We start from the raw sequence: 49,919 nt of genomic DNA, 5'->3' as shown, positions 1-49,919 counted from the left end.
CGCGGCGGCTTCCGCCGCGACGACCGCCCGTCCGGTGGCGGCTACAACCGCGACCGCGGCGACCGCCCCTCGGGTGGTTTCAACCGTGACGACCGCGGCGGTTACCGCGGTGGCGACCGTCCGTCCGGTGGCGGTTACAACCGCGACCGCGGCGACCGCCCCTCCGGCGGTGGCTTCCGCCGCGACGACCGCCCGTCCGGTTTCAACCGCGACCGCGGCGACCGCCCCTCCGGCGGTGGGTTCCGTCGTGACGACCGCCCCTCGGGCGGCTACAACCGTGACGACCGTGGTGGCGACCGCGGCGGGTTCCGCCGTGACGACCGCCCGTCCGGCGGCGGCTACCGCCGTGACGACCGCCAGGGCGGCGGCGACCGCGGCCCCCGTCGTGACTACGACGACCGTGGCCCCCGTCGTGACTACGACGACCGCCGCGGCAACTACGAGCCCGTCCGGCGCCTGCCGATCCCGGAGGACGTCACCGGCTTCGAGCTGGACGCGGACGTGCGCCAGGAGCTCAAGAGCCTGCCCAAGACGCTCGCCGACGACGTCGCCCGCAACCTGGTGATGGTGGCCCGCATGCTCGACAGCGAGCCGGAGGAGGCCTACCAGTACTCGCGCATCGCGCTCCGGCTGGCCTCCCGCGTCGCCGCCGTCCGTGAGGCCGCCGGCTTCGCCTCGTACATGACGCAGCGCTACTCCGAGGCGCTGACCGAGTTCCGTGCCGCCCGTCGGATGACCGGTCGCGCGGACCTGTGGCCGGTGATGGCCGACTGCGAGCGCGGTCTGGGCCGCCCGGAGCGGGCGCTGGCGATGGCCGGCGAGCCCGAGGTGAAGCAGCTGGACAAGGCCGGTCAGGTTGAGATGCGCCTGGTCGCCGCGGGTGCCCGCACCGACATGGAGCAGTTCGACGCGGCCGTCGTGACCCTGCAGAGCCCGGAGCTGGCGTCCAGCGCGGTGCACTCGTGGACCGCCCGTCTGCGGTACGCCTACGCCGAGGCGCTGATCGCGGCCGGCCGGGCCGAGGAGGCCCGCGAGTGGTTCGCCAAGGCGGCCGAGGCCGACACCGACGGCACGACCAACGCCTCGGAGCGGCTGGCCGAGATCGACGGCGTCGAGTTCGTGGACGCGCTCGACCCCGAGGCGGCCGAGGAGGAGGCCGAGCAGGCCGACGCCCCGGCGAAGAAGCGTGGCGGCGACGTCTCCGACGACCGCGTGATCTACGAGGACGAGGAGGACGTCGAGGAGTACTACGACGAGGACGACCTCGAGATCGACGAGGACTTCGACGGCGTGGTGCCCGGGCGTTCCGGTGAGGACGGGGCCGAGGCCGGCACCGAGGCGAAGGCCGAGGACAAGGCCGACGCGCAGGGCTGAGCCCGACCGAACGACTGAGGCCCTGCCCTTCCCCGGACATTCGGGGAAGGGCAGGGCCTCACGGCTTTCCGGCTCGCGGGCGCTAGCCCAGTTCGAGGTTGCGCAGCACCAGCCCGGTGGCCGGCTTCGGACCGAAGGAGGTGGACTTGCGCGGCATGGTGACGCCCTGTTCGGCGAGTCTTCGGACCACGCTCTCCCGGACCGGGTGCAGCAGCACCGCGGTGCCGCCGGTCCGGGCGGCCTCCTGCTCGGCGGCCACCGCGGTGTGCAGGTAGCCGATGTCGTCCGGGCCGTCGGGGACGCGCCAGGTGTGGTCGAGCAGGGTGGCGTGCAGGACGGTGGCGTCCAGGTGGCGCCACTCCTGGGGCCGGTCGTGCGGCACGGTGGCGTCGAGCAGGGACTCCTCGGGTTCGCCGAGCAGCCAGTAGACGCCGTCGCCGCCGGTCAGCACGAAGCCGTTGCCGCCGTGACGTTTCTGCTCCGCGAGCGCCTGGAGGGCGGCGCTCAGCGGGCCGGGGACCTCCTTGACCTTCCATTGGTCGCCGAGCTTCTCCAGCGCCTCGGCCACCGGCAGCCGGTACAGGACGCGGTGGATGGCCCGGACCCGCAGCGGGTAGCGGGCGGTGTCCACCAGGAGCACCAGACCGCGGTCCCAGGGGCTGCGCGGCAGGTGGCGGTGTTCGCGCTGGAGGCGCAGGTACATCTCCCAGCGGTGGTGGCCGTCGGCGATCAGGGCCCGGCAGGTGGCCAGGTCGCGGCCGATCTCGGCGATGTCGGCCGGGTCGGTGACCGCCCACAGGCGGTGGTGGGTGCCGTCGCTGGTGGCGGTGGAGAGCAGCGGCTCGCCCTCGACGGCGCGCTCGACGACGCCGGCGGCGCCGCCGTTGCCGCGGTAGGTGAGGAGCAGGGGTTCGAGGTTGGCCCGGGTGGTGCGCATCAGGCCGACCCGGTCGGCGACCGGCCGCGGCATGACGTCCTCGTGCGGGAGGACCACGCCGGCCTCCCGGCCGCTGACCGCGAGCGCGCCGATCAGCCCGCGTTGGAGCAGTTCGGGCGAGTCGGCGGTGGCGGGCACGCGTTGCTCGTAGACGTAGAGTCCGGGCTCCCGGTCGGCGGCGAGGACGCCCTCGCGCTGCCAGTCGGCCAGCAGCCGGGCCGCGTGCCGGTACTTGGTGTCGCGGTCGGGCCGGTCGCCGACGTCCTCGGGCTCGGGCCGGGGCAGGATCAGCCGCACCACGTTGTGCGGGTCCGCGGTCTCCAGGTCGAGCCGACGGCCCGGGTCGACGACGTCGTACGGGGGTGACATGACCGCGGCGAGGGCGCCGACCCGGTCGGGGACGTAGCGCAGGCCGCGGAAGGGGGACAGGGACAGGCCTGCGGTGGCGACGTGCCCGGGATCGCCGGGGCCGCCCTCCGGAGTCTCGACTCCGTGTTCTGCACTGGGTGTGCTCATTCTGGGCATCGTAACCGGGTACGCGTTGTTGAGAGATCGGAATGCCCGTGCCGTCTCGTGGGACGGGTGTGAGACCGAGGGCGAGGTACGGCATGGACGACGGGCAGGAACGGGTGGACGGCGGCGGCCGGGTCGAGCCGCGCGGCACCGGCGGCGCCCCCGGCGGGGGCGCTCCGGCGGACGGCGGCGTGCCGGCCCAGTCGCGCTCCGGCGAGCCGACCGGGGACGTGTACGACTGGTTCCGGCGCGGTGCGCAGCTGCTCGCCCAGGGCCATCCGGCGGCCGCCGAACAGCTGCTGGCCCGGGCGGCGGTGGCCGAGCCGCACTCGCGCAGCATCCGGGAGACGCTGGCACGCGCCCAGTTCGACACCGGGTCGTACGCCGCGGCGCTGGAGAACTTCCGGGCCGTCGCGCTGGCCGATCCCTCGGACGACTACGCTCAGTTCGGGTGGGGCGTCGCGGCGGCCCGGCTGGGCGACTTCGAGACGTCCGCCGAGCACCTGGCGCTGGCCGTGGCGATGCGGCCGGGCACCGAGCACTACCGGGCGGCGCTGCGGCAGACCAGGGCGACCCTGGCGGCCCGCGCCGGGGCCTACGGCCCGCTGCTGCCCGGGGCGCCCGGGTACCTGGCGCCCCCTCCCGGCCCGGACGGGCGGCCGGCGGGCGAGGACGGTGCGGACGACGAGGTCTGACCGGTCCGGCCCGCGGCGCCGCCCGACGAAGCGAACGACGCAGTGAATGAGGTAGCGCAGCCATGACCGAGACGGCCCCCACCGTGCGACGGACCGCCCCCGGCGGCAGCGACCGGCCGCTGACCGAGGCGTACGACACGGCGCTGCTGGACCTGGACGGCGTGGTCTACGCGGGCCCGAACGCCATCGAGCACGCCGTGGAGGCGCTGGACGCCGCCCGGACAGCCGGGATGCGGCTCGCGTACGTGACCAACAACGCCTCCCGCCCGCCGCGCGTGGTGGCGGCGCACCTGACCGAGCTGGGGGTGCCGGCCGAGCCGGGCGACGTGATCAACTCGGCCCAGGCGGCCGCCCGGCTGGTCGCGGAGAAGGTGCCGGCCGGGGCGAAGGTGCTCGTGGTGGGCGGCGCGGGGCTGGAGGAGGCGCTGGCCGAGCGCGGGCTGGTCGCCGTCCGCTCGCTGGACGAGCAGCCGCTCGCGGTGGTGCAGGGCTACGACCCGTCGGTCGGCTGGGCGCAGCTGGCGGAGGCCTCCTACGCGGTGCAGCAGGGGCTGCCGTGGGTGGCCTCCAACACCGACCTGACCGTCCCGACCGCGCGCGGCATCGCCCCCGGCAACGGCACCCTGGTGGCGGCCGTGCGGGCCGCCGCCGGGGTGGACCCGGAGGTGGCGGGCAAGCCGCTGCCGCCGATGCACCGGGAGACCGTGCTGCGGACCGGGGCGCGGCGGCCGCTGGTGGTCGGCGACCGGCTGGACACCGACATCGAGGGCGCCTTCAACGGCGGGGTGGACAGCCTGCTGGTGTTCACCGGGGTGACCACGCCGGTGCAGCTGCTGGCGGCCCCGGTCGAGCACCGGCCGACCTACCTGGCGGCGGACCTGCGCGGGCTGCTGGAGCCGCACCCCGCGGTGGGTCGGGAGGACGGCGGGGCCGGCTGCGGCGGCTGGGTCGCCACGGCCGGGGACGGCGTGCTGCGGCTGTCCGGCGGCGGGGACCGCTGGGACGGCCTGCGGGCGCTATGCGCGGCGGCGTGGGCGGCGCTGGACGCGGACGGGACGGCGGCCGACGGGCGCAAGGCGCTGGCCGAGCTGGGGTTCTGACCCGGCCGGCCGTGGCCGGGCTCGGCGGTGCGGGTGCCCCGGCGGTCGGCGGCATCCGGACCGCCGGGCCCCGCCGTGCCCCGGGTGCAGCACGGCCCGGGCCGCCGGGAGCCGGGTCAGAGCAGGGTGCGCAGCCGCAGCAGGTCGCGGAAGCCTGCCTCCAGCCGGATCCGGCCGGAGGCCCAGGCGGAGGCGAAGTTGAGCCCGCCGCCGACCACGGCCACCAGGTCGTCGCTGCTCATGGTGAGCCGGATCGCGGCCTTCTCACTGGGCGCACCGGGTGCCGAGGCGAGGCCCTGGATCCGGCCGTCGCGCAGCTGACCGGTGAAGGTCAGGTCGAGGTCGGTGATCCGGCAGCTGAGCGAGCGGTCCAGGGCGGCCGCCTTGCGGACGTCGCCGGTGGACTTCGCCATGTTCCGGCTGAGCTGCTCCAGCGCCTCGCGGCACTCCTCGGCGTCGGCCATCGCGGTGCCTCCATCTCTGGGCTCCCGGTGGATTCGGTCGGGTGACGGCGGTGGTCACTGCCGGGCCACGGTACCGCAGGCGGGTTTTGGCGGTAGCGTCGTCCGTGGGGTGCCCGGATCGGCCCGGGCACCGACGGCGACGGAGCGATGCGCGCAGGCGCTTAGGAGGCACCCGGATGCTGCCGAGGACGGTGCGGGGAGTGGCGGAGGTCGCCGCCGGGCTGGTGGAGGAGGTCGGCAAGCGGGTCGTCGGGACGGCGGCCGCGATCCTGGAGCGGACCGGGGTCGACGTCGCCGACGTGGAGCGCCGGCTGGGCGGGCAGTTCCCGCCGTCGGTGCAGACCCTGCAGACCCTGGCGGGCGAGGCGGTCACCGCCGGGCGGGCCGGGGTGGACCTGGCCGTCGGGGTGGCCCGGGGCGAGGTGGAGAAGGCCTTCGAGAAGGTCGGTGACCAGGTCACCAAGGTCGGTGTGGTGCTGGCCTACCTGGAGAGCAAGCTGCGGGAGGTCGAGGAGGACGAGGGCGGGCCGGAGCGCCCCGGCCCGGCGGCGGACGCCCACCGTTCGGAGCAGCCGGTGCCGGCGCCCCGGGCGGACGACCTGTTCGGGCGCGGCTGGGAGGACGAGCAGGCGCGGCCGGAGGCCCGGGCGGCCGGGGAGCCGATAGTGGCGGAGCGGGTGGAGGTGGACGAGCCGGTCGAGGTCGACCCGCCGGTCCCGCCGGTCCCGCGGGCGGCGCCGACGCCGCGGGCCGCGCAGGGGCGGAAGCCGGCGAGCGGGCCCGTGCGCCCGTCCGGGCCCGTCGAGCCCGTCGAGCCCAAGCGGCCGGCGGCGCGCAAGGGCACCGCGAAGAAGGCCCCGGCCGATGCGCCGTCCGGAGCGAAGGCGCCCGGTGCGAAGTCGGGCGGCGCCGAGCCGCCCGGGGCGAAGAAGGCGGCGGCGAAGAAGGCGGCGGCGAAGAAGACGGCGGTCCGCAAGACGGCCGTGAAGAAGACCGCCACCGCGAAGCAGTCCGCCGCCGAGCCGGCCGGGTCGCCCGGGACGCCCGCGAAGCGCACGGCGACGAAGAAGACCACCGTCCGCAAGGCCACCAGCACGAAGCGCTCCGATGACCGGAGCGGCTGACCCGACGGCGCCGCTCGGCGTCGGACTCGCCCCCACCGGCCACCCCGGCGTGGACGCCGGCCTGGCCCGGCTGGAGGCCCTGGACGGGGTCCCCGCCGAGGCGCACGTCGCGGTGTACGAAGATGTTCACCAGCGGCTCGCCGACATGCTGGCCGCGCTCGACCAGGAATGATCCGCAGGACCCGTAGGAGCTGAAGCACCAGTGGCAGTGGCACGACGCCGACTCGACGCGGAGCTGGTCCGCCGCAAGCTGGCCCGGTCGCGCGAGCACGCGTCCGAGCTGATCGCAGCCGGCCGGGTGACCGTCGGCGGCACGACCGCGACCAAGCCGGCCACCCAGGTGGAGACCTCGGCGGCGGTCGTGGTGGCCAAGGACGAGAACGACCCCGACTACGTTTCGCGCGGCGGGCACAAGCTGGCCGGGGCGTTCGCCGCCTTCGTCCCGCAGGGTCTCGTGGTGGAGGGCCGCCGGGCGCTGGACGCGGGCGCCTCCACCGGCGGGTTCACCGACGTCCTGCTGCGGGCCGGTGCCTCCGGCGTGCTCGCCGTGGACGTCGGCTACGGGCAGCTCGCGTGGTCGCTGCAGAGCGACGAGCGGGTGACGGTGATGGACCGCACCAACGTCCGCGAGCTCAGCCTGGAGCTGATCGGCGGCACCCCGGTCGACCTGGTGGTCGGCGACCTGTCGTTCATCTCGCTGGGCCTGGTGCTGCCCGCGCTGGCCGGCTGCGCGGCCGAGGACGCGGACCTGGTGCTGATGGTCAAGCCGCAGTTCGAGATCGGCAAGGAGCGGCTGGGCAGCGGTGGGGTGGTGCGCAGTCCGGAGCTGCGCGCGGAGATGGTGCGCCAGGTCGCCGGGCAGGCGTGGGAGCTGGGCCTGGGCGTGCGTGCCGTCACCGCGAGCCCGCTGCCGGGCCCGTCCGGGAACGTCGAGTACTTCCTCTGGCTGCGCCGCGACGCCCCGCAGTTGAACCCTGCGGAGGCGGACCGGGCCGTCGCCGAGGGGCCCCGATAGGGTGCTCTGCGGGCGTCCGGTCCGTCATGCTGTGTGACGCGACCGCACCGGGGCGGAGGGCGGCCCGGCAGGCGTGAGGGAGAGGGCAGCGGCATGAGCGATGACGAGCGTACGGTCTTCCTGATCGCGCACACCGGCCGGGAGGCGGCGCTGCGCAGCGTCGAGGGCCTGGTGCACGGGCTGCTGAAGGCGGGCATCCGGATCAGACTGCTCGCCTCCGAGGCGGTGGGCCTGGACCTGCCGGACGGGGTGGAGAAGGTCGCCGGTGGCCCGGGGGCGGCGGACGGCTGCGAGCTGATCCTGGTCGCCGGCGGGGACGGGACGCTGCTGCGCGGGGCGGAGCTGGCGCGCGAGCACGGGCTGCCGATGCTCGGGATCAACCTGGGCCGGGTGGGCTTCCTCGCCGAGGCCGAGCGGGACGACCTGGCCGTGGTGGTCGAGCGGGTGGTGGACGCCGACTACACGGTCGAGGAGCGGATGACGATCGACGTCATCGTCCGCACCAACGGCGATGTGCTGCACCAGGACTGGGCGTTGAACGAGGCGTCGATCGAGAAGGCGTCCCGGGAGCGGATGCTGGAGGTGGTGACCGAGGTGGACGGCCGTCCGGTCTCCAACTTCGGCTGTGACGGGGTGGTCTGCGCGACGCCGACCGGCTCCACCGCGTACGCGTTCTCCGGCGGCGGGCCGGTGGTCTGGCCGGAGGTGGAGGCGCTGCTGATGGTGCCGATCTCCGCGCACGCGCTGTTCGCCCGCCCGCTGGTGACCTCTCCGCACTCCGTGCTGGCCGTGGAGGTGCAGCCCAAGACCCCGCACGGCGTGCTCTGGTGCGACGGCCGGCGCTCGGTCGAACTGCCCGCGGGCGCCCGGGTGGAGGTCCGCCGGGGCCAGACGCCGGTGCGGCTGGCCCGACTGCACCGGGCGCCGTTCACCGACCGGCTGGTGGCCAAGTTCGCGCTGCCGGTGACGGGTTGGCGCGGCCGGGCGGACACCGGCTGCTGACCGCGGGCCGTCCGGCGGATCCGGGGGCCCCGGCGGACCGGCGCGCGCCGTGGTGCGCCCGGCAACCCGCCGGACGGCCGCCGGCCGTCAGACGGCCAGGGGTTGGTCCTGGTCGGCCGGTCCGTACCGGCCGCCCGCCGCCGCCCGCGCGGCCAGCGCGGTGAGCCGTCGTACGGCGTCGGGGACGGCCGGGGCGGGCACGGTGAGCGGGATCCGGACGTGGTGCTCGAAGGCGCCGTCCGAGCCGAACCGGTTGCCCGCGGCGATCCGGATGCCGTCGCGCTCCCCGGCCCGCGCCAGCGCCGCGCCGGAGAGAGCGCCGGTGGACACCCAGAACGAGAGCCCGCCGGGCGGTGGCGGGAAGGTCCAGTCCGGCAGCCGCTCGGCCAGTGCGGCCGCGAAGGTGTGCGCGGTGGCCCGCAGCCGGTCCAGCTGGTGCGTGCGCACGGCCGTCAGCGGCTCGCCCAGCAGGTCGGCGGCGATCAGCTGGTCGAGCACCGGGGTGCCGACGTCGCTGTAGACCCGGTCGGCGGCCAGCCGGCGCACCAGCGCGGGCGCGGCCCGCACCCAGCCGATCCGCAGCCCGCCCCAGAGCAGCTTGCCCGCGGAGCCGACGGTGACCACCTGGGCGGCTCGGTCCAGCGCCGCCGCCGGGCGCGGCAGGGGCTCGGACTCCGGGACGCCCCAACCGAGTTCGGCGGTGGTCTCGTCGACCAGGACGACGCTGCCGGCGGCCCGGGCGGCGGCCAGCAGCTCGCGCCGCTGCTCCTCGCCGACCAGGGCGCCGGTCGGGTTGTGGAAGTCCGGGATCACGTAGGCGACCTTGGGCGCCGCGCCGCGCAGCACCCGGCGCCACTCGGCGAGGTCCCACGGGGCCGGGCCGCTCGGCCCGGGGAGCGGGCCGGGGGCGTACGGCACGGGCACCAGGCGGGCGCCGGCGATCCGTAGCGCCTGCAGGGTGTGGGCGTAGCTGGGCGCCTCGACGGCGACCCGGTCGCCGCGGCCGATCAGTGCCCGCTGGACGAGGTGCAGGGCGCCCATCGCGCCGGTGGTGACGAGGATCTGGTCCGGGGTGGTGGGCAGCCCGCGCTCGGTGTACCGCCGGGCGACGGCCTCGCGCAGCACCGGGACGCCGGTGGGGTAGTGGCCGTGTCCGGCGGCGTAGTGGGGCAGTTGCTCGACGGCGCGGGCGGCGGCCGCGCCGAGGAAGGGCTGCGGGGCGGGCAGGGCGGCGACGCCGAGGTCCAGGGTGCGGCCGAGCTCGTCCGGCGGGACGGGGTGCAGGGCGTCGCCGGGCGGCGGGGCGCCCTCGGGCAGCGCGGTCCAGCTGCCGGCGCCGCGGCGGCTGCGCAGGTAGCCCTCGGCGCGCAGGGTCTCGTAGGCGGTGGCGACGGTGGTGCGGCTGAGCTCCAGGGCGGTGGCGAGTTCGCGTTCGGCGGGCAGCCGGGCGCCGACCGGCAGGCGGCCCTCGGTGACCAGCAGCCGGATCTGCCCGGCGAGGGTCCGGTAGGCGGGGCGTCGGGGGCCGGGGGCGTCGGGCAGCCGGGCGGTGGCGAGCAGCCGGGCCAGCGCGGGCGGGGTGACGGTGGTGTGCCAGTCGGCCATGGGGGATCAGTCCACTTGCTCGGAATTGGCCCTGGAGGGGGTCGCTTTGGCCTGGCCATCATGGCAGGGCGGCCATCGAGTCCGCCACCGCCGGGGCAGCCGGGCGGTGCAGCACCACCCGCAGGAGCTCCCGTTGGCCACCACGCACCCGACCACGCCCGACCGGCCCTCCGAGGCCCCGCCCGCCGCCGCGCCGGCCGCCCCGCCCGGAGCCGCCGCGCCGACCGTCCAGCCGGCCGGGCCCGCCGGCCGGTCGGGGGCCGCCCGGCCGGCCCGTGCCGCCCGCCTGCTCGGCGACACCCACGCGCTGGGCCGCCGGATCCCGCAGCTCGCGGTCGGCCTCTACCTGTACGGCGCGAGCATGGCGCTGATGCTCCGCTCCGGCCTCGGCCTCGACCCGTGGGACGTCTTCCACCAGGGCCTGCAGCGTGCCGCGGGCCTCTCGGTGGGCGCCTGGGTGACCATCTGCGGCGCCCTGGTCCTGCTGCTGTGGATCCCGATCCGCCAGCGCCCGGGCGTCGGCACGGTGGCGAACGTCCTGGTGCTGGGCGCGTCGATGGACCTCACCCTGCGGCTGGTCGACGGCCCGGCCGGGCTGCCCGCCCGGATCGCGCTGATGGCCGCCGCGATCGCGCTGAACGGCCTGGCCACCGGCCTCTACATCGGTGCCCGCTTCGGCCCCGGCCCGCGCGACGGCCTGATGACCGGCCTGCACCGGCGCACCGGGCGCTCGCTGCGGCTGATCCGCACCGGCATCGAGGTCACCGTCCTGGTCGCCGGCGTGCTGCTCGGCGGCACCGCCGGAGTCGGCACGGTCGCGTACGCGCTGGCCATCGGCCCGCTGGTGCAGTTCTTCCTGCCGTGGTGCACGGTGCCGGGCCCCGGGCAAACCTCCCGGAAGGGGTGAACTTCCGGGCACGGAGTTGCCGCGCGCCGTTGCCGCTCGTCGCGCGCCGGGGGTGGAACCTCGTAAGGTCGTCTCCGTGTTGGACGAGATGCGGATACGGGATCTTGGGGTCATCGACGACGCGGTGGTCGAACTCGCGCCCGGCTTCACCGCCGTGACCGGTGAGACCGGCGCCGGGAAGACCATGGTCGTGACGAGCCTCGGCCTGCTGCTCGGCGGCCGCGCCGACCCGGGCCTGGTGCGCAACGGCACCGGGCGCGCGGTCGTCGAGGGCCGGCTCGAGCTGCCCGCCGACTCTCCGGTGGCGGCCCGGGCGGTGGAAGCCGGGGCCGAGCTGGACGACGGCGCGCTGCTGATCAGCCGCACCGTCTCCGCCGAGGGCCGCTCCCGGGCCTACGTGGGCGGCCGGGCCGTGCCGGTCGGCCTGCTCGCCGAGCTCGGCGAGGACCTGATCGCCGTGCACGGCCAGACCGACCAGCAGCGGCTGCTGCGCCCGGCCCGCCAGCGCGGCGCGCTGGACCGGTACGCGGGCGAGACCGTGGCCGGGCCGCTGGCCCGCTACCGGGAGACCTACCGCAGCCTGCGCGAGGTCTCCGCCACGCTGGAGGAGCTCACCACCCAGGCGCGCGAGCGCGCCCAGGAGGCCGACCTGCTCCGGTTCGGCCTGGACGAGATCGCCGCCGCCGAGCCGGTGGCCGGCGAGGACGTCGAGCTGGCCGCCGAGGCCGAGCGGCTCGGCCACGCCGACGCGCTCTCCTCCGCCGCCACCCTCGCCCACGCCGCGCTGGCCGGCGACCCGGCGGACCCGGAGGCGCTGGACGCCGGCACCCTGCTCGCGCAGTCCCGCCGCGCCCTGGACGCCGTGCGCCACCACGACGAGCGCCTGGCCGCGCTCGCCGACCGCGTCAACGAGGTCGGCTACCTGCTCGCCGACGTGGCCGGCGACCTGGCCGGGTACGCGGACGACCTCGACGCCGACCCCGTCCGGCTCGCCGCCGTCGAGGACCGCCGGTCCGTGCTGGCCCAGCTGCTGCGCAAGTACGGCGGCCCCGAGAACACCCTCGCCGAGGTGATCGCCTGGGCCGAGGCCGGCGCCGCCCGGCTCGCCGAACTCGACGGCGACGACGACCGGATCGACCAGCTCGGCGCCCGCGAGACGGAGCTGCGGGCCGAGTTGGCCGAGCTGGCCGCCGAGGTGTCGGCCGCCCGCCACGCCGCCGCCGGGCGCTTCGCCGAGGCCGTCTCCGCCGAGCTCGCCGAACTGGCCATGCCGCACGCCCGGGTGACCTTCTCGATCACCCGGGTCGACGACCTGTCCGGCATCGAGCTCGAGGGCCGCACCGTCGCCTACGGGCCGCACGGCGTGGACGAGGTCGAGGTGCTGCTCGCCCCGCACCCCGGGGCCCAGCCCCGGCCGATCGCCAAGGGCGCCTCCGGCGGTGAGCTGTCGCGGGTGATGCTCGCCGTCGAGGTGGTCTTCGCGGGCGCCGACCCCGTCCCCACCTACCTGTTCGACGAGGTGGACGCGGGCGTCGGCGGCAAGGCCGCGGTGGAGATCGGGCGCCGGCTGGCGAAGCTGGCCGAGTCCGCCCAGGTCGTGGTGGTCACCCACCTCCCGCAGGTCGCCGCCTTCGCGGACCGGCACCTGGTCGTGGAGAAGACCCACGACGGCACCGTGACCCGCAGCGGCGTCAAGGTGCTGAACGACGAGGAGCGGGTGCGCGAACTCTCGCGGATGCTGGCCGGCCTGGAGGACTCCGAGCTGGGCCGCGCCCACGCGGAGGAACTGCTGGCAGCGGCCCGGGCCCCGCGCCACCGCTAGCCGGGCGCGGCGGCCCCGCGGACGGACGGCGACGCGCCCCGGGTGCGGCCGACTGTCCAAGAGGGCCGCCGACCTGGCATGGTGGCGGCTGGACACTGGCTTTCCAGTCCCGAGCGCCGTCGGCGGGCAATCCTCGCGGAAGCGGCGCGCGAACCTGATCGAGTCGGATGCGAGAGAACGTGGACCATTCCGCCGCCCGGGCCGCCGCGGCCACCCCCGAACCGGGGCAGCTGCACGTGGTACTCGTCCTGGCCGCCAGCACCGGCGGCATCGGTGCGCACGTGCGCTCCCTCGCCCAGGGCCTGGTCGCCCACGGCGTGACCGTCACGGTCTGCGCCCCGGCCGGCACGGACGCCCTGTTCGGCTTCTCCCGCACCGGCGCCAGGTTCCACACCGTCGACATCACCCCCACCGCCGGCGCCCGCAGCGACGCCACCGCGATCGGCGAACTGCGCCGGGCCTTCACCGGTGCCGACGTCGTCCACGCGCACGGGCTGCGCGCCGGGCTGCTCTCCGACCTCGCGCTGCGCACCGCCGGCCGCTTCCCCGGCCTGCGCCCGGAGACCCCGCTGGTGGTCACCTCGCACCACGCGCTGCTGGCCACCGGCATGGAGCGCCGGCTGCAGCGGCTGATGGAGCGCCGGGTGGCGCGTGCCGCCGACCTCGTCCTCGGCGCCTCCTCCGACCTCGTCGCCCGGGCCCGTGAGCTGGGGGCCACCGACGCCCGGCTCGGCCCGGTGGCCGCCCCGCCGATGCCCGAGGGCCGGCTGGACCGGGCCGCCGCCCGTGCCGCCCTGCTCGGTGACGGACCGGACCGGCCGCTGGTGCTCGCGGTCGGCCGGCTCGTCCCGCAGAAGGCCTTCGGGCAGCTGCTGGACGCCACCCGCGAACTGTCCGCACTCGACCCGGAGCCGCTGCTGCTGCTCGCCGGGGACGGCCCGGAGGCGGCCGGACTGCGCGAGCGGGTGGCCGCCGAGAAGCTGCCGGTACGGCTGCTCGGCTACCGCACCGACGTCCCCGACCTGCTGGCCGCCGCCGACGCGGTGGTCGTCTCCAGCCGCTGGGAGGCCCGCTCGCTGGTCGTGCAGGAGGCGATGCGGGCCGGCGTGCCGGTCGTCGCCACCGCCGTCGGCGGGATCCCCGAACTGGTCGGCGACGCGGCCGTGCTGGTGCCCGCCGGGGACCCGGCCGCGCTCGGCCGGGCGGTGGCCGAGCTGCTGTCCGACCCGGCGCGCCGCGGGCGGCTGGCGGCGGCCGGCCGGCAGCAGGCCGAGACCTGGCCGGACGAGGCCGCCACCGTGGCCCAGGTGCTGAGCACCTACGACGAGCTGGTCCAGCGGGCCTGAGCCCCGGCCGGCCCTGACGGCCGCCGCCCCGGCCGGCCGGACCGCAGCCAGCCGCCCTAAGGCGTGTCTTGTGGATCACTGCCGGGGTCGCGGCGTCAGGGCACGCACCTCGCCGCGTTGTCGTCGGTCGCCGATGCTCCGCATGGACTCCCTCCTCCGCCTTGCGATGCACGCACCCTGACGCCGCGACCTATCCGACAAGATCCACAAGACACGCCCTAGACGGTCGCCTGTTCCACCCGGTCGGCCGCCAGGCCGTCCGGCTGGGCGGACAGGTAGGCGCCCCCGCAGGCGGTCAGCCGCAGCGCGGTGTCGATCAGCGGCACGTGGCTGAAGGCCTGCGGGAAGTTGCCGACCTGCCGCTTGAGCCGCGGGTCCCACTCCTCGGCGAGCAGCCCGATGTCGTTGCGCAGCCCGAGCAGCCGGTCGAACAGCTCGCGGGCCTCCTGCACCCGGCCGATCATGGCGAGGTCGTCGGCGAGCCAGAACGAGCAGGCCAGGAAGGCCCCTTCGTGCCCGGACAGGCCGTCGACGTTGTTGCCGCTCTCGTCGTGGGTCGGGTAGCGCAGCACGAAGCCGTCCTCCGTGGACAGCTCGCGCTGGATCGCCTCGATGGTGCCGATCACCCGCTTGTCGTCCGGCGGCAGGAAGCCGACCTGCGGGATGAGCAGCAGCGAGGCGTCCAGCTCCTTGCCCCCGTAGTACTGGGTGAAGGTGTTGCGCTCCGGGTCGTAGCCCCGCTCGCAGACGTCCCGGTGGATGGTCTCCCGCAGGCCGCGCCAGCGCTCCAGGTGCTCGTCGGACGGGGCGTCCTCGGGCGTCTGCTCCAGCAGCTTGATCGTCCGGTCGACGGCGACCCAGGCCATCACCTTGGAGTGGACGAAGTGCCGGCGGGGGCCGCGGACCTCCCAGATGCCCTCGTCCGGCTCCTGCCAGTGGTCCTCCAGGTACTCGATCAGGCGCAGCTGGAGGTGGTGGGCGTGGTCGTTGCGGACCAGACCGGTCATGTGGGCCAGGTGCAGCGCCTCGACGACCTCGCCGTAGACGTCGAGCTGGAGCTGGCCGGCGGCGCCGTTGCCGACCCGGACGGGCTGGGAGCCCTCGTAGCCGGGCAGCCAGTCCAGCGAGGACTCGGTGAGCTCGCGCTCGCCGGCGATGCCGTACATGATCTGCAGGTTCTCCGGGTCGCCGGCGACCGCCCGCAGCAGCCACTCGCGCCAGGCGCGGGCCTCGTCGCGGTAGCCGGTGCGCAGCAGCGAGGAGAGCGTGATGGCCGCGTCGCGGAGCCAGGTGTAGCGGTAGTCCCAGTTGCGCTCGCCGCCGATGTCCTCCGGCAGCGAGGTGGTGGGGGCCGCGACGATGCCGCCGGTGGGGGCGTAGGTGAGGCCCTTGAGGGTGATCAGGGAGCGGATCACGGCCTCGCGGTACGGGCCCTGGTAGGTGCACTGGCCGGCCCACTCGTGCCAGAAGTCGGCGGTGGCGTCGAGCATCTCCTCGGCGTCCGGGGGCGTGGGCGGGTCCAGGTGGGAGGCCTGCCAGGTGAGGGCGAAGGCGATCCGCTCGCCGGCGGTGACGGTGAAGTCGGCGTAGGTGGTGAGGTCGCGGCCGTAGGTCTCGGCCTCGCCGTCCAGCCAGACCGAGTCGGGCCCGGCGACGGCGACGGTGCGGTGCCCGCCGTCGGCCTGCTCGACCCGGTGCACCCAGGGGACCACCCGGCCGTAGGAGAAGCGCATCCGCACGGCCGAGCGCATCCGGACGGTGCCGGCGACGCCCTCGACGATCCGGATCACCTGCGGGACGGCGTCGCGGCCGGCGAGCGGGCGCGGCGGCATGAAGTCGATCACCCGGACGGTGCCGCCTTGGGCGTCCCACTCCTGCTCCAGGATCAGCGAGTCGCCCCGGTAGCGGCGGCGGTCGGCGGGGACGGCCGGGGCGGCGGCGGTGGGCGGCGGGACCCGCAGGTCGCCGGTGTCGGTGAAGCGGGCGGCGACGGCCGGTGCGGCGGGGGCGGGGACCTCGCTCACGACGGCTTCGGCCGGCCCGATCCGCCAGAAGCCGTGTTCATCGGTGCCGAGCAGGCCGGCGAACACGGCCGGCGAGTCGAAGCGGGGCAGGCAGAGCCAGTCCACCGCCCCGTCCCTGCTGACCAGGGCAGCGGTCTGCATGTCCCCGATGAGTGCGTAGTCCTCGATACGGCCGGCCACGTGGATCTCCAGTTCGCAATGTGGTCAGGACGCAACGGCGATCCGGGGGAGCGAGCGGTCTGCGGGGCCGGAGGTCCACCCCGGGACGTCCGGCCCGCCGGGGGGTGGTGGCGGGCCTTGCTGGAGTGTCCGTGCGGGGCCCGGTCGAGCCCCTGGAGCGGGTGGGGAGGAACTGGATTACGGGGAGGTCCGGTCGCGCATCGGGGACCGGGAGTGTCCTGACGCTCCCACGCCCTCCGCGTGCTCGTGCTGTCGGCGATGCGTCCGTGCAGCTTACGACGGACGAAAGGGGCGAAGCACGCGGGCGCAGCCTCGTGTGGCGCCACAATTCGGCGGAAATGCCGTGCATCGCGAGGGTGTCGCCGAGGATGGCCCGGACGGATCAGCCCCGGCTGGTCCCGGTGGAGGGGCTGTCATGGCCCGAACGGGGTGCCCCGGGGTGGCCCGGTCCGGCCGTGGTGCGACCGGTGTGACTGCTGGGCCGGATGGTGCGCCGGTGGTGCGCCCCGCGTACGCCCCCGGGGTGCCGCGAGCGGGCCGGAAGGCGTCCCGTCCGGGTCACTGATACCCTGGTATCCCGTGGACCGGTGGGATCAAACGCCCCGGACCAGCCGAATCGACGACCCTCCGAGCGCCGTGCTCCGCACCGGCCTCCCGTCGCCAGGCGAGCCGCGAGCCTCCCACCACGTCACCTTCGACACGCGACCCACGGGAGCCCCCTCTTGGCACAGCCCCATTCCGGCAAGGCAGCGAACGGCCGCGCCGTGACGACCAAGCACCTCTTCGTCACCGGGGGTGTCGCCTCGTCGCTCGGCAAGGGCCTCACCGCCTCCAGCCTCGGCGCGCTGCTCAAGGCCCGCGGCCTGCGCGTGACGATGCAGAAGCTCGACCCGTACCTCAACGTGGACCCGGGCACCATGAACCCGTTCCAGCACGGTGAGGTCTTCGTCACCGACGACGGCGCCGAGACCGACCTGGACATCGGCCACTACGAGCGGTTCCTCGACACGAACCTGCACGGCTCGGCCAACGTCACCACCGGCCAGGTGTACTCCACGGTCATCGCCAAGGAGCGCCGCGGCGAGTACCTGGGCGACACCGTCCAGGTCATCCCGCACATCACCAACGAGATCAAGTCCCGGATCCGCCGGATGGCGACCGAGGACGTCGACGTGGTGATCACCGAGGTCGGCGGCACCGTCGGCGACATCGAGTCGCTGCCGTTCCTGGAGGCCGTCCGCCAGGTCCGCCACGAGGTCGGCCGGGACAACGTGTTCTTCGTGCACGTCTCCCTGCTGCCGTACATCGGCCCCTCGGGCGAGCTGAAGACCAAGCCCACCCAGCACTCCGTCGCCGCGCTGCGCAACATCGGCATCCAGCCCGACGCCGTCGTGCTGCGCGCCGACCGCGAGGTCCCGCAGGCCATCAAGCGCAAGATCTCGCTGATGTGCGACGTGGACGAGGAGGCCGTGGTCGCGGCCATCGACGCCAAGTCGATCTACGACATCCCCAAGGTCCTGCACGGCGAGGGCCTGGACGCCTACGTGGTGCGCAGGCTCGACCTGCCGTTCCGCGACGTCGACTGGACCACCTGGGACGACCTGCTGCGCCGCGTTCACGAGCCGCAGCACATCGTCAAGGTCGCGCTGGTCGGCAAGTACATCGACCTCCCGGACGCCTACCTGTCGGTGACCGAGGCGCTGCGCGCCGGCGGCTTCGCCAACAACGCCCGGGTCGAGATCAAGTGGGTCACCTCGGACGACTGCGAGACCCCCGAGGGCGCCCGGGAGCAGCTCGGAGACGTGGACGCGATCTGCATCCCCGGCGGCTTCGGCGACCGCGGCGTCAACGGCAAGGTCGGCGCCATCACCTACGCCCGCGAGAACAAGGTCCCGCTGCTCGGCCTCTGCCTGGGCCTGCAGTGCGTCGTGATCGAGGCGGCCCGCAACCTGGCCGGCCTGCCCGAGGCGAACTCCACCGAGTTCGACGCCGCGGCCAAGCACCCGGTCGTCTCCACCATGGCCGAGCAGCTGGCCATCGTCGACGGCAAGGGCGACCTGGGCGGCACCATGCGCCTGGGCCTGTACCCGGCCAAGCTCGCCGAGGGCTCCATCGTGCGCGAGGTCTACGCCGGCGAGCAGTACGTCGAGGAGCGTCACCGCCACCGCTACGAGGTCAACAACGCGTACCGCGCGGACCTCGAGAAGACCGGTCTGCAGTTCTCCGGCCTCTCGCCCAAGGGCGACCTGGTGGAGTACGTCGAGTACCCCCGCGAGGTGCACCCGTACCTGGTCGCCACCCAGGCCCACCCGGAGCTGAAGTCCCGCCCGACCCGCCCGCACCCGCTGTTCGCGGGCCTGGTCAAGGCCGCCATCGAGATCAAGACCGCCACTGCCGAGTAATCGTCGGTCGTTCACCGGACGGCGGCCCCGCGATTCCCGCGGGGCCGCCGTCCGGCGTTAGATTGTGTCGTACTGACGAAAAGGGGAGAGCGATGGACGAGCAGAGCGACCTGGTGATCGCCGACGCGGCCGAGGAGTGGGAGGTCCGGGAGAGCCGGACGCCGTTCCAGGGCAAGGTCACCGGAGTGCGCAGCGAGGAGGTCCGGATGCCCGACGGCAGCTGGGCCCGCCGTGACTACCAGACCCACCCGGGCTCGGTCTCCGTGCTCGCCCTGGACGACAAGGAGCGGGTGCTCGTCCTGCGGCAGTACCGCCACCCCGTCCGCCACCGCCTCTGGGAGCTGCCGGCCGGGCTGCTGGACGTGCCCGGCGAGAACCCGTGGCACGCCGCCCGGCGCGAGCTGTTCGAGGAGGCACACTGCTGCGCCGACACCTGGCGCGTCCTGGTGGACTTCTACACCTCCCCGGGCGGCACCGACGAGGCGCTGCGGATGTTCCTCGCCACCGACCTCTCGGCCGCCGAGGGCGAGCGCTACGAGGCGCACGGCGAGGAGCAGGAGATCGAGGTCGCCTGGGTGCCGGTGCCGGAGCTGATCCGGCTGATCCAGGCCGGGCTGCTGCACAACCCGACCCTGATCACCGGCACCCTCGCCCTGCACGCCGCCCTCACCGGGGCGGACGGACTGGACGCGCTGCGCCCGGCGGACTCGCCCTGGCCGGCCCGGCCCTTCGAGGCGTGAGCGAACGGCCCGGCCGCCCGCGGCCGCGCCGCGGTTGATCCACGGGGGTGATTTACCGGTTCGTACGACCGGATGTCACCTCGGCTGAGCCGGACGGTCGAACTACGCTTCGCAGACAGGGCGCCCGTCCCGGGCCGCCCCCGCGGAGCGCCGGATGACGTCGGGAGTGGCACGGGTGGCGAGGAAGACGGCGACGATGGACCCCGGCCCCGACGCGCCCCCCGGGGCCGTCCCCGGCCTGGACCGGCTGCCGGCCGGGCCCGCGCTGTTCGTCGGGCGGCGGGCCGAACTGGCCGCACTGCGGGCGGCCGCGGCCCGCCCGGCCAGCGGCCGCAGCACGGTGCTGGTGCTGGCCGGGCGCCCCGGCTCCGGACGCACCGCGCTGGCGGCCCGCTTCGCCCGCACCGTCGCCGCCGACCACCCCGACGGCGTGCTCTTCGCGCGCCTGTCCGCGGCCGACGGCGGCCGGGTGCCGCCCGCCCGGGCCGCCCGGCTGCTGCTGGAGCAGCTCGACCCCGAGGCCCCGGTGCCGCTGCCCGGGGCCGTCGGGGACGGGCGGGACGAACCGGCCTGCGTGGCGCTGCGCGAGGCGCTGGCCGGCCGCCGGGTGCTGGTGGTCCTGGACGACGTCCGCGACGCCGGGCAGCTGTGGCCGCTGCTCGCGGACGAGCCGGGCTGCCTGGTGCTCGCCACCACCGCCGGACCGCTCACCGGGATCGAGGACATCGACCCGGTGATCCTCGGCGGGCTCGACCGGCAGGCCTCCGGCGAGTTGCTCGCCGACCTGGTCGGCGGTACCAGGATCTCCTGCGACCCGGTCGGCGGGGCCGATCTGGCGGAGGCGTGCGCGGCGCGCCCGGCCGCGCTGCGGCTGATGGCCGGGTGGCTGCGCGGCAACCCGAAGGCGGCGGTCACCGAGGCGGCGGCCGAGCTCACCCGGGTGGTCGGCGAGGAGTCGGAGCGGGGGGCGGCGCCGAAGCGGAAGGGCGGGCGCCAGGGCGGGGCGGCCGGGGGGACGGAGACGGCGGTGGGGAGCGCGGCGGTGGCGGCCGAGGGGGCCGCGCCGGCTCCCGGAACCGGGGGAATCGCGGGCACCGCGGGTGCTGAGGGCGCCGTGGGTGCCCCGGGGGAGTCCGGGAGGCCGGGGAAGGCCGAGCGGTCCGGGCAGCCCCGGAAGCCCGGGGACCGCCGCAAGCAGCCCAAGGACCGGGAGCCGGAGAAGTCCGCGGGCGCCGCCCGGCCGGCGGAGGAGCCCCTGGCCGGTACCGCCGCCGGGGACCAGGCGTCCTGGGTCAAGCCCGGGCCGGAGCCGGCCGAGCCGGTGCCCGTTCCCGACAACGACCCGCTGATCGGCGCGTTCACCCTGCTGTACGGCACGCTCCCGGCGGCCCAGGCGCGGATGCTGCGCGCCCTCACCCTCGCCCCGGCGCAGACCGCCGACCCGCGCACCGCCTCGGCCCTGGTCGGCTGCCCGGCGCCGGAGGCGGCCGCGACGCTGGCGGCGCTGGCCGAGCACGAGCTGCTCGGGAAGGAGGCCCCGGCCGCCGACGGCAGCCCGCGCTACCGGGTGCCCGGCCGGCTCTACCCGCGGCTCGTCCGGCTGCGGGAGCGGGAGGACCGGCCGGCCGAGACCGAACTCGCCCGGGCCCGGCTGCTGGAGCGGCTGGTGCGCCTCACCGAGTCGGCGCGCGCCCTGCTGGACCCGGCGGGCGGCCCCGCCCCCGACCCGCTGCCCGCCCCGCTGCGGCTCGGCTCGGCCGGGCACGCCCGGGAGTGGCTGCTCGGGGAGCGGGACCTGTTGCTCGGCGCGGTCGCCGACGCGATCGGCCAGGGCGACCTGGACGGCTCGGCCGGCCGGCTGGTCACGGCCCTGCTGCGGGCCCTGCCGCTGACCGGCGCCGCGGCCCCCGCGGACCTCTACCGGCTGCACGAGCTGGTGCTGACCGTCGCCGAACGGCACGGCAAGCCGCGCCGGGCCTCGGCGGCGCTGCTCAACCTGGGGGACCTCCAGGTGGCGGCGGGCCGCTGGGAGCAGGCCGGTGCGCACTACCGGGCCGCCCTGGAGCACGCCCGGACGGCCGACGACGAGCCGCTGTGCGCGCGGGCCCTGGAGGGTGCGGCCGGCTGCCACCGGGCGCTCGGCGACGCCGTGCGCGCCGCCGACTGGTACGGGCGGGCGCTCGGCCTGCGGCAGTCGCTGGGCGACCAGGCCGCGGAGGCGAGGCTGCTCGCCCGGGTGGCCGAGGCGCACACCGCGCAGCGCAGGTTCGACGAGGCGGACCGGGAGTACCGGGCGGCCCTGTCGGTGCTGCGCCGCCTCGGCGACGAACGCGGCCGGGAGGCCGTCGGCGCCGCCCTGGCGGACCTGCGGGAACGCGTCGACGCCGGGTGGTGAGAGGCCTTTAGGGGGTATTGTCGAAGATGCCCGGTTCATACGCTTTTGGCGGGAAGATCGCAGGGGAAGCCTACGAACCTGCCAATGTGTTCGGCAGATTTATTCACTTTGGAAGGCTGACACGCCGACTGGGCTTCATTACACTCGAACTCAGTCGCGCAGCGATCCATGCCCCGGGCTGCCCCGGAGGCTTCCCCACGTGCGCGTCGCCCGCCGGTCTTCTCCGGTAGGGACCCCCATGGCAAGAGGACGTGTTTAGCCGTGAAGGTCGGCATCCCCCGCGAGGTCAAGAACCACGAGTACCGCGTGGCCATCACGCCCGCCGGCGTGCATGAGCTGGTCCGCAACGGACACGAGGTCTACATCGAGGACAACGCCGGTGTCGGCTCCTCGATCCCCAACGAGGAGTACGTGGCCGCCGGCGCCACCATCCTCCCCACCGCCGACGAGGTGTGGGCCACCGCCGACCTGCTGCTGAAGGTCAAGGAGCCCATCGCCTCCGAGTACCACCGGCTGCGGAAGGGCCAGACCCTCTTCACGTACCTGCACCTCGCGGCCGACCGTGCCGGCACCGACGCGCTGGTCGCCTCCGGCACCACCGCCATCGCGTACGAGACCGTGCAGCTCGGCAACGGCGCCCTGCCGCTGCTCGCCCCGATGTCCGAGGTCGCGGGCCGGCTGGCCCCGCAGGTCGGCTCGTACCACCTGATGCGCCCGGCCGGCGGCCGCGGCGTGCTGCCGGGCGGCGTGCCCGGCACCCACCCGGCGAAGGCCGTCGTCATCGGCGGTGGCGTCTCCGGCTGGCACGCGGCCACCATCGCCATCGGCATGGGCTACGACGTGACCCTGCTCGACCGCGACATCAACAAGCTGCGCGAGGCCGACCGCATCTTCGGCACGAAGATCAAGGCCATCGTCTCCAACACCTTCGAGCTGGAGAAGGCCGTCATCGAGGCCGACCTGGTCATCGGCGCGGTGCTGATCCCGGGCGCCAAGGCCCCGAAGCTCGTCACCAACGAGCTGGTCTCCCGCATGAAGCCGGGCTCCGTGCTCGTCGACATCGCCATCGACCAGGGCGGCTGCTTCGAGGACTCGCACCCGACCACGCACGCCGAGCCGACCTTCCAGGTCCACAACTCGGTCTTCTACTGCGTGGCCAACATGCCGGGCGCCGTCCCGAACACCTCCACCTACGCGCTGACCAACGCGACGATGCCCTACGTCGTCGAGCTGGCCAACCGCGGTTGGAAGGAGGCGCTGCGCCGCGACCCGGCGCTCGCCAAGGGCCTGAACGTCCACGAGGGCCAGATCACCTTCCCCGCCGTGGCCGAGGCCTTCGGCCTGGAGTCGGTCTCCCTGGAGAGCGTGCTCGCCTGATCCACCAGACCGCCCGGCGGTCCTTCGCCCCCGACCCTCTCCCCCCGGGCCGGGGGCTTCGCCGTGCCCGTGAACGGGCGGGGGAGCGGGCGGGTCGCTCTGTCGTCAATTTCCGTGGGTCGCGTCACCCGACCGCAGAAACGTTAGGGTCAACGGCCCACTCATCCCTTGACATCGGCCCGCCTGATAGTCGACACATCCTGCCCACTACCGTGGATTGTGTTGCTGCGAACGCCTGGAACGGCCTAGAGTCGCAAACCGTCGGCATGCTGCCACGCTGACGAATCGACATAGAGTCCTGGATGCCCAAGGAGGTAAGACGACTTGTGAATGAGTCGACATTTGCTCCCGGGGGTGGTCAGCCAGGACTGGCGGAGCGCACCGCCGGCCAGCCGAGTGAGGAGCCCGGGGCCCGGCAGGCCACCGTGGGCTCGGCCGAGGTCGGCTCGGTCGCACTCCGTACCTTCGAAGCACGCCAGAACACAGCACAGGTGACCACGGTGACCGAACACGACACCGACTTGGCGGCCTACGGAGTGGGCTACGGCGACTTCGCCTACGGCGCCTACGACGACCCGGACGCCGAGTACGAGCCGGATCCGGAGTACGCCGCCACGCTGGCCCCGGACGCCGCCCGCCAGCGCCGCGAGCGGGTCGGCCCGACCGGCCGCCCGCTGCCGTACTTCCCGATCCCCGCGCCGGTCGCCGAGCACGGCCCCGCCCAGATCATCGCGATGTGCAACCAGAAGGGCGGCGTCGGCAAGACCACGTCGACCATCAACCTGGGTGCCGCGCTCGCCGAGTACGGCCGCCGGGTGCTGCTCGTCGACTTCGACCCGCAGGGCGCGCTCTCCGTCGGACTGGGCGTCAACCCGATGGAGCTCGACGTCACCGTCTACAACCTGCTCATGGAGCGGGGCCTGACGGCCGATGAGGTGCTGCTCAAGACGGCCGTGCCGGGCATGGACCTGCTGCCGTCCAACATCGACCTCTCCGCGGCCGAGGTGCAGCTGGTCAGCGAGGTGGCCCGGGAGTCCGCGCTGGCGCGCGCCCTGAAGCCGCTGCTGCCCGACTACGACTACGTCATCATCGACTGCCAGCCCTCGCTGGGCCTGCTGACGGTCAATGCGCTGACGGCCGCTCACAGCGTCATCGTCCCGCTCGAGTGCGAGTTCTTCGCGCTGCGCGGCGTCGCGCTGCTGACCGAGACCATCGAGAAGGTGTGCGAGCGACTCAACCCCGAGCTGCGCCTGGACGGCATCCTCGCCACCATGTACGACTCGCGCACCGTGCACAGCCGTGAGGTGCTGGCGCGCGTCGTCGAGGCGTTCGGCGAGCACGTCTTCCACACCGTCATCGGGCGGACCGTGCGCTTCCCCGAGACCACCGTCGCCGGCGAGCCGATCACGACGTACGCGACCAACTCGGTCGGCGCCGCCGCCTACCGCCAGCTCGCCAGGGAGGTGCTCGACCGGTGCCGCCCCGCCGAGTGAGTCTCCCGGGTGCCGACGAGCTGTTCCGGACCACCGGCGGGATGGCGCTGTCGCCGTCCCTCGCGCCGCGTCCGGCCGCCGAGGCATCCAGACCGGAGACCGCGCGGAACGCCGGCGGCACGGACGGGCAGGACGGCGCCGAGGGCACCCAGGACGCCAACGGCACGCAGGACGCCCAGCGCGCCGGCGGGGCCGGACGCAGGCCGTCCCAGGACCAGCAGCCGGCCTCCGTGCCGGCACCCGCGCAGCCGCCCGTCCAGCGGTCCGCCGCACCGGCGGGCTCCCCGGGGGCCGCGCAGGCCGCCGCCGGCGGCCGCGCAGCAGCCCCCGCGCCGGGCGGCCGCCAGCACGCCGGCACCGCCGAGGAGGCGCCGGGCACCGCCGGGCGCGCCCGGCCGCGCGGCCGCGCGCCGCGCCGCCCCAGCGGGCGCGAGCGGCACGACGAGAAGATCACCGTGTACGTGTCCGCCGAGGAGCTCATGGACCTGGAGCACACCCGGCTGGTGCTGCGCGGCGAGCACGGCCTGGCCGTGGACCGCGGGCGGATCGTCCGGGAGGCCATCGCGGTCGTCCTGGCGGACCTGGAGCAGCGCGGCGAGGCCTCCATCCTGGTGCGGCGGCTGCGCGGGCGGTAGCCGCCCCTGAGGGCCCTCGGGGCCCCGCCCCGGCCTCCCGGGCCGGTCCGCCCGCCCTCCGGCCCCTGACGGCCCGCTGCCGGGCGTTCCGGCGGTTCGGTGGTGTGGCCCGCGGTCCGCGGTGCTCGGGGCGCGCAGTCGGCGGTGCGGCCGCCGTCCGCTCCGCTCTGTTCCGCTCTGCTCTGCTCGTCGTCCGGTGGGCGGCTGTACCGCGGCGCCCGCGTCCGCCGGGTCGGCCGGCCGCCGCGTTCGTACGAGCTCGCGCGGGTGGTGCCCCTCGCCCGGTCCGGCGGCGGGCCCGCCGCCGCGGCGTGTCGGCGCCCCCGGGGCCGGCCGGGCGGGCGGCGCGGGTGAAGATGGACCGCCATGCCGAGCACCGCCGAACCACCCGCCACCCCCGTGGACGCGCCTGCGGGCGTGCCCCCCGAGCCGTCCCCGGACGTGCCCCCGAGGGGGTCGGGGAACGCCTCCGAGGAGGCCCCGCGGGGCGGCTTCCGGGTGCGGCTGGACAACTTCGAGGGCCCCTTCGACCTGCTGCTCAGCCTCATCGCCAAGCACCGGCTCGACGTGACCGAGGTGGCGCTGGCCACCGTCACGGACGACTTCATGGCGCACATCCGGGCGATGGGCCCGGACTGGGACCTGGACGCGGCGACCGAGTTCCTGGTCGTCGCCGCCACCCTGCTCGACCTCAAGGCCGCCCGGCTGCTGCCCGCCGCCGAGGTCGAGGACGAGGAGGACCTCGCCCTGCTCGAGGCCCGCGACCTGCTGTTCGCCCGGCTGCTGCAGTACCGGGCGTACAAGCGGGCGGCGGCCCTGTTCGGCGAGCGCTGGGCCGCCGAGCTGGCGCGGCGCCCGCGCACCGTCGGGCTGGAGCCCCGGCACGCCGAGCTGCTGCCCGAGGTGGTCCTCGGCATCGGGCCGGAGCGGCTCGCGCAGCTGGCGGCCAAGGCCATGGAGCCCAGGCCGAAGCCGGTGGTGTACGTCGACCACATCCACACCCCGCCGGTCAGCGTGCGGGAGCAGGCCGGGCTGGTGGTGGCGCTGCTCACCGAGCTCGGCGAGGCGTCCTTCCAGCGGCTCGTCGAGGACGCGCCGGACACCCTGGTGGTGGTCGCCCGGTTCCTGGCGCTGCTGGAGCTGTACCGGGAACGGGTGCTGGCCTTCGAGCAGCCGGAGGCGCTGGGCGAGCTGCTGGTGTGCTGGGTGGCCGGGACGGAACGGGGTGAGGTGGCGGTGACGGACGAGTTCGACCGGCCGGCGGGCGAGGCCGCGGCGGCGGAACGGGCCGCGGCCGCGGGCCGGGGCGAGGAGGACGGGCGCTGATGGGTTCGGGCACGGGCACGGGTACGGGCGGGAACGAGGGCGGCGGGCGGCCGGCGCGGCGCCCGCTCGGGCTGCCGGGGCGGCCGCGGGCGCAGGAGTGGCTGGAGCCGGCCTTCGAGCTGCTGCCGGAGCCGGTGGCGGCTCCTGAGCCGGAGCCGGGTCCGGTGGCGGAGTCGGGCGCGGGCGGGGCGCCGGCGCGGCTGGTGGGGACGGGCGCGGTGGGGCCGGACGGCGGGGTGCGGGTGGTGCCCCGGGCCGGTGGCCAGGCCGGGCAGCAGGTCGTGCACCAGAAGTCGGCTCCGTCGACTTCCGGTGCGTCGGCGGCGGACCGGAGCGCCGGACCGGCCGTGGCGCAGGCCCCGGCCGCCGCCGCGGACGAGGGGCTCACCGCGGCCGGGCTCAGGGCCGAACTGGAGGCGATCCTGATGGTCGTCGACGAGCCGGCCACCGAGGACCGGCTGGCCGGGGTGCTGGCGCGCCCCCGGGCGGCGGTGGCCGCGGCGCTGCGCGAGCTGTCCGCCGAGTACACCGCCCAGGGCCGGGGGTTCGACCTGCGGCTGGTCGCCGGCGGGTGGCGGTTCTACAGCCGTGACACCTGCGCCCCGGCCGTCGACCGCTTCCTGCTGGACGGCCAGCAGGCCCGTCTGACGCAGGCCGCGCTGGAGACCCTGGCGGTCGTCGCCTACCGGCAGCCGGTGTCCAGATCCCGGGTTTCCGCCGTCCGTGGTGTGAACTGTGACGGCGTGATGCGTACCCTGGTACAGCGAGGACTGGTGGAAGAGGCCGGATCCGAGCCCGAAACAGGTGCGATCCTGTATCGGACGACGAACTACTTCCTGGAACGGATGGGGCTCCGCGGCCTGGATGAGCTGCCGGAGCTCGCTCCCTTCCTGCCCGAGGTCGACGACGTGGAAGCGGAGTCCCTGGAGGGCACGATGATCGCGGAGGCGGTCGCCGCCGCTGCCGTGCAGGCCGTGGACGGCAGTGGCGAGGCCGGTCGGGCTGCGCCTGATCGGTAGGGGGCGGTGAGGTCGGCCGAAACGACCGCACATCCCAGACGGAACGACGTACGGACACTTTGATGCGTAGCAGTGGCAACGGCAGGAACAGCAGCGGCGGCGGCAGCGGTCGCGGCGGACAGGGCGGGGGCCGGGGCGGCGGCTCCTACGGAGGCGGCAGCGGCGGCGGCCGCGGCGGCTCGGGCTCGGGCTCGCGCGGAGGTTCGTACGGCGGTGGCGGTGGCGGCGGTCGCGGCGGGTCCGCGTCCGGTTCGCGGGGCGGTTCGTACGGCGGCGGTTCGTACGGTGGCGGCTCCGGTTCGCGGGGCGGCTCGTACGGCGGCGGCTCCGGTTCGCGGGGCGGTTCCGGTGCGTCCGGGCGCGACGGGCGCCGCGACGACCGCAGGGACGACCGCCGCGACGACCGCCGGTACCCGGACCGCCCGCTGCGGCCCGAGGAGCGGCGCTACGACCGCCCCGAGTACGGCGGCGGCCCCAACGCCACCCCCGCCCGCGGCGGCTTCGCCGGCCGGCGCCCCGGCCCGGCCCCGCGCCCGCGCCGTGAGGGCCAGGGCGCCCCGGGCGACCCGCGCCGTCAGCCGCAGCGCTCGCGCGAGCTGCAGGCGAAGATCGAGGACGCCGTCCTCGCCCGCCACGACAAGCCCGCGGTCAAGCTGCCGAAGACCTTCGGCGAGCCCGAGGGCGAGCGTCTGCAGAAGGTGCTGGCCCGGGCCGGCATCGGCAGCCGCCGCGCCTGCGAGGAGCTGATCGAGCAGGGCCGCGTCGAGGTCAACGGCCGACTCGTCACCGAGCAGGGCAAGCGGGTCGACCCGCAGAACGACGAGATCAAGGTGGACGGCCTGACCGTCGCCACCCAGTCGTACCTCTTCTTCGCGCTCAACAAGCCGGCCGGCGTGGTCTCCACCATGGAGGACCCGGACGGGCGCCAGTGCCTCGGCGACTACGTGACCAACCGGGAGACCCGGCTGTTCCACGTCGGCCGCCTGGACACCGAGACCGAGGGCATCATCCTGCTCACCAACCACGGTGAGCTGGCCCACCGCCTCACCCACCCGCGGTACGGCGTGACCAAGACCTACCTGGCCGCCATCCAGGGGCCGATCCCGCGTGACCTGGGCAAGCAGCTGGCCCAGGGCATCGAGCTGGAGGACGGCTACGCGCGCGCCGACAGCTTCAAGGTGGTCTCCAACGTCGGCAAGAACTACCTGGTCGAGGTGACCCTGCACGAGGGCCGCAAGCACATCGTCCGCCGGATGCTGGCCGAGGCCGGCTTCCCGGTCGAGAAGCTGGTGCGCACCCACTTCGGCCCGATCGCCCTGGGCGACCAGAAGTCGGGCTGGCTGCGCCGCCTGACCAACCCCGAGGTCGGTCAGCTGATGCGCGAGGTCGGTCTGTAGACCGCAGCCGTGCCCGCGGTCTCCACCGCGGTCTCCTCCGAGGGCCTCCCCGCCGAGTGGCGGGGAGGCCCTCGGCCGTTCGTCGGGGGTGGGCTGTGAGCCGGGCCGCACCCCTGGTCACGGCCTTGTCAGCGTCATGATCCGTGGCAGAGGATGGCCACCGGACCACCGCCCGCCCCGTGGCGGGACTGCGCCAGGTCGTGCGCCGGTGGGGGGCGAACGGGGGAGACGGCGTCGTGTCGGATGCACCACTCAGCGCACTGGGACTCGCCGAGCCGGACGGGCAGGTCTACGCGGCGCTGGTGGCCAATCCGCAGTCCACCGCGGAGGAGCTGGCCGAGAGCTGCGGCCTGACGCTCCAGCAGAGCGCGCGGGCCCTGGACCGGCTCGCGCAGCAGGGCATGGCGACCCGGGCCCCGGTGGACCGGCACCGCTTCCTGCCGGTCGCCCCCGACGTCGCGATCGGCACCCTGATAGGCCACCGGGAGTCCGAACTGCGGCACGCCCGGGCCGAGATGCACCGTCTGATGGACGCCTTCCGGGAGGCCTCGCGGTACACCGACCCGGCGCACTCGGTGGAGGTGCTGACCGGCGGCGAGGCGATCGCGCAGCGCCTGGAGCACATCACCGAGACCAGCCAGTACCAGGTCCGCGGCTTCGACCGTCCGCCGTACATCCAGGACCCGGTGGCGCCGATCCCCCTGCAGCGGCGGCGGCTGCGCGAGGGCCTGCGGCTGCGGACGATCTACGACCGGGACGCGGTGGCCTGGCCCGGGCGACTGGAGCGGAACATCCTGGCCGGGGTGGCGGACGGCGAGGAGGCGAGGGTCCGGCCGTCCCTGCCGATGAAGATGATCATGTCGGACGACCGGATGGCGATCATCCCGATCAGCGTGGGCGACAGCGTCCTCGACGCCGCGTACGTCATCCACCCCTCCGCGCTGCTCCAGGCGCTGGACACGCTGTTCGAGGCCGAGTGGGAGCGGGCCGTGCAGCTGCAGGCCGCGATCGGCACCGGCGACGCCGGGCTGGAGCCGGAGGCCGACCACCGCAAGCTGCTGGGCCTGCTGGCGGCCGGCCTCACCGACGAGTCGATCGCGCGGTCGCTCGGCTGGAGCGCCCGGACCACCCAGCGGCGGCTGCAGAGCCTGATGCGCTCGCTGGGCGCCACCACCCGCTTCCAGGCCGGGATGGCGGCCCGGGAGCGGGGCTGGCTCTGAGGGCGGGGCCCGCTCCGGGTGCGGAGCCTGGTGCGGGTGCGGGTGCGGGTGCGGGTGCGGGTGCGGGTGCGGAGCCGGGGCCGGCGCCGGGTGCGGGGCCGGGTGTCAGCTCCAGGGGGTGAGGGTGGCCCAGCGGTGGTCCGGGCCGCGCTCGACCTTCAGCAGGCCCTGGACGGCCGAGCGGTTCAGCCGTCCGTAGATGTGGGGGAAGAGCACGTCGGGGGTGGCCCCGGGCGGCGGTGCGCCGTTCGGGGCCTCCCACTTGACCATCGGCTCCACCAGCGACTCCTCGATCAGCAGCACCATCAGCGGGTCGGGAGTGTCGGCGAAGAAGGCGTTGGCCACCGCGAGCGCCGTCTGCTCGTCCGCCGAGCAGTGGATGAACCCGTCGGTGAGCAGCGACGCGGTGGCGTACGGCCGACCGGGGTCGGCCAGCCAGTCGTCCAGGGGTGCGAGGTGGAGGATCATGTTCCTGTTGTACCCGGTTTGGTCCTGAGCGGTCGTCACGAGGGGCCCGGTGTCCGGTGGGGTCTCCGGGCCGGGCCGGGCCGGCGCCCGGTGCGGCCCGGGCGCCGGCGTCCGGTGCGGTCAGAGCCCGGCGACCCTGCCGGCGGCGGAGACCTCGTACACCAGCGTGACCGTCCGGCGGGCGCCCGGCCCGAGCGGCACGTCCCAGCGGAGGATGCCCTCGGCGTCGAAGGAGTCCGGCGACGGGGAGCACTCCTCCTTGCGCAGCCGGACCTCGACCGCCGCCACCTCGGAGACCGGCACCCGCTCGCGGACCGTGACGACCTGCTCGTCCCGCTCCTCCGGACCGGAGAACCGGGACAGGTGCAGCCGCACCGTCCGGGTGGTCGTCTGGCGGCCGGTGAGCCCGGCCGTGGCCTGGCGGCTCTCGCTCTCGCGGACCACCCGGTAGCCGTCCGAGCTGCCGAACGCCAGCTCGGCCCCGGCTCCGGCCGCGGTGAAGCGCAGTTCGCCCCGGCCGGTGAAGCCGCTGCCGCGCACCAGCTCCACGGGCCCGGCCAGCAACGGGTGCCCGGCCGCGTTGCGGAACCGGACGACCTGGGTGACCAGCGGGGACAGCTCCGGCGCGCAGGCGTACTCGCTGGTGGCCGGCACGGTGAACGAGCCCAGCGGCACCCGGTGCGCCCGGCCGTCGGAGGGCACGGTGGCCGCGGCGGGTGCGGGCAGCACCCGGACCTCCCCGCCGTCGTCCACGCCCGGCACCCCGGCGGCCGGACCGAGTTCGCTGATCGTCTCCTCGCGCAGTTCGACCTCGACCGTGCGACGCTCCTCCGCGGTGCGCTCGCGCAGCACCAGGACGTCCTCGGCGACGGCCGGCGGGTCGGTGGCGAGGGCCGACCGGGCGGTGGAGAAGGTGAGCCGGACGCCCGTCCAGTCCTCGCCGGTGCGCTGCCAGACCACCGCCTCCGACTCCAGCCGCAGCTCCCCGCCGTCCAGGGCGGCCCGGTAGGAGGGGCGCCAGAGCGCGCACGGCACCAGGTGGGTGACGGTCAGCGCGCTCGGGCCGGGCTGCGCCGCCTCGACGGTGAGCTCCAGGTGGGCGACCAGCTCGGCCGGCTCCTCCTCGGCCCGGTCGAGGGCGGTCAGCGCCTGCGAGCGCTCCTCCTCCAGGCGGCGCAGCCGGGAGTGGGTGGCGCGCAGCTCCTCGCCGCGGCGCTCGCGCTCGGCGTCCACCCGGTCCAGCTCGCGGGCCCAGCGGGTGCGCTCGATCTCGCCGACCCCGGCGCCCTCGCCGACCTCGCGCAGCAGGTCGGCCGAGAGTTGGGCGAGCAGGGCCAGCCGGGCCTCCAGCCGGGTGCGGGTCTGCTCGGCGAGCCGGCTCTCGCCCTCCAGCTCGTGCAGCCGGTGGCGCAGTCGGGAGTCCTCCGGCCCCGGCGGCAGCGGGGCGCGCGGGGTCCAGGCCCGGACGATCCGGGCGTCCAGCACCCGGGTGCCGGGGGCGGCGCTCTCGGCGCGCAGGGTGCGGTCGACGGCGAGCGCGGTGAGCGGGCCGAGGCGCAGCCGCTGGATCCCGGCGGTCAGCTCGACGGTCGCCGTGCGCTCGACCTGGCCGCGGTCCTCCAGGCAGGTGACGGCGGTGACGGGGAGGGGGACGGTCGCTCCGGGCATCTTCAGTTCCTCCGGTTTCCGCCGACGATGGCCTTTCCGGCCGGGATCTTGATCTGGTAGCCGCCGTCCAGCTCGGCGCGGCCGCCGGGCGGCAGGTCGACCCGCCAGAGCCGGGTGCTGGGCGGGCACTCGGGTGTCGGGACGGCCGGGGCGTGCCAGTCGGCCCGCTCCTCGATCCGGACCTCGGCGTCGGAGGAGACCGGCACCCGTTCGCGGACCTCCACCGTGACGGCGCGGCCGAGCCGGTTCGCCAGCCGGACGTGCACCCGGTGGTCGAGCACGGTGCTGGTGTTCAGCATGCCCGCGGTGGACTCCTGCAGCTCGGTGCGGCGCGCCACCTCGATGCTCTCGGTGACGCCGACGCCGAGGCGCCGATCCCCGCCGGGGGCGAGGGTGGGCAGGGCCGCGGTGAGCAGGAACTCGTCGTCGAGGGTGACCTCGACCGGGCCGGCCAGCACGGCGCGGTCGGTCCGGTTGGCCAGCACCAGCGTGGCGTACACCTTCTCCTCGACCGCGGGGACGGTGACGTACTCGGGGCGGACGGACAGCGGGATCTCGTCGATCGTGACGGTGTGCCAGGTGCCGTCGGAGGGGATGTCGGCGGGCGCCGCGGCGTCGAAGCGGTGGTCGAAGGAGCCGGCCGACTCGCGGGGCGGGACGGCGTGGCGGGGGAGCGTCAGCCGGCGCACCCGGGCGGCGGCCGGGGAGGCGGCGGCCGGGCCCCCGTACCCGAACGGGTCCGTGCCGCCGGCCCCGTCCGCCCCGCCCGGCCGCCCGGCCCCGGGGCGCAGGGTGCCGCGCTGGGCGGCGGGCGCGTCGGGGCCGGCCAGGACGAGGGCGGGGTAGTCGAGCAGGGCGGCGTCCGGGGCGATTGCGGCGGGCGCGGCCTCCGGGGCCTCCAGGGCCTCGGCGAGGCCGCCACCGCCCGACTTGCGGGCCCGGCGGGCCTCGGGTCGCGCACCCGGGGGCGGCCCGCCCGGGGCCACCGGGGCGGGCGGCGGCGCGGACATCTGCGGCACCGGTGCGGCGACGGGTGCGGCGCCGTAACCGGCGAAGGCGGCCGGGGCGACCGGGGCGGTCGGCGGCGGGGGAGCCGGGAACGGCTCGTCGACGTCCAGGGTGCCGCCACGCGGGCTGCGGGCGGACAGGAAGTCGGCCTCCACCAGGTCGGCGGCGGCCGGGTGCGCGCCGGTCGGGTGCGCGCCGGTCGGGTGCGCTGCGGTCGGTCGACGGCCGGACGGGCCCACGGCGGGGCGCGGGCCGCCGTGGCGCGGGGACGGCCGGCCCTCGGCGGCCGCGTCGTAGCCGGTGAACAGGTCGGTCAGGCCGGTCGGGGGCTCGCGCCAGCCGGACGGCGGCGGCGCGGGCTGGCTGCGGCCGATCCGCAGCGAACCGAGCCGGGGCAGGTCGGTGCGGCGCTGGAGGTCGGCGGTGGAGAGCGCCAGCCGGACGCCGGTCCAGTCCTCGCCGGTCTGCTGGGCGACCGAGGCGCGCAGGACCAGCCGGCCGGTGTCCTCGCCCTGGCGGTAGGAGAGCCGGTAGGCGGGCACCCAGCGGGCGGCGGGGACGCCGTACTCCAGCTCGATCTCGAGCTCGAGTGGGGTGGGGGTGGTGCGGGGGGTCGCGTCCGGGGAGGTGGCGTCCGGGGAGGTGGCGTCCGTGGTGGTGGCGGAGGCTGCGGTGGTGAGGGTGAGCAGCGCGGTGACGGCGGTCCCGACCGGCCCTGCGGGGCCGGCGGTGGACGCGCTGTCCAGCCGGTCGGAGGCCAACCGGCGCTCGTGGTCGGCGAGTTCGATCTCCCGGGTGAGCTCCTCGGCGCGCTCGTGGAGCGTGGCCAGCCGCTCGTCGACGAAGTCGGCGAGCTCCAGCCAGGCCTCCGCGGGCGTCCGGCGCAGCGGCTCGTCCTCGCGGCGCTGCGGCGGCACCGCGCGCAGGGCAGTGGTCTCGTCGATCGCGGTCAGGACCAGCCGGTGGCGCTCGTTGAGCGCGCCCAGGCGTTCCAGGGCATCGTCCAACTCGCTTCGGAGCCGGGGAAGTCCGTCAGGCTCGTGGAACTCGGCGAGCCACTCCAGCCGGGCCTCGGTGACCGCCGCCCCGGCCGGGCCGCCGATGACCCGGGCGCGCAGCGAGCCGCCGTCCAGGGAGGGCGGGAGGCCGGTCAGCCGCAGTCGGCCGTCGGCCGGCACCGGGACGGTGGCCCGGCGGCGGCACACCGCGCCCTCGGCGTGGACCACGACCGAGTCCAGGACCGACGGATGGGCCGGTACCGCGGGCGGTTCCGGTTGCCCCGCCCCGCCGCTGTGCTGATCGTCCATGCGCAACCCCTTCGTTCGCGTGCCCCTGCGTGCGCTCCCGCGGGCCCCGTGGTCGGGCGCCCCGCGTGTGCGTGCCCTGCGTACTGGCGTCCTGCGTCGTTGTCCCGGGCCGTTCGTGTCCCGGGTCGGCCGTGTCCTGCGCTGCTCCTGTCCTTCGTCGTTCGGGCCTCGTGGCTCGGGCCCGGTGTCCCGCGCTCGGTGCCTCGTGGCCCGGCCCCGTGGTGCGGGCGCGGCGCCCGTGCCGCCCCCGGCGGCCAGTCTGCCCCGCTGCGGGGCGGGCGTCGCCGGATTCCCCGAGGCGGCGTGTGCGGCCGGCGGCCGTCCGCACTCACTGGGACGGGGGCGCGGGGCGGGCGGTTGCCCCTCCGGGGATCCGGCCGGGCGGCCGGGGCGGTCCCGCGGTGGCGGCGGGCGTCCGTCCGGGGGACGGGCGGTGGCGGCGGGCGTGGAGCGGATGCGAGAGGATGGCGGGACCCCGAGGGTTCGATGAGTCCGAGAGTTTCGAGAGTTCGAGAAGGAGCGCGACCCGCCATGCGCACTGCCGTCGTCGTCGGTACCGGACTGATCGGCACCTCCGCCGCACTCGCGCTGGCCGGTCGCGGGTTGACCGTCCACCTGGAGGACGCCGACCCCGACGCCGCCCGGACCGCCGCCTCGCTCGGCGCCGGCACCACCGAGCCGGCCGACGGCCCGGTCGACCTGGCGATCATCGCCGTCCCGCCCGCGCTGGTCGGCAAGGTGCTCGCCGACTGCCAGCGCCGCAACCTGGCCCGCTGGTACACCGACGTGGCCAGCGTGAAGGCCGGACCGCGCAGCGAGGTCGCCGCGCTCGGCTGCGACACCGTGCACTACATCGGCAGCCACCCGATGGCCGGCCGGGAACGCTCCGGCCCGCTGGCCGCCCGCGCCGACCTCTTCGAGGGCCGCCCGTGGGTGCTCACCCCGACCGCGGACACCGACACCGAGACGCTCAACGCCGCCCTGGAGCTGGTCGCCCTCTGCGGTGCGATGCCGATCGTGATGGACGCCGCGGCCCACGACCGGGCCGTCGCCCTGGTCTCGCACGCCCCGCAGCTGGTGTCCTCGCTGGTCGCCGCCCGCTTGGAGCACGCCGACGAGACCGCCATAAGGCTCTCCGGCCAGGGCGTCCGGGACGTCACCAGGATCGCCGCCTCCAACCCGGGCATGTGGGTCGACATCCTCTCCGCCAACGCGGGCGCCGTCGCCGACATCCTCGAGGAGGTCGCCGCGGACCTCGGTGACACCGTCACCGCGCTGCGCGCCCTGGAGGCCGCCGAGGAGGGCGAGCGCCGGGCGGGTGCGGCCGGGATCGAGGCGGTCATGCGGCGCGGGAACACCGGGCAGGCCCGCATCCCCGGCAAGCACGGCGCTCCGCCCACCCGGTACGAGACGGTGTCGGTGGTGCTCGGCGACCAGCCCGGCGAGCTGGGCCGGCTGTTCGGCGAGGTCGGCGCGGCCGGGGTCAACATCGAGGACGTCGTCATCGAGCACTCGACCGGCCAGCAGGTGGGCTTCGTCCAGCTGGCGGTGGCTCCGGCGGCGGTCAAGCCGCTCACGGCGGCCCTGCGGCACAGCGGTTGGAGCGTCCGGGACTGACGGGACTGAGCCGGTGGTCGTGGGGGCGCCCGGCGGGGTCGGGGGTCGGAGGGGCGTCCGAGCGGCCGGTCGGCTCGCCGGCTGGTCGGTTGGCAGGCCGGGGGCGGATGCGTACGTGGAGGAGGCCGAGGAGCAGCCGATGCTTCCGGCTCGGGGGGGACGGCATGAGGATCATCGACATCCCGCTCGGAGCGGATGAACGCCCGGGCGACGTGGGGGAGTTGGAAGGCGTCGGGAACGAGGCCTTCCTGGCGGCGGTGGTCGGCGGCGAGTTCACCGTCCACCACCGCAGCACCGCCTCGCTGCTCGCCCTGCCGGGGGAGCGCCGGGCGGCGGGCGCGACCGGGAGCGGGGGTACGGACACGGCAGGGGACGGGGACGGGGGCGAGGGTGAGGACGAGCCGACCTGGAGCCTGTTGCTGCGCGCCGTCCACCAGGCGTTCTGTGCGCACCTGCCGCTGAGCCTGTCACCGGACGTGCTCTGGTACGCGGTGGTGCACGAGGTGGCGGTGCACGTCCGGCTGAACGCCGAGGCGTACGCGGGGGTCTTCGGGTCCGCTCCGACGACCGCCGCGGACGCCGCGCCGGGGCCCGTCCCCGGCACCCGGCGGCCGATCGTGGTCCGCGACGACTCCCTGCTGGGGCCGGATCCCGACTGGTCCCGGTCGATCCGGCTGGTCCGGGAGCCGCTGGCCGAGGCGATCGGGGCCGAACTGGTGGACCTGTTCCAGCCGAGCTTCTCGACGACCACGCCGGACGACGTCTCCTCGGCGCTGGTCGCGCTGATGGACGCGGTGAGCCCCTACTGCGATTTCCAGTGGCTCTCCCTGTGCGGCATCCCGCGGGTCCGGCTGGAGGGCACGGCGGCGGACTGGTCGCTGCTGGCGGAGCAGGCCAGCGGGCTGGCCCGGAGGTTCACGCTGCTGGACCCGTGGTTCGCCGAGCTGCTCCCGGTGCTCGACGAGATCGCCGCCACCGCGGCCGGCGGGCCCGTCGACGAGGACTTCTGGCGGTCGCTGTACAAGTGGGAGTCCGAGTCCGGCGGGCCGTACGTGTCCGGCTGGATCACCGCCTTCTTCGCGCACACCCGGTGGAGCACCGGCCCCCGGCCGCGGACGGACTTCCGCTGGTGGGGGCGTGAGCACGTGTTCACGGAGAACGCCTTCCCCTCGCACGTCTCCCAGGTGCGGTTCGAGTGGCGGCAGCCCGCCGGTCCGCGCCGGATGGCCTTCGTCGCCGGGGTGCTCGGCGTCGAACGGGATGGCGACTACCTGCGGCCCCGGCTCGGGCACGCCGTGCTGGAGGTCCTCCGGGAGGGCGGGGACCCGGCCGCCGAGCAGGCCGCGCTGGCCGCCGCACAGCTGCCCGCCGGGTGGACGGTCGAGCGGGTGCGGCAGGTCAGCCGGGTGGACGACGCCGCCCTGCTGGCCACGGAGGGGCTCGTCGTCGACGACCTCCGGGGCGATCCGGAGCAGGCCCGGCCGGTCGCCGTGATCCGCTTCACGTGGGCCTGCCTGTTCCGGGTCGCGGACGACGAGGACTGGTACGTCGGACTGCTCGACCCGCGTCGCGGCGTCCTCGGCAGGGAGAACTCGGTCGGGCCCGACCTGACGAGCGCCCTGGAGCGGATGCACGGGTACTGACCCGGGTCGTGATCCGGGACGTGAGTCGGGACGTGACCCGGCCCGGACCGGGGTCCGGCGCCGGTCCATTAACCTTGAGGAAGACAATCCCCTGCCGTCTGCCCGCCCAGGCTCCGGCTCCCATGCTCAGAGAGAGGTTCGGCCCCGTGGACACTGCCGACCGAGCGCACGCCCCGGTCGTCGTCGCCATCGACGGACCCTCCGGCTCCGGGAAGTCGACCGTCTCGCGGGCGGTCGCCGCCCGACTGGGCCTGAGCTTCCTGGACACCGGCGCCATGTACCGGGCGATGACCTGGTGGATGCTGGCCAACGACGTCGACGTGACCGACCCGGAGGCGGTGGCCGTCGCGTGCGGCAAGCCGGTCATCGTGTCGGGCACCGACGCCGACGGCCCCACCATCACGGTGGACGGCCAGGACGTCTCCGGCCCGATCCGCGGCCCCGAGGTGACGGCGCAGGTCAGCGCCGTGTCCGCGGTGCCGGCGGTGCGGACCCGACTGGTGGAGCTGCAGCGCGGCTGCGCCGAGGTCGCCGAGCGCGGCATCGTCGCCGAGGGCCGGGACATGGGGACGGTGGTGTTCCCGAACGCCACCGTCAAGGTCTTCCTGACCGCCTCCGAGCAGGCCCGGGCCGAGCGCCGCGCGGCCGAGCTGCGCGCCAAGGGCGTCGACGAGGCGACCATCACCGCGATGGCCGCCGACCTGGCCCGCCGGGACGCCGCCGACTCCTCCCGGAAGACGGCGCCGCTGACCCAGGCCGCGGACGCGGTCCTGGTCGACACCAGCGACCTCACCCTGGAGCAGGTGATCGGCCGGATCGCCGCGCTGGTGGAGGAGCGGGCCGGGCTGTCCTCGGTCTGACCGGGTCGGGGCTTCCAGAGCCCCGGGGCGTGAACGCCCGGAACCCTCGACCGCACCGCGGTGCCGCCCCGGCGGCACGTAGGACGCGATCGCGCCGCCGAGGCGCGACGTGAGAAGTGATTCGCGCTGCCCCGACCGGGGCAGGTACGCACGGCACGCCCCTGGGAAGGGCCGGGCCGGGAAACGGAACAGACGAACATGACCGCAGAGCACTCCACCGCCGATCACGGCGGCCTGGACGCCGCCGACTACGCCGAGTTCATGGCCCTCGCCGCCGAGGAGGGCTACGACATCGACGGCGTGGACGGCTTCGACGGCGCCGAGCACGTCCCGCTGCCGGTGCTGGCCGTCGTCGGCCGCCCGAACGTCGGCAAGTCGACCCTGGTGAACCGCATCATCGGCCGCCGCGAGGCCGTCGTCGAGGACAAGCCGGGCGTCACCCGCGACCGGGTCACCTACGAGGCCAGCTGGAACGGCCGCCGCTTCAAGGTCGTCGACACCGGCGGCTGGGAGATCGACGTCCTCGGCATCGACGCGATGGTCGCCGCGCAGGCCGAGCTGGGCATCGAGCAGGCCGACGCGGTGCTGTTCGTGGTCGACGCCACCGTCGGCGCCACCGACACCGACGAGGCCCTGATCAAGCTCATCCGTCGCGCCGGCAAGCCGACGGTGCTGTGCGCCAACAAGGTCGACGGCCCGTCCACCGAGGCCGAGGCCGCCTACCTGTGGTCGCTCGGCCTGGGCGAGCCGTTCCCCGTGTCCGCGCTGCACGGCCGCGGCTCGGGCGACCTGCTCGACGCCGTCATGGACGCGCTGCCCGAGGCCCCGCCGCAGACCTTCGGCGACGCCGCCCCCGGCGGCCCGCGCCGCGTCGCGCTGATCGGCCGGCCCAACGTCGGCAAGTCCAGCCTGCTGAACAAGGTCGCCGGCGAGGAGCGGGTGGTCGTCAACGAGCTGGCCGGCACCACCCGCGACCCGGTCGACGAGATGATCGAACTCGGCGGCAAGACCTGGAAGTTCGTCGACACCGCCGGTATCCGCCGCCGGGTCCACCTGACGGCCGGCGCCGACTTCTACGCCTCGCTGCGCACCTCCTCCGCCCTGGAGAAGGCCGAGGTCGCGGTCGTCCTGATCGACGCCAGCGAGACCCTCGCCGAGCAGGACACCCGGATCATCTCGATGGCCGTCGAGGCCGGGCGCGCCGTCGTCATCGCCTACAACAAGTGGGACCAGCTCGACGAGGAGCGCCGCTACTACCTGGAGCGCGAGATCGAGCGCGACCTCGTCCAGGTGCAGTGGGCCCCCCGGGTCAACGTCTCGGCGAAGACCGGCCGCCACATGGAGAAGCTCGTCCCGGCGATCGAGACCGCGCTGGAGGGCTGGGAGACCCGCATCCCGACCGCGCGGCTGAACGCCTTCCTCGGCGAGCTGGTCGCCGCCCACCCGCACCCGATCCGCGGTGGCAAGCAGCCGCGCATCCTTTTCGGCACCCAGGCGGGCGTGCGCCCGCCGCGCTTCGTGCTGTTCGCCTCGGGCTTCCTCGAGGCGGGTTACCGCCGCTTCGTCGAGCGCCGGCTGCGTGAGGAGTTCGGCTTCGTCGGGACGCCGATCTCGATCTCGGTGCGCGTGCGGGAGAAGCGCAAGAAGAAGTAGAGGTAGGAGGAGAGGTGGCGGTGCCGGGTAGCTGATACCCGGTGCCGGCACCGCTGCGGTACGAGCGGTCGCCCTCGTCGGGGCGGCCGTGTGCGAGGGCCCTGTCACCTTGGTGGCGGGGCCCTCGCCGGTTGTTACGGGGTGGCCGGGGGGTGCTCGGCGAGGTGCGGGAGGGGAGGGGCGGCGTGGCAGGCGCCGGAGGTGAGGGAGGGGGAGCGGCGGCGCGGCAGGGGAGGAACGGGAGGGCGGAGACGGGCCGGGGCCGCTCTCCGGTCAGTGGTGGTCGCCGTTGCGGCCCGGGGGGAGGGAGAGCATCTGGCGGTGCCGTCCGCCGGCCGGCGGCGGAGCGGTGGCCACGCCGGAGGCCGTCCCCATCATCGGGGCGGGCGCGGGGGGCGGTGCCGGCACCGTGTGCGGGATCGGGCCGAGGTAGCCTGCGGCCACCCAGCCCTGGCCGTTGGTGAACTGGGGGGCGGGGGACGGGGCCGGGGCGGGGTCCGTGGCGGTGGCGGTCTGACCGAAGCCGTCGCTGGTGGGGGCGGCGGGCTCGGGGTGGGCGGGGCTGTGGCCGGTGTGGTGCGACGGGTGGTGGCCGGTGTGGCCCGCGCTGTGGCCCGTGTGTCCGGCAGGGACGGCCGTGTGGCCTGCGGTGTGTCCCGCGTGCCCCGTGTGTCCGGCAGGGCCGGTGTGTCCCGCGTGCGCGGAGTGTCCGGTGTGGTGGGCGGTGCCGTGGGCGAGGTGGTGATGGGTGCCGTGGCCGGCGCCGTGCCCCGTGCCGTGGCCCGCGCTGTGTGCGGTGCTGTGTGCGGTGGAGTGCGCGGCCTGCTGGTTCGGCATGAACTGCGGGAGGCCGGCCGTCTGACCCCCGTAGGTGTGGAAGGACTGCTGCTGCGGGTACGCGCCGCCCAGCCCCGAGTAGGCGTCGCGGACCGCGAAGCCGGTGAACTTCAGGTCCTCCTCGCCGGAGCGGTCGCCCGGCAGCGCGCGGAACAGCCGCCGGTACTCGGAGTACAGCTCGTCGTAGATCGGCGTCGTCGAGTGGGGGTGCTCCGCGTCGTACGACGGGCGCATGCCCGGGATGGAGCGGGGGGCGGTGGTGGTCAGGCCGGGGGACGAGGAGACGTCGTAGCTGTACACACAGGGGCCAACGAGTGAGGGGGCGGGGGGATGCGGGGTGCCGGGGCCCGGCCGGAAGGCGGCTCGGCCTCGGTGGAGGCCGCCTTCCGGCCGGGTGGCCGGGCGTGGCGCGGAGCGGTGGCGGGGCGTGGGCGCGGAGCGGTGGCGGGCGGGAGCGTTGCTGCCGTGGGACCCGGCCGGTGCGGGGGCTCGGCTCGTGCGCCCCGGCGCCGACCAGGTGCGCCGAGGGGCGGGGCTCAGGTGCCGGCGAGCGGGAGGGAGGCGGCGACCACCTGGCCGAGCGCCACCGCCCGCTCGAGGGCCTGGCGGAGCAGGTCCTCGCGGGGCTGGCGGCCGACCATCCCCGCCGGGACGGCGTACATCGTCACCTCGGAGAGCTGGCTCGCCGCCAGCCGCCAGGCGTCGGTGACCTGGAGCGGCTGGTGGGCCTGCCACCAGCCGGTGCTGCCGCCGGCCGCCGCGGGCTGCAGGATCGCGTGCAGCTTGCCCATCGCCACCAGGACCGACCAGCCGGAGAGCTGGTCCGGGGTCTCGTCGAGGTCGGTGATGCGCTGGAAGCCGGCGTCCTGGAGCAGGTCGAGGAACTCGTCCTCGCCGGAGGTGCTGCCCGGACGGCCGACCGGCCCCGTCGGCTCGACCACCAGTGAGGCGTGCCCGACCTTGCCGTGCAGGACCAGCCCGCAGGTGATGCCGAGGATGGCGGCCTGGCCCGGCGCGGTCTGCTGCGCGGCGGGGGCGGGAGCCTGGGCCAAGGCGGGATCCGCGGCCGGGGCGCCGGTCTGCGCCTGGTGGATGCTGCGGACGGCGCCGACCAGCTGCTCCTCGGCCACCGGCACCACCTGGGACGGGATGCAGCGGGCGTGGGCGAAGGCGAGGACGGCCGTCTCCTCGCCCACGAACAGCACGGTGCTGGTGGGCTCCACGTGGGTGTCGCCGGGAGTGCGGCAGGAGGTGCACTCGTAGCTGTCCGGTGCGCGGTCGCCGCCGAGGAGGCGGTCCGCCTCGTCGTCGCCGATCTCGGACCGGACCTCGTCGCTGACGTCGAGCATGCGCGGCACAGGGTCTCCTCGGGTGGGTGCGGTTGGGGTCGGGGGCGGGTGACGGGGAGGTCGCCATGACCAACGGGCCCTTGTGTCAGGCGTCACGGGTGGCCGTCGAGGCTGACGGGAATTGCCTCGGATCCGACCGCGAGGAGTGTTCTCGTGGTCGCAATGTGTCGATGTCGGTGGCAGGCCTGCCGGATTGAAACGGTGAGGTGGGTCACGCGGCCTCGATGTTTGATCTACGAATTGACGGCCAAAGCGGACAATTCGGGCATGATTGCTTGGTCATTACCGCCGGTAACCCTTCGCTGAGCTGGGCAGACCGGTGGAGGTTTGGTTTACCCGTCGACCGACTCGTAGCTTCATTGGCGGCGCAACGAGCGCCACCCGGGTTCACCCCCGACGCCCTGCCCCTCCCCGGCCCCGCCGGGCGCGGCAGGTGCCCGCCGACGCGATCGCTCGAACAGGTCGCCCGGCGAGCGGCTGGGTGGCCAGGGCGGCAGCGGCACGTCCGACACGTGCACGGCCGTCCGACGGACGCGGCAAGCGAACGCGGCCCTCTCCAGGGCCTGGTTCCGCATGCCCGCCCGGGGCTGTCGAGAGGAACCCCATGACCTTCCGTAACGAGACCGCCGCTGCCACCACCACCGCCGCCACCAAGCGCAACCGCGTTCGGATGGCCGTCGTGGCGGGCGCCGCTGTCGCGGCCCTGCCGGTGGCCGGCCTCGTCACGGCCACCTCGGCCTCCGCCGCCTCCGTCTCCACCTGGGACGCCGTCGCCCAGTGCGAGAGCGGCGGCAACTGGGCCATCAACACCGGCAACGGCTTCTACGGCGGGCTGCAGTTCACCTCCAGCACCTGGGCCGCCTTCGGTGGCACCGCCTACGCCTCCCAGGCCAACCTGGCCACCAAGGCGCAGCAGATCTCCGTCGCCGAGAAGGTTCTCGCCTCGCAGGGCCCGGGCGCCTGGCCCGTGTGCTCCGTCAAGGCCGGCCTGACCAAGGGCGGCGCCCCCGCCGCCGTCGACACCTCCGCCGGTGCGACCGCCGCCAAGCCGGCCGCCCCGGCCGCCAAGCCGGCGCAGACCCCCGCCCCGGCCGCCAAGGCCGAGGTCGCCCCGAAGGCCGCCGCCCCCAAGGCCGCCGCCCCGAAGAGCGACGCCCCGAAGGCCGCCGCTCCGAAGGCCGCGCCGAAGAACGACGCCGCCAAGGGCGCCTGGACCGGCTCGAACGACGCCAAGCCGGCCAAGGGCGACAGCTACACCGTCAAGTCCGGTGACACCCTGAGCTCCATCGCCGCGGCGAAGGGCCTGGACTGGCACGACCTGTACAAGAACAACGCCAAGGTCATCGGTGGCAACCCCGACCTGATCCTCCCGGGCCAGGCCCTGAGCATCTGAGTCCGGTCACCCGGTCACCCGGTCTCGGCGGTTCGTCCGGTGATGCGTTCCGGTGATGCGTTCCGGCGGCTCGTTCCGGTGACCTGATGGATGGCGGGCGTCTGACGCTCGTTCAAGGGCCTCCGGCCCGGCCTCGCGCCGACACCACGGCCGCTCCTCCGCTGCGCGGGGGAGCGGCCGTCGGCGTTCCCGGCGTGTCGGGGAGGGGCGGGCGGCGGCGGGCCTATCGTCGGGCGCTATGCGGCATTCGCGTGACGGGGGTGGGGGCGGGGTGCCGGTCGTGCCGACCGTGCTTTCGGTCGGTGGTCCGGTCGTCGGTCCGGTCGTCGGTCGGTTCGCCGGTCGGCGTGTCGGTCCGGTCGTGGGTCGGTTCGTCGGTCGGCGTGTCGGTCCGTTCGTCGTTCCGTTCGTGGTGCCGGCGCTGGTCCTGGCGCTGCTGACGGTTCCCGGTGGCTCGGCCGGTGCGGCGAACCGGGTCGCTGACCTGATCTGGGACGGGCTCGCCGACTGCGAGAGCGGCGGTGACTGGCAGGCGGACACCGGCAACGGCTACTACGGCGGCCTTCAGATCTGGCTGCCCACCTGGGTGGATGCCGACGGCCTGCGGTTCGCCGACCGGCCGGACCACGCGACGCGGCGCCAGCAGACGAGCGTCGCCGAGGAGATCCTCCGACGGCAGGGCTGGGAGGCCTGGCCGAGCTGTGCGCGGGACCTCGGACTGATCGTCGACGCGACCGGGGGCGACTGACCGCCCCGGCGGGGCGGGTTCCGGCCGTCGGGGGGCTGTGATCTCTTGCCGTCGGCCGGTTACCGCCGATCGTTACCGGCTTCCGCCGATCGTTACCGGCTTCCGCCGATCGTGACCGGCCTCCGCCGATCGTGACCGGCCTGCGCCGACCGTGACCCTGACTGTGGTCGGCGCGTGCGGGAGGATGGTGGGGTGATCCAGGGTGAGCTGTTCGGTGACCCTTCGGCGACCTCTGCCGCGCGCGGGCGCTCCGATCCCGCCCCCGGCGCCGTCCTCCTCCCCGGCTGGCTCGACGCCGCGGCGAGGCTGCGCCTGGTCGCCGCCTGCCGGGAGTGGGCCCGCCCGCCGGCCGGCCTGCACACGGTCCGCATGCCGACCGGCGGGACGATGTCCGTACGGATGGTGAGCCTGGGCTGGCACTGGTACCCGTACGGCTACCGCGACGTCGCCGAGGACGGCGCGCCCGTCAAGCCCTTCCCGCCCGAGCTCGGCCGCCTCGCCCGTCAGGCCGTCGCCGACGCCTACGGCCCGGACCCCGCGGGCATCCCGGGCGCAGCCGGGTACGAGCCCGACACCGCGATCGTCAACCACTACCCGCACGGCGCGAAGATGGGCCTCCACCAGGACCGCGACGAGCGGGCCGACGCCCCCGTGGTCTCCCTCTCGCTCGGTGACACCTGCGTCTTCCGGCTCGGCAACACCGAGACGCGGACTCGCCCGTGGACGGACCTGGAGCTGCGCAGCGGGGACCTGCTGGTGTTCGGCGGTCCGGCCAGGTTCGCGTACCACGGCGTGGTGCGCACGCTGCCCGGGACGGCGGATCCGGAGCTGGGCCTGGCCGGGCGGCTCAACATCACGGTGCGGCAGTCGGGGCTGGCGCCGCGCACCCCCGGGGCCCCGCCCGGTTCCGGTTCGGGGACGGGTGCGGGTGCGGGTTCGCGCTCCGGTTCGGGGACGGGTGCGGGCTCCGGTTCTGGTGCGGGTTCGGGTTCGTCGTTCGAGGCCTCGTTCGAGTGAACCGGCCCCTCGGGCCCGCCGGGCGGGAATGACCCCGGTCGCCGGAGAATTCGAGTGGGTTGGAGAATTCGATCAGGACGGGCACCGGCAACCGGACGGAAGACCTCCGCCCCGGCCGACGGCCCGGAGAGGAAACGCACCCATGGGTACCCCCGTTGACGACCTGGTCGACCTGCTCGACCTGGAGCAGATCGAACTGAACATCTTCCGCGGGCGCAGCCCCGAGGAGGCGCTGCAACGGACGTTCGGCGGCCAGGTCGCCGGACAGGCCCTGGTCGCGGCGGGGCGCACCGTGGACGGCGACCGCCCGGTCCACTCGCTGCACGCCTACTTCCTGCGCCCCGGCGTGCCCGGGGTCCCGATCGTCTACCAGGTCGACCGGATCCGCGACGGCCGTTCCTTCACCACCCGCCGGGTGCTCGCGATCCAGGGCGGCCGGTCGATCTTCGCCCTCACTGCCGACTTCCACCTCCCAGAGGCGGGCGGGATCGAGCACCAGCACCCGATACCGGACGTCCCCGCCCCCGAGGACCTGCCCAGCGCACTCGAGGAGGTCGGATCCAGGCTCGGCGAACTCCCCCCGTTCATCAGCCGCCGCCAGCCCTTCGACATCCGCTACGTCGACCGGCTGCGTTGGACCAAGGAGGAGCTGGCCGGCGTCGAGGCGCGCAGCGGCGTCTGGCTGCGCACCAACGGGCAGCTGCCCGACGACCCGCTGATCCACGTCTGCGCCCTCACCTACGCCAGCGACATGACCCTGCTGGACGCCGTTCGCGCCCCCGTCGAGCCGCTCTGGGGCACCCGGCACTTCGACATGGCCTCGCTGGACCACGCCATGTGGTTCCACCGCCCTTTCCGGACGGACGACTGGCTGCTCTACCAGCAGGAGTCGCCGATCGCGCACGGTGCGCGCGGGCTCGCTCGCGGACAGATCTACGACCGGAGCGGGCAGCTCGTGGTGTCCGTGGTCCAGGAGGGGCTGTTCCGGCCGCTGAACGGCTGATCCGGCCCCTGTCCGGGTTCGGGGCCCTCCGGGGAGGCGGGCGGCCTGCGGCGCCGGGGCCTCGGCCCGGTGTTGCCGCCGTGTTGCGGTTGCGGCGGGCCGGGATGAACCGTCCCGACGCGCGGCGTTGTGCTGGTTGACCGAGCTGGGCGGCCCGAACCGCGGGCCGTCCGAGGACCGAAGTGGGAGGGTTCACCGATGACGGCGACGGCCGCGGAGGACTGGAAGCACTGGAGCGACAACCGGGCGGCGGCCGTGAGCGCGCCGCACGGCCAGCTGGCGCTCACCGGCACGCACTGGCTGGAGCCCGAGCCCGCCCGGATCCCCGGTCTGCCCGGGCAGTGGTGGACCGACGCCGAGGGCGTCCGGCTCCGGGCGGAGGCGGCCGAGGGCGTCACCGTCCACGGCGTCGACGGGCCGGTGGACGGCGAGGTACTGCTCCGCCCCGACACCGACCCGGCCGCCGACCGCGCCACCCTCGGTGACCTGCTGCTCGTCCCGATCGAGCGGGAGGGCGAGCTCGCCCTGCGGGTCTTCGATCCGGCCGCGCCGACCCGGACCGCCTTCGCGGGGATCTCCGCGTACCCCTACTCGCCCGAGTGGGCCGTCCCCGCGGTCTTCACCCCGTTCGAGGACACCGGCGACCAGTCCGTCCTCGTCCCCAACGCGGACGGGAAGGAGCGGCCGCTCGCCGTCGCCGGGCAGATCGCCTTCACCGTGGCCGGCGAGCACCGCACGCTGACCGTCAGCGGCTCCGGCGACCGCCTCAGCGGCGTCATCGCCGACGCCACCAGCGGCATCGACACCTACCGGTTCCGCTTCATCGCCCTGCCCGCCCCGGACGCGGACGGGCACACCGTCCTCGACCTCAACCGGGCCTACCTGCCGCCCTGCGCGTTCGCGGACCACTTCATCTGCCCCTTCCCGCCGCCGGGCAACCGGCTCGACTTCGCGGTCGAGGCCGGTGAGAAGCAGGTCCTGACCAGGTAGGACGGCCCGGAGCCGGGCCCCGGTGCGGGGCGCGCGGCGGGCGGGGCGCACGATGGGGGGTTGTGTCGACCAATCATCCTGCCAATTCAGCCCCGCCGTCAGACCCCGCGCCGTCCGACCCCGCGCCGGAACCGGGCGCCGCGCCGGTATCGGGCGCCGTCCCGGCGCCCGGGTCCTCCGCAGTGCCCACCGACGCACCGGTCCCCGATGCCGCCCTGCCGGCCGACCCCGCGCCCGGCCCCGAGTCCCGCCCCTGGTACCGACGCGCCCTCGCCGACGTCAGCCCGCTGCGCGACCACGCCGACTACCGCCGGGTCTGGCTCGGCCAGGCCGTCTCGTCCATCGGCCAGCAGATGACGGCCGTCGCCGTCTCCGTCCAGGTCTACGACCAGACCGGCTCCGCCTTCGCCACCGGCCTGGTCGGCCTCTTCTCGCTCGTCCCGCTCGTCGCCTTCGGCCTCTACGGCGGCGCGATCGCCGACAGCGTCGACCGGCGCAGGCTCGGCCTGATCGGCTCGGCCGGGCTCGCCGCCGTCTCCGCCGTCCTCGCCGTCCAGGCCCTCGCCGGCCTCGGCCAGGTCGCCGTCCTCTACGCCGCGGTCGCCGCCCAGGCCGGCTTCTTCGCGCTCAGCTCGCCCGCCAGGTCCGCCATGATCCCCCGGCTGGTCCCCGCCCACCAGCTCCCCGCGGCCAATGCGCTGAACACCGTCAGCATGAACCTCGGCCTCACCGTCGGCCCCATGCTCGGCGGCGTGCTCATCGGCACCTACGGCGCCCAGGCCGCCTACCTCGTCGACACCGTCGCCTTCGCCGGCACCCTCTACGCGATGTGGCGCCTGCCCGCCATGCGCCCCCTCGGCGACCGCAAGGGCCGCGCCTCCGTCCTCGACGGCCTCCGCTTCCTGCGCGAGCAGCCCAACCTGCGCACCAGCTTCCTCGCCGACCTCGCCGCGATGATCTTCGGCATGCCGCGCGCCCTCTTCCCCGCCATCGCGGTCACCTTCTACGGCGGCGACGCCCGCACCGTCGGGCTCCTGGTCTCCGCCCCCGCCGTCGGCGCCCTGGCCGGCGCCCTCTTCTCCGGCTGGGTCGGCCGCATCAACCGCCAGGGCGCCGCCGTCCTCGCCTCCGTCGCCGCCTGGGGCCTCGCCATCGCCGCCTTCGGCGCGCTCCACAACCTCTGGCTCGGCCTCCTGCTGCTCGCCGTCGCCGGCTGCGCCGACACCGTCAGCATGATCTTCCGCAACACGATGATGCAGGTCGCCGCCCCCGACGAGATGCGCGGGCGCCTCCAGGGCATCTTCATCGTCGTCGTCGCCGGCGGCCCCCGCCTCGGCGACTTCGAGTCCGGCGCCGTCGCCTCCCTCACCAACCCGGCCACCTCCGTCATCACCGGCGGCCTCGCCTGCGTCGCCGCCGTCCTCCTCCTCGCCGCCCGCCGCCCCGCCTTCCTCAAGTACGACGCCCGCCACCCCACCCCCTGACCCACCCACCCCGACCCGGCAGCGAGCACCCCTCCACGTGCTGTATTGTTTTCCACGTCGCCGGGACAACCGGGGACAAGGTCGAGAAGCCCACGGCAGAGCCCCCCAGGCTCCACCAACGGCAGCGAGACCACGGGACGTGGCGCAGCTTGGTAGCGCACTTGACTGGGGGTCAAGGGGTCGCAGGTTCAAATCCTGTCGTCCCGACTGTGAAGTCGGTTGTGAGAGCGGGTACTTGGGAAACCAGGTGCCCGCTCTTTTGCTGTGGTGGTCGCAGTGTGGTCGCGGACGCTCGTTCGCGTCATTCCAGGGGGCGCATCCGGGGGCGTGGGGCGCTTAGATGTAGTCGATATGCGGCTTTTATCTGTTCAGTCGAGGTGACTGAGCGTAGTTCTTCGTTGAGTGGACTTCTGCCCCGTGTCGAAGCGGCATGGGTTCCCGGAAGCGGGCATGCCTGTGGAGCCCGCGGCGTCAGGTGTGGTGGCTCCGGGGCTGAGCGAGCGTCAGTGATGGACCGGCGGTGCCGGCCGTTTAGCTGGCCCTCGCCGCGTTCTGGGCGGGCCCGGTGGACCGGGGTGGCTGTAGCCGTGCGGTTGTGTCAGGCCGCGTGACTGAACAGCGGGTTCGGCAAGGGTCCGGCGAGGGCGTCGGCGCCGCAGTGGGTGCGGGCTTCGGCGAGGTGGAGCCTGGTTTCGATGGTGTGGACCGCGGCCATGGCGACATCCCAGGTCAGGTGGCTGTAGATGTTCGGGGTGGGCGGGG

38 protein-coding genes, 1 tRNA gene and 1 pseudogene are annotated in these 49,919 nt (G+C 75.2%); 31 read left to right on the top strand and 9 right to left on the bottom strand.

Annotation, left to right across the window (positions count from 1 at the left end; all coding sequences use genetic code 11):
- Positions 1-501 precede the first annotated feature (501 nt).
- Positions 502-1,374, top strand: coding sequence for a hypothetical protein (locus ACIRS1_RS30815; RefSeq protein ID WP_402845390.1), 873 nt, complete (start codon positions 502-504; stop codon positions 1,372-1,374).
- Positions 1,375-1,456: 82 nt separating this feature from the next.
- On the opposite strand, the gene ACIRS1_RS30810 is transcribed toward ACIRS1_RS30815, so the two are convergent.
- Positions 1,457-2,827, bottom strand: coding sequence for a DUF1015 family protein (locus ACIRS1_RS30810; RefSeq protein ID WP_402845386.1), 1,371 nt, complete (start codon positions 2,825-2,827; stop codon positions 1,457-1,459).
- 92 nt (positions 2,828-2,919) lie between these two features.
- Here ACIRS1_RS30810 and ACIRS1_RS30805 point away from each other — a divergent pair, with 92 nt between their 5' ends.
- The gene (locus ACIRS1_RS30805) at positions 2,920-3,519 is read left to right on the top strand and encodes a tetratricopeptide repeat protein (protein ID WP_360209978.1); all 600 of its coding nucleotides are present in this window, start codon (positions 2,920-2,922) and stop codon (positions 3,517-3,519) included.
- A gap of 62 nt (positions 3,520-3,581) precedes the next feature.
- The gene (locus tag ACIRS1_RS30800; protein WP_402845384.1) at positions 3,582-4,619 is read left to right on the top strand and encodes an HAD-IIA family hydrolase; all 1,038 of its coding nucleotides are present in this window, start codon (positions 3,582-3,584) and stop codon (positions 4,617-4,619) included.
- Positions 4,620-4,735: 116 nt separating this feature from the next.
- Here the strand turns inward: ACIRS1_RS30800 and ACIRS1_RS30795 are convergent, their stop codons facing one another.
- Positions 4,736-5,083: an SCP2 sterol-binding domain-containing protein gene (locus tag ACIRS1_RS30795; RefSeq protein ID WP_402845383.1), complete on the bottom strand. Its 348-nt coding sequence runs from the start codon at positions 5,081-5,083 to the stop codon at positions 4,736-4,738.
- Between the two features lie 176 nt (positions 5,084-5,259).
- On the opposite strand from ACIRS1_RS30795, the gene ACIRS1_RS30790 reads away from it, so the two are divergent.
- From ACIRS1_RS30790 to ACIRS1_RS30775, 4 genes are all read left to right on the top strand, one after another.
- Entirely contained in the window at positions 5,260-6,207 is a 948-nt protein-coding gene (locus ACIRS1_RS30790; RefSeq protein ID WP_402845381.1) for a hypothetical protein, read from the top strand.
- Entirely contained in the window at positions 6,191-6,379 is a 189-nt protein-coding gene (locus ACIRS1_RS30785; protein WP_402845379.1) for a hypothetical protein, read from the top strand. Before ACIRS1_RS30790 ends, ACIRS1_RS30785 begins: the two co-directional genes overlap by 17 nt.
- 36 nt (positions 6,380-6,415) lie before the next feature.
- Positions 6,416-7,222, top strand: coding sequence for a TlyA family RNA methyltransferase (locus tag ACIRS1_RS30780; RefSeq protein WP_360209997.1), 807 nt, complete (start codon positions 6,416-6,418; stop codon positions 7,220-7,222).
- Positions 7,223-7,315: 93 nt separating this feature from the next.
- Positions 7,316-8,224: an NAD kinase gene (locus ACIRS1_RS30775; RefSeq protein ID WP_360209968.1), complete on the top strand. Its 909-nt coding sequence runs from the start codon at positions 7,316-7,318 to the stop codon at positions 8,222-8,224.
- Positions 8,225-8,311: 87 nt separating this feature from the next.
- Here the strand turns inward: ACIRS1_RS30775 and ACIRS1_RS30770 are convergent, their stop codons facing one another.
- Entirely contained in the window at positions 8,312-9,829 is a 1,518-nt protein-coding gene (locus ACIRS1_RS30770) for a PLP-dependent aminotransferase family protein (RefSeq protein ID WP_402845377.1), read from the bottom strand.
- Between the two features lie 286 nt (positions 9,830-10,115).
- Between ACIRS1_RS30770 and ACIRS1_RS30765 the strand changes: the two genes are divergently transcribed.
- The 3 genes from ACIRS1_RS30765 to ACIRS1_RS30755 all read left to right on the top strand — a co-directional run bounded on the left by ACIRS1_RS30765 (position 10,116) and on the right by ACIRS1_RS30755 (position 13,904).
- Positions 10,116-10,736, top strand: a complete 621-nt coding sequence (locus tag ACIRS1_RS30765) for a hypothetical protein (protein ID WP_360209995.1) — start codon at positions 10,116-10,118, stop codon at positions 10,734-10,736.
- Positions 10,737-10,824: 88 nt separating this feature from the next.
- The gene (recN, locus tag ACIRS1_RS30760) at positions 10,825-12,558 is read left to right on the top strand and encodes a DNA repair protein RecN (RefSeq protein WP_360209993.1); all 1,734 of its coding nucleotides are present in this window, start codon (positions 10,825-10,827) and stop codon (positions 12,556-12,558) included.
- A gap of 167 nt (positions 12,559-12,725) precedes the next feature.
- Positions 12,726-13,904, top strand: coding sequence for a glycosyltransferase family 4 protein (locus ACIRS1_RS30755; protein ID WP_360209964.1), 1,179 nt, complete (start codon positions 12,726-12,728; stop codon positions 13,902-13,904).
- 218 nt (positions 13,905-14,122) lie between these two features.
- Here the strand turns inward: ACIRS1_RS30755 and ACIRS1_RS30750 are convergent, their stop codons facing one another.
- The gene (locus tag ACIRS1_RS30750; RefSeq protein ID WP_360209962.1) at positions 14,123-16,108 is read right to left on the bottom strand and encodes a glycoside hydrolase family 15 protein; all 1,986 of its coding nucleotides are present in this window, start codon (positions 16,106-16,108) and stop codon (positions 14,123-14,125) included.
- Positions 16,109-16,830: 722 nt separating this feature from the next.
- On the opposite strand from ACIRS1_RS30750, the gene ACIRS1_RS30745 reads away from it, so the two are divergent.
- The 10 genes from ACIRS1_RS30745 (at position 16,831) to ACIRS1_RS30700 (ending at position 30,112) form a co-directional block, all read left to right on the top strand.
- Positions 16,831-18,510, top strand: coding sequence for a CTP synthase (locus tag ACIRS1_RS30745; RefSeq protein WP_360209960.1), 1,680 nt, complete (start codon positions 16,831-16,833; stop codon positions 18,508-18,510).
- 92 nt (positions 18,511-18,602) lie between these two features.
- A complete protein-coding gene (locus ACIRS1_RS30740) occupies positions 18,603-19,250 on the top strand; it encodes an NUDIX domain-containing protein (protein ID WP_402845374.1) in 648 nt (215 codons plus the stop codon).
- A gap of 175 nt (positions 19,251-19,425) precedes the next feature.
- Positions 19,426-21,645, top strand: a complete 2,220-nt coding sequence (locus ACIRS1_RS30735) for an AAA family ATPase (RefSeq protein WP_402845373.1) — start codon at positions 19,426-19,428, stop codon at positions 21,643-21,645.
- Positions 21,646-21,906: 261 nt separating this feature from the next.
- On the top strand, positions 21,907-23,022 hold the full coding sequence (gene ald / locus ACIRS1_RS30730; protein WP_360209954.1) for an alanine dehydrogenase: 1,116 nt from the start codon (positions 21,907-21,909) through the stop codon (positions 23,020-23,022).
- A gap of 425 nt (positions 23,023-23,447) precedes the next feature.
- Entirely contained in the window at positions 23,448-24,515 is a 1,068-nt protein-coding gene (locus ACIRS1_RS30725) for a ParA family protein (protein ID WP_387906619.1), read from the top strand.
- Complete coding sequence (locus ACIRS1_RS30720; RefSeq protein ID WP_360209950.1) at positions 24,512-25,150, top strand: hypothetical protein; 639 nt, start codon at positions 24,512-24,514, stop codon at positions 25,148-25,150. Before ACIRS1_RS30725 ends, ACIRS1_RS30720 begins: the two co-directional genes overlap by 4 nt.
- A 366-nt stretch (positions 25,151-25,516) precedes the next feature.
- Positions 25,517-26,476, top strand: a complete 960-nt coding sequence (locus ACIRS1_RS30715) for a segregation and condensation protein A (protein WP_402845371.1) — start codon at positions 25,517-25,519, stop codon at positions 26,474-26,476.
- Between the two features lie 425 nt (positions 26,477-26,901).
- A complete protein-coding gene (locus ACIRS1_RS30710; RefSeq protein WP_387906616.1) occupies positions 26,902-27,495 on the top strand; it encodes an SMC-Scp complex subunit ScpB in 594 nt (197 codons plus the stop codon).
- A gap of 62 nt (positions 27,496-27,557) precedes the next feature.
- Positions 27,558-28,892, top strand: coding sequence for a pseudouridine synthase (locus ACIRS1_RS30705; protein ID WP_402845370.1), 1,335 nt, complete (start codon positions 27,558-27,560; stop codon positions 28,890-28,892).
- Positions 28,893-29,128: 236 nt separating this feature from the next.
- A complete protein-coding gene (locus tag ACIRS1_RS30700) occupies positions 29,129-30,112 on the top strand; it encodes a helix-turn-helix domain-containing protein (RefSeq protein WP_360209944.1) in 984 nt (327 codons plus the stop codon).
- 105 nt (positions 30,113-30,217) lie between these two features.
- Here ACIRS1_RS30700 and ACIRS1_RS30695 read toward each other — a convergent pair whose 3' ends face one another.
- From ACIRS1_RS30695 to ACIRS1_RS30685, 3 genes are all read right to left on the bottom strand, one after another.
- Positions 30,218-30,580: a DUF952 domain-containing protein gene (locus tag ACIRS1_RS30695; protein ID WP_360209942.1), complete on the bottom strand. Its 363-nt coding sequence runs from the start codon at positions 30,578-30,580 to the stop codon at positions 30,218-30,220.
- 120 nt (positions 30,581-30,700) lie between these two features.
- The gene (locus ACIRS1_RS30690) at positions 30,701-32,248 is read right to left on the bottom strand and encodes a mucoidy inhibitor MuiA family protein (RefSeq protein ID WP_360209940.1); all 1,548 of its coding nucleotides are present in this window, start codon (positions 32,246-32,248) and stop codon (positions 30,701-30,703) included.
- Between the two features lie 2 nt (positions 32,249-32,250).
- A complete protein-coding gene (locus ACIRS1_RS30685; protein WP_402845369.1) occupies positions 32,251-34,563 on the bottom strand; it encodes a DUF4139 domain-containing protein in 2,313 nt (770 codons plus the stop codon).
- Between the two features lie 531 nt (positions 34,564-35,094).
- Here ACIRS1_RS30685 and ACIRS1_RS30680 point away from each other — a divergent pair.
- The 4 genes from ACIRS1_RS30680 (at position 35,095) to der (ending at position 40,336) form a co-directional block, all read left to right on the top strand.
- The gene (locus ACIRS1_RS30680; protein WP_387906571.1) at positions 35,095-36,180 is read left to right on the top strand and encodes a prephenate dehydrogenase; all 1,086 of its coding nucleotides are present in this window, start codon (positions 35,095-35,097) and stop codon (positions 36,178-36,180) included.
- A gap of 164 nt (positions 36,181-36,344) precedes the next feature.
- Positions 36,345-37,823: a DUF4419 domain-containing protein gene (locus ACIRS1_RS30675; protein ID WP_402845366.1), complete on the top strand. Its 1,479-nt coding sequence runs from the start codon at positions 36,345-36,347 to the stop codon at positions 37,821-37,823.
- Positions 37,824-37,945: 122 nt separating this feature from the next.
- Positions 37,946-38,683: a (d)CMP kinase gene (gene cmk, locus ACIRS1_RS30670; protein ID WP_387906566.1), complete on the top strand. Its 738-nt coding sequence runs from the start codon at positions 37,946-37,948 to the stop codon at positions 38,681-38,683.
- Between the two features lie 198 nt (positions 38,684-38,881).
- Positions 38,882-40,336, top strand: a complete 1,455-nt coding sequence (gene der / locus ACIRS1_RS30665; protein ID WP_360209930.1) for a ribosome biogenesis GTPase Der — start codon at positions 38,882-38,884, stop codon at positions 40,334-40,336.
- 273 nt (positions 40,337-40,609) lie between these two features.
- On the opposite strand, the gene ACIRS1_RS30660 is transcribed toward der, so the two are convergent.
- Positions 40,610-41,473 (bottom strand): hypothetical protein, encoded by an 864-nt coding sequence (locus tag ACIRS1_RS30660; RefSeq protein WP_402845364.1) that lies wholly within the window; start codon positions 41,471-41,473, stop codon positions 40,610-40,612.
- 236 nt (positions 41,474-41,709) lie between these two features.
- Positions 41,710-42,531, bottom strand: coding sequence for a hypothetical protein (locus ACIRS1_RS30655; protein ID WP_387906561.1), 822 nt, complete (start codon positions 42,529-42,531; stop codon positions 41,710-41,712).
- 595 nt (positions 42,532-43,126) lie between these two features.
- Here ACIRS1_RS30655 and ACIRS1_RS30650 point away from each other — a divergent pair.
- From ACIRS1_RS30650 to ACIRS1_RS30620, 7 genes and pseudogenes are all read left to right on the top strand, one after another.
- Positions 43,127-43,915 (top strand): transglycosylase family protein, encoded by a 789-nt coding sequence (locus tag ACIRS1_RS30650; RefSeq protein ID WP_402845362.1) that lies wholly within the window; start codon positions 43,127-43,129, stop codon positions 43,913-43,915.
- A gap of 271 nt (positions 43,916-44,186) precedes the next feature.
- Complete coding sequence (locus ACIRS1_RS30645; RefSeq protein WP_402845360.1) at positions 44,187-44,663, top strand: transglycosylase family protein; 477 nt, start codon at positions 44,187-44,189, stop codon at positions 44,661-44,663.
- Positions 44,664-44,858: 195 nt separating this feature from the next.
- Positions 44,859-45,539, top strand: a pseudogene (locus ACIRS1_RS30640) (alpha-ketoglutarate-dependent dioxygenase AlkB family protein); the annotation flags it as partial.
- Positions 45,540-45,822: 283 nt separating this feature from the next.
- Entirely contained in the window at positions 45,823-46,683 is an 861-nt protein-coding gene (locus ACIRS1_RS30635) for an acyl-CoA thioesterase II (protein WP_360209922.1), read from the top strand.
- A gap of 198 nt (positions 46,684-46,881) precedes the next feature.
- Positions 46,882-47,673: a DUF1684 domain-containing protein gene (locus tag ACIRS1_RS30630; RefSeq protein ID WP_402845357.1), complete on the top strand. Its 792-nt coding sequence runs from the start codon at positions 46,882-46,884 to the stop codon at positions 47,671-47,673.
- 182 nt (positions 47,674-47,855) lie between these two features.
- Entirely contained in the window at positions 47,856-49,157 is a 1,302-nt protein-coding gene (locus ACIRS1_RS30625; protein WP_396317973.1) for an MFS transporter, read from the top strand.
- 133 nt (positions 49,158-49,290) lie between these two features.
- A tRNA-Pro gene (locus ACIRS1_RS30620) sits at positions 49,291-49,364 on the top strand.
- Positions 49,365-49,919: the final 555 nt, after the last annotated feature.

It is taken from the genome of Kitasatospora sp. NPDC101176, assembly GCF_044768035.1.
In the GTDB taxonomy this organism is placed as follows: domain Bacteria; phylum Actinomycetota; class Actinomycetes; order Streptomycetales; family Streptomycetaceae; genus Kitasatospora.
This window is presented reverse-complemented; position numbering and strand designations above follow the sequence as displayed.

Excerpts from the sequence above, each read along its gene's own strand:
- ACIRS1_RS30810 (WP_402845386.1), bottom strand. The coding sequence starts at position 2,827 with ATGAGCACACCCAGTGCAGAACACGGAGTCGAGACTCCGGAGGGCGGC.
- ACIRS1_RS30805 (WP_360209978.1), top strand. The coding sequence starts at position 2,920 with ATGGACGACGGGCAGGAACGGGTGGACGGCGGCGGCCGGGTCGAGCCG.
- ACIRS1_RS30800 (WP_402845384.1), top strand. The coding sequence starts at position 3,582 with ATGACCGAGACGGCCCCCACCGTGCGACGGACCGCCCCCGGCGGCAGC.
- ACIRS1_RS30795 (WP_402845383.1), bottom strand. The coding sequence starts at position 5,083 with ATGGCCGACGCCGAGGAGTGCCGCGAGGCGCTGGAGCAGCTCAGCCGG.
- ACIRS1_RS30790 (WP_402845381.1), top strand. The coding sequence starts at position 5,260 with ATGCTGCCGAGGACGGTGCGGGGAGTGGCGGAGGTCGCCGCCGGGCTG.
- ACIRS1_RS30785 (WP_402845379.1), top strand. The coding sequence starts at position 6,191 with ATGACCGGAGCGGCTGACCCGACGGCGCCGCTCGGCGTCGGACTCGCC.
- ACIRS1_RS30775 (WP_360209968.1), top strand. The coding sequence starts at position 7,316 with ATGAGCGATGACGAGCGTACGGTCTTCCTGATCGCGCACACCGGCCGG.
- ACIRS1_RS30770 (WP_402845377.1), bottom strand. The coding sequence starts at position 9,829 with ATGGCCGACTGGCACACCACCGTCACCCCGCCCGCGCTGGCCCGGCTG.
- recN (WP_360209993.1), top strand. The coding sequence starts at position 10,825 with ATGCGGATACGGGATCTTGGGGTCATCGACGACGCGGTGGTCGAACTC.
- ACIRS1_RS30755 (WP_360209964.1), top strand. The coding sequence starts at position 12,726 with ATGCGAGAGAACGTGGACCATTCCGCCGCCCGGGCCGCCGCGGCCACC.
- ACIRS1_RS30740 (WP_402845374.1), top strand. The coding sequence starts at position 18,603 with ATGGACGAGCAGAGCGACCTGGTGATCGCCGACGCGGCCGAGGAGTGG.
- ACIRS1_RS30715 (WP_402845371.1), top strand. The coding sequence starts at position 25,517 with ATGCCGAGCACCGCCGAACCACCCGCCACCCCCGTGGACGCGCCTGCG.
- ACIRS1_RS30710 (WP_387906616.1), top strand. The coding sequence starts at position 26,902 with ATGGTCGTCGACGAGCCGGCCACCGAGGACCGGCTGGCCGGGGTGCTG.
- ACIRS1_RS30705 (WP_402845370.1), top strand. The coding sequence starts at position 27,558 with ATGCGTAGCAGTGGCAACGGCAGGAACAGCAGCGGCGGCGGCAGCGGT.
- ACIRS1_RS30695 (WP_360209942.1), bottom strand. The coding sequence starts at position 30,580 with ATGATCCTCCACCTCGCACCCCTGGACGACTGGCTGGCCGACCCCGGT.
- ACIRS1_RS30690 (WP_360209940.1), bottom strand. The coding sequence starts at position 32,248 with ATGCCCGGAGCGACCGTCCCCCTCCCCGTCACCGCCGTCACCTGCCTG.
- ACIRS1_RS30685 (WP_402845369.1), bottom strand. The coding sequence starts at position 34,563 with ATGGACGATCAGCACAGCGGCGGGGCGGGGCAACCGGAACCGCCCGCG.
- ACIRS1_RS30680 (WP_387906571.1), top strand. The coding sequence starts at position 35,095 with ATGCGCACTGCCGTCGTCGTCGGTACCGGACTGATCGGCACCTCCGCC.
- ACIRS1_RS30675 (WP_402845366.1), top strand. The coding sequence starts at position 36,345 with ATGAGGATCATCGACATCCCGCTCGGAGCGGATGAACGCCCGGGCGAC.
- cmk (WP_387906566.1), top strand. The coding sequence starts at position 37,946 with ATGCTCAGAGAGAGGTTCGGCCCCGTGGACACTGCCGACCGAGCGCAC.
- der (WP_360209930.1), top strand. The coding sequence starts at position 38,882 with ATGACCGCAGAGCACTCCACCGCCGATCACGGCGGCCTGGACGCCGCC.
- ACIRS1_RS30650 (WP_402845362.1), top strand. The coding sequence starts at position 43,127 with ATGACCTTCCGTAACGAGACCGCCGCTGCCACCACCACCGCCGCCACC.
- ACIRS1_RS30635 (WP_360209922.1), top strand. The coding sequence starts at position 45,823 with ATGGGTACCCCCGTTGACGACCTGGTCGACCTGCTCGACCTGGAGCAG.
- ACIRS1_RS30630 (WP_402845357.1), top strand. The coding sequence starts at position 46,882 with ATGACGGCGACGGCCGCGGAGGACTGGAAGCACTGGAGCGACAACCGG.